Raw genomic sequence first — 55,605 nt, 5'->3', positions numbered from 1 at the left:
GCGGTGCACGATGAAGCTCTTGTTCAGGCGCATCAGGTCGCTGACGAAGGGCTTCTGCAGCAGGTTGTCGCCAATGGCGATGCGCGGCGTTGGCAACTTGGCGTGGAAGATCGCGTAGTTGCAGAAGGCCGGGTCCATCACGATGTCGCGGTGGTTGGCGATGAACAGGTAGGCGCGGCCGGACTTCAGGCGCTCGACGCCCGAATAGGTGACGCCGTCGGTGGCATGCTCGATGGTCCGGTCGACGTAGGGCTCGAACTTGTCCTGCAGCGCGACGACGCTGCGGATACCGGTGACTTCGCGGGCCAGCCGATGGGCTATAAGTGGTCTGAGCAGCCAGCCGAACGGACCGGACAGACGCGGGAAACGGTAACGCGCCAGCGCGCCGAGGAAGGCGTCATCGCTCAGCAGGCGCTGCAGGACAGCCGGGACTTCGGCGTCGTTGTACGGTCGGATGGCTTCGAACTCGCCCATCATGCTCTCTATGAATTCTGGGGGTATCACGGGCCGGGCCGCGAAGTAGACGGTCCGGAAGGGTATGCCGCCGACTCATCGGTCAGGCGGGCACCCAAAAAGACCGCGCGATTATAAACGGAAGTCACGGGGGAACCAGCGATGCTCGAAAGTCAGGCTTATTCCTGCCCTTATTGCGGCGAGCCGGCGGAGGCTGTACTCGACCTCTCCGGGGGCGACCAGAGCTACTATGAAGATTGCCCGGTGTGTTGCCGGCCGATCCTGTTCCAGCTCCACACCGATGGGGTGGAATGGTCCCTGGAAGTCCAGCGCGAGGACGATTGATGCAGCGAATCTACGCACCTGCCGACCTGATCGAAGCCGAACTGCTGGGTGGCATGCTGGCCAACGAGGGCATTTCGTCGCACCTGGGTGGGCGTCACCTGGTCGGCGGCATCGGCGAGCTGCCGGGCATGGGGCTGCTGCACCTCTGGGTCGAGGATGAGATGGCCGAGCAGGCGCGCGAACTGATCGCCGCGTACAATGCCGCGCAACCCCTGCCGGGGCCCGCTGATGATCACGAAGGCGGCCCGGGCGTCCTGCTTTGCTGAATCCCTTCAACGAGTCCCGATGACCAGCCGCTACGCCCTGTTCCGCTGGAACCGCGAGCTGGCCGACAGCGCCGGCTTCCCTGCCGACCTGCAGCCGCAGTGGAGCCTCGCGCCCGGCGCGCGCGTGCTGATGCTGCGCGAGGAGAACGGCACGCGCCATGCCGACCTCGCGCGCTGGGGCCTGACGCCTGCCTGGTTGAAGGACCTGTCGCGCACTCCCGCCCACGCCCGTGTCGAAACCATCGCCGAACAGCCGATGTTCCGCGATGCCTTTGCCCTGCGCCGCTGCCTGCTGCCGGCCAACGGCTTCTACGAGTGGCGTGGCGTGCGCAAGCGGCCGCACTGGGTTTCCGGCGGCGGGCTGATCTGCTTCGCAGGCGTGTGGGAGGCGTATCCGGTGGAGGGCCACACCTATTACAGCGTGGCGATGCTGACCCAGGAAGCGGCCGGCATGCGTCGGCCACTGGTTCTGGATGTCGCCGAGCAGGCGCAGTGGCTGTCGAGCGAGACTGAAACGGCGCGTTTGAAGGAGTTGCTGCTGTTGCCCCAGGCGCGGTTGCGCGAGCAGGCGCTGGCGAACTTCATCAACGACCCCACCTGCAATGGGCCGGAGTGCCTGACGCCGGCCTGACGCTGATCTGTCCCTGCTCCTGCAGGATCAAGAGCTCCTCTCCCTAACCCTCTCCCGCAAGCGGGAGAGTGGACCGTTCGGTGCAGGATGTAACCTAGGTATCAGCCGGCACGGGCAGCTCCCTCTCCCTTCAGGGAGAGGGTTGTGGAGAGGGAATAAGCCCAGCACCAGGGCTTCAGAAAAAGACAGTTGCTCCTACGGTGCCGCGCCGGCGCTGGGGTTTGCCGGAAGCGCGGGGCGCGCACGAGCGAGCCCCTCTAGACCTTGAACTGATTTACCAGCCGGCGCTGTTGCTCGGCCAGCTTGGTCAGCTCGGCGCTGGCCTGGGAGGCTTCGTCGGCGCCGCCGGCCACCTGGTTGGCGACCATGCCGATGTTGCTGACGTTGCGGTTGATGTCCTCGGCCACCGCACTCTGCTCCTCGGCGGCGCTGGCGATCTGGGTATTCATGTCGTTGATCACCGATACCGCCTGGGTGATCGACTCCAGTGCCTGGGCCGCTTCGCCGGCATGCCGCACGCTGTCTTCGGTCTTGTCCTGGCTCTGCTGCATCACCTGCACCACTTCGCGGGTGCCGTTCTGCAACTGCTGGATCATCGACTGGATTTCCTCGGTGGCCTGCTGGGTCTTCTGCGCCAGGTTGCGTACTTCGTCGGCGACCACGGCGAAACCGCGGCCCTGCTCACCGGCGCGGGCGGCCTCGATGGCGGCGTTGAGGGCCAGCAGGTTGGTCTGCTCGGCGATGCCGCGGATGGCCACCAGGATCGCGTTGATGTTCTCGCTGTCGCGGGCCAGCGACTGCACCACTCCTACTGCGCGGCCGATCTCGCTGGCCAGCGCCTGGATCGCCGTGGAGCTGCTCTCGACGATGCGCTTGCCGTGGTGTGCGGCCTGGTCCGCGTGGTTGGCCGCTTCCGCCGCGTGAGTGGCGTTGCGCGCCACGTCCTGGGCGGTGGCGGTCATCTCGTGGACCGCGGTGGCCACCAGTTCGATTTCCGCCAGTTGCTTCTGCACGCCCTGGTTGGTGCGGATGGCGATGTCGGCGGTGTGCTCGGAGGAATCGCTGACGTGCTGCACCGAGGTCACCACCTGGCCGATCATGCCCTGCAGCTTGACCAGGAAAGTGTTGAAGCCCTTGGCGATGGAACCCAGTTCGTCGGCGCGGTCGCTGGTCAGGCGGCGGGTCAGGTCACCTTCGCCCTGGGCGATGTCGTCGAGCATGCCGACCAGTTGGCGCAGCGGGCGGGCGATGCCGTGGCCGACCAGCCAGATCACGGCCAGGCCGATGGCAGCGATCAGCAGGCCGACCAGGGTCATGCCCAGGGTGTCGCTGTCGCGCTGTGCTTTCAGGTCGCTCTGCAGCTGGTTCAGATCGCCCAGCACGGCTTCCTGCGGCAATTGCAGCATCAACGTCCAGCGCGCGCCGGAGTCGGCGATGGTGAAGGGCAGGAACAGCTCGATATGGCCGTGCTCCTTGTCCAGTGAGGTCAGCGGCTGGTCGAGAGTGAGCTTGGCCAGGTTGGCCACTTCGTTGGCGTCCAGCACGCTGCTGGCGGATTCGCCGAGCTTGGCCGGGTCCTTGGTGTAGGCGACCAGGCGACCGTTGGTGGAAATCAGCGCCATCTCGCCGGCGCCGTTGTAGAGCTGGCTGTCGGCGGTCTTGAGCAGGTCCTGGATGAAGTCCAGCGACAGGTCCACACCGACGGTGCCCTTGAACTGGCCCTTGACCATGATCGGTGCGTTGAAGGAGGACATCAGCACCATCTTGCCGCCCATTTCGTAGGGCGCCGGGTCAATGATGCACGGCTGGTGCTTCTCTTTCGGGCACAGGTAGTACTCGCCTTCGCGCACGCCGGTGGGCTGCATCTTCTGGCTTTCCAGGGTGTCGCCCATGGCCTCGACGGTGAGGCCGCCGTCCTTGCGGTACCACCAGGGCATGAAGCGGCCGCTGGCGTCATAGCCGGGCAGGCCCGAGTACTGGCTGTCGTTGCCGGCGAAGGCGTTGGGTTCCCAGCCGGCGAAGGCGTCGAGCAGCTTGGGGTTCTGCGCCACGGTCTGGCGCAGCAGGTTGGACATGCCGGCGCGGCCGATGCCCAGCAGCGGCTGGCCATTGGCGTCGGTCTCGTCGAGCAGGGCGTTGGTGTTGGCCAGGTCGCGGGCGACCGTCAGGGGGTACTCCAGCTCGCGCTGGATCTGGGCGACCTGGCCGCGCGCCAGGGCCACCAGGCGTTCGTTGATCACCTGTTCGAGCAGCGCCTGGGTGCGCTCCTGCACCAGCGCCTGGGTCCGAGAGCCGGCGAACAATGCGTACAGCACCAACGCCGCGACCACTGCCAGAACGCTGGCACCGGCCAGCGCCACCACGGAAAACTGGATCGACTTGAATTTCATACGGGTACCCGGAATGCGCCAGAAGCCTGCGTGTCTATCTGTATCGGCAGGACCGGGGAAATTCCTTAGGCGGCCGTTGTAATGGGTTGTAACGCGGCTGTTCACCGCCTGTCGCAGGATTGTCGGCGCTGGCCGGGAGGTCTAGCATGTGATGTCAAAATGAAATTACTCGGCCGCGCCGAGCGCCCAGGACCTGTACTTGAACGGGTGACAAGGGCGCCGCCGACGGTTGTCCCGTGGTGGCGGCGCGCACCTGCGATGGCCCCTGCCGCGTATGTCACGACAGATGGCTCCAGGTCCCTTCCGATCAGCCGGTCCGGTTTCGTAAGTCACTGCTGCGCCGGCTGTTTCCTGGCAGTTGCCGGGCACCGGGGGTGGGCCTACCATGCGCGCTGTCCGTGGGAGATTGCATTGTTTCGGGAGAGCAACATGCCCAGAGTTTTCCGTATCGCCGGCTTGGCCGCCGCGCTGATGCTTACTGCCTGCCAGCAGGTGAACACCACCAGCGGCGGCGTCGTCGGCGTCGAGCGCAAACAGACCATGTTCAGCATGCTGTCCAGCGCGCAGGTCGACCAGATGTACGCGCAGTCCTACCAGCAGACCCTCAGCGAGGCCTCCAAGGCCGGCAAGCTGGATGCCAGCAGCAGCGACGCCAAGCGCGTGAAGGCCATTGCCGACCGGCTGATTCCGCAGACCGGCGCGTTCCGCCCGGATGCGCCGTCGTGGAAGTGGGAAGTCAACGTGATCCAGAGCGACGAGCTCAACGCCAACTGCGGTCCCGGCGGCAAGATCATCGTCTACACCGGGCTGATCGATAAGCTGAAGCTGACCGACGACGAACTCGCCGCGGTGATGGGCCACGAAATCGCCCACGCCCTGCGCGAGCACGGCCGCGAGGCCATGTCCCGCGCCTACGCCGAACAGGTCGGCCTCGGCCTGGGCGGCCAGTTGCTGGGCCTGGGCCAGACCAGCGTGGACCTCGCCCACCAGGTCGTCGAATACAGCATGACCCTGCCCAACAGTCGGCAGAACGAAAACGAGGCCGACCTGATTGGCCTGGAATTGGCGGCGCGAGCCGGTTATAACCCCAACGCCGCTATCACCTTGTGGCAGAAGATGGGGCAAGCCGGGGGCGACGCCCCGCCGGAAATCCTCAGCACCCACCCGGCGGATAGCACGCGGATGGCCAACCTGCAGGCCGCCATCCCGAAGGTCATGCCGCTCTACGAGCAGGCCAAGACTCGCTGAGCAGTGTTTTTGCAGCAGGGGTTCGTGATTCTCTCGAACGGCCAGGAGCGGCGTAAGGTTGCGCCGCTTTATCCAGTGAACAGGGAGCACCCGTGAAAATCGCTGTACTCGGAGCCACCGGGCTCCTGGGCCACCACGCCGCACGCGCGATCAAGGCGGCCGGCCACCAGCTGGTGCTGATCCATCGACCCTCGTCGCAGATCCAGCGCCTGGCCTACCTGGAGCCTGAGTGCCGGGTAGCCGAACTCTTCGATCACCAGGGCATGGCTCGCGCGCTGAGCGGCCTCGACGCGGTGATCTTCAGCGCCGGCTACTACCCGGTGCGGCCGCGCCGCTGGCAGGAGGAAGTCGCCAGCGCGCTGGACCTGACCAACCATTTCTACGCGGCCTGCCTGCAGGCCAAGGTGCCGCGCATCCTCTACGTCGGCTCGGCGTTCGCCATGCCTTCGCATCCGCAAGGGTTGCCGGGGCACGAAGGGCTGTTCTACGAAGGGCTGCCCACTGGCAAGAGCGCCTACGTGATGTGCAAGTGGGCGCTCGACGAGCAGGCTCGTGAACAGGCTCGCGGCGGGCTGCCGGTGGTGATCGGGATTCCTGGCATGGTGCTGGGCGAGCTGGACATCGGCCCGACCACCGGCCGCCTGATCACCGCCATCGGTCGCGACGAGATGCTGCATTATGTGCCGGGGCGGCGAAATGTCATCGATGCTTCCGAAGCCGGGCGCGGCCTGCTCAAGGCTCTGGAGCGCGGCCGGGTAGGGGAGCGCTACCTGCTCACCGGGCACAACATCGAAATGGCCGAGCTGACCGCGACCATCGCCAGGTTGCTGGGCAAGCCGGCGCCAACGCCGATGCCGCTGCACCGCGCCCGCGCGCTGGCGACCCTGGGGCGCTGGCGCTATCGCCTGACCGGCAAGATGCCGTTGCTCGACGACACCGCCATCGAGGTGATGGCCGGCGGGCAGTTCCTCGACGGCCGCAAGGCGCGCGAAGAGCTGGGCTTCGAGTCGCATGTGCCGCTGCAGGATACGCTGGAGCGGGCCATTTCCTGGTTCCACGCCAACGATTACCTCTGAGCTCGAGGCTCGGGCCCTGTAGGAGCGAGCTTGCTCGCGAACCGCATAACACCGAGCGGTTCCTGTTCGCGAGCTAGCTCGCTCCTACAAGAGCAGCACCGGGAGCGAGGAAGAAAAAAGCCCGGCGGATGCCGGGCTTTTTCTTTGTCAGGGCAGCGCCTTCTCGGCAAACGGCCGGTTGGGCAGCCCCATCTGTGCGCGGAAGCTCTCCATGTCGAACAGCGTGCACAACTCCTGCACCTGGTCCTGGCTGTTGAACACCCAGAAACCCATGGCCGAGATGCTGACAATGCGGTCACTGGCCGGGTAACCCAGCACAGGCCTGACGATGCAGCCCATCAACGTGCTCCAGGTGAAGACCTTGTTGCCCTCGCGAATGCATTCCTCGACGGCTACTTCCAGGTCGTCCATGCCGCCACGGATTTCCTCTACCAGCGCTCGGTAGCCGGCGTTGTCCAGCGGCTGGGCGGTGAAGGCGCTCTTGTAGATGAAGTCCGGGCTGTGCAGTTGTTCCACCAGCGCCAGATGCCCCTTGTTCCAGGCCAGGTCGATGTGATGGCGGGCGACTTTCTTCAGGTCTTTTTCCGGCATGGCGACATCCTTTGTCGTAGGAGGCGGAAACGCCACTGTGTATCGCAGGCGATACACAGGCATTGGCCGGCGCGCCAGCCTCCCCTCGAAAAGCTGTCGGTCAGAACACGCCGCCCAGTTTCAGCGCGTGGTACACGGCGGCCAGGCCGAGGACGGCGAAGGCAGCGGCGGCCAGGCGGCGGATCAGGTTCAGCGGCAGGCGCTCGGCGGCGAAGTTGCCGGCCAGGACCACCGGCACGTTGGCGATCAGCATGCCCAGGGTGGTACCGATCACCACAAGCCAGAAGTGCGGGTACTGCGCGGCCAGCATCACGGTGGCGACCTGGGTCTTGTCGCCCATCTCGGCGAGGAAGAAGGCGATCAGGGTGGTGAGGAAGGGGCCGAATTTCTTCAGCGAACCTTCTTCGTCGTCATCCAGTTTGTCCGGGATCAGAGTCCAGCCGGCAACGGCCAGGAAGGACACGGCCAGCACCCAGCTCAGCGTGGCTTCGGAGAAGAAGCTGGCGACCCAGCTGCCGACAGCGCCGGCGGCGAAGTGGTTGGCCAGGGTGGCGGCGATGATCCCGGCGATGATCGGCCAGGGCTTGCGGAAACGCGCGGCGAGGACGAGCGCGAGCAGTTGCGTCTTGTCGCCGATTTCCGCGAGGGCAACGATCAGGGTGGGGACGAAGAGGGATTCCATCAGGCGTTCCTAAAGGGGGCGGGTCGACTAATCACCATGACACGCGCCACCTGCCCGCCCCGGGTCAGGTTGCTCGTGTCATAGGTCTTGTCAAACCCGGGCCTGAACGCTGCAGGCCTGGATCGTACGCGCCATGGTCTGCGGACCAAGTGTGTTGACGCGTACCGGGCGAGCCGGTTGCTCGCGGGAGACTACTCCCCTAGGACGGGGCGCATTCTGCCCAAGTCCTAGGACTTGGGCAAGCCTGCGTGTCGGATCATTCGCGGGTGGGACGAATGTCCATGTCTTCGTAGCGGATGAAGCGGGTCTTGTTCTTGAAGCGGTAGCCCAGCCAGATGGCGAGGAACAGCGGGATGGTGATGTAGGTGGCGACCAGCCCGGCCCAGTCCACGTGTTCGCCGACGAAGGCCTGGTAGTTCTGCCCCAGGGTGATGACCAGGCAGAGGACGAAGGCGAACAGCGGGCCGAAGGGGAACCACTTGGCGCGGTAGGGCAGGTCGTCGAGGTTGCCGCCCTGCAGCACGAAGCCCTTGCGGAAGCGGTAGTGCGATACGGCGATGCCCAGCCAGACGATGAAGCCGCACATGCCCGAGGCGTTGAGCAGCCAGGTGTAGACGGTCTTGTCGCCGATGAAGCTGGTGAGGAAGCACAGCGCGCCGATCAGCGTGGTGGCGTACAGCGCGTAGCGCGGCACACCGCTCTCGGACACCTGGGTGAACAGGCGCGGCGCCTTGCCCTGGGTGGCCATGGTGTAGAGCATCCGGGTGGAAGCGTACATGCCCGAGTTGCCAGCGGAGAGGATCGCCGAGAGGATCACCGCGTTCATCACCCCGGCCGCGGCGGCGAGGCCCGCCCGCTCGAACAGCAGGGTGAAGGGCGAGGTGCTGATGTCGCTGCTGTCGGTCTTGAGCAGGTTCGGATCGGTGTAGGGAATCAGCATGCCGATGACGAAGATCGACAGGATGTAGAACATCAGGATTCGCCAGAACACCTGGCGGATGGCGATGGGAATGGACTTCTGCGGGTTCTCCGATTCGCCTGCGGCGACGCCGATCAGCTCGGTGCCCTGGAACGAGAACCCGGCGATCATCGCCACCCCGATCATCGCCTGCAGGCCGCCGACGAAGGGCGCGTCACCGGTGGTGAAGTTGCTGAAGCCGGGGCTGTCGATGCCGTGCATGATGCCGATGATGCTCGCCAGGCCGATGCCGATGAAGACCACCACGGCGACCACCTTGATCAGCGCGAACCAGAACTCGCTCTCGCCGAAACCCTTCACCGAGAAGAAGTTGAGCATGAACATGATGCCCAGGAAGCCCGCGCTCCAGTACATGCCGGAGACTTCCGGGAACCAGAACTTCATCACCAGCTGCGCCGCCACCAGCTCGGCGGCAATGGTCACTGCCCAGTTGTACCAGTAGTTCCAGCCCATGGCGAAGCCGAAGCCATCGTCGATGAAACGGCTGCCATAGGTGCAGAACGAGCCGGAGTCGGGAATGTAGGCCGCCAGTTCGCCGAGGCTGGTCATGAGGAAGAACACCATCAGCCCGATCAGCGCGTAGGCCAGCAGTGCGCCGCCGGGGCCTGCGGTGGCGATGGTGCTGCCGGAGGCGACGAACAACCCGGTGCCGATGGAGCCGCCGATGGCGATCATGTTCAGGTGGCGTGGCTTGAGAGAGCGCTTGAGGTGATGCGGCTTCTCTTTGGGCCCCATGGCGAATGTCAGTTCGACGTCATCTTTGATTCTGCGATTCACGGGTGTCCTCGATATTTCAGGGCGAGCGGCGATGCGCCGATCCGGGCAGGCTCGGTGGAGTGTAGTGCGAGCCTGGGATCAGCGCCGGGCGCTGTAGAGTCGGAAGCCGTCGGCCTCGGCCAGGGTACGGCAGGGGCCCAGGTGCTGTTCGATCAGCGGCGGGTATTTCAGGAAGCTGTTGGCCACCAGGCGCAGCTCGCCGCCGGGCGCCAGGTGGCGGGCCGACTGGCGCAGCAGGTGTTCGGTGGCGGCGTAGCTGGTGTGCACGCCCTGGTGGAAGGGCGGGTTGGTGACGATGGCGGCCAACTCGCTTGGCGCGGCGTCGATGCCGTCGCCGGCGATCACGTCGCCTTCCAGTCCGTTGGCAGCCAGGGTCAGGCGGCTGCTTTCGACGGCGAAGGCGTCGACGTCCAGCAGGGTCAGCCGGCTTTGTGGATAACGTCGCTTGAGCGTCGCGCCGAGCACGCCGGCGCCACAGCCGAAGTCCAGCAGGTGGCCGACGGGCAGCTTGTCCAGGTGCTCCAGCAGCAGGGCGCTGCCGCGATCCAGGCGGCCATGGCTGAACACGCCCGGCAGGGTAATGACGTGCAGCGGGCCGTCGGCCAACGGCAGTTCATAGCGTTGCGCGAGGGCATGCAGGTCAGGCGCTGCCGGGGCGCCGTCGATGTGCGTGTGCCACAGCTGGCAGTGGCGAGCGCTGTCGAGCTTGCTGGCGCGGCCGAATTCGCCGAGCTGCTTGCTGGCGCGCTCGACGCCGGCACGCTTCTCACCGACCAGGTACAGCTCGCCGTCCGCCACGCAACTGGCCAGCGCGGCCAGCAGGTAATCGGTCAGTTCGCGGGACTTGGGCAGGAACAGCACAGCGGCGTCGAACTGGCCCTCGGGCGGTGTGGCGCCGAAGTGGCAGCGGTCGGCGTAGCGGGCTTCGAGCTGCCGGGCCTCACCGGCGTGCCAACTCCAGCCTTGCGCCTGCGGCAGGTCGCCAAGCAGGGCGTCGGCAGGCAGGCCGGCGAGCAGGACGCGGCCCTGGAAGCGCTCGATCTGGCGCAGCAGCACTTCACTGGTGGGGGCGTTGGACATGCGGCCTCCTCGAAAAAAGGGCGCGAGTTTAGCAGGGCTGCCGCGGCCGAGCCTAGGCGAGCCGCACCTCGGCGTTCTTCCAGAAGTCCTCGCCACGCAGTTCCAGCGCGCCGGCCGCGACTTGTGCGCGCAGGCGCCAGGCGGCCAGCAGGTCGCTGACGAACAGGCCGTCGACGTAAGCCATGGTCGGCCCGATCAGCGATTGCACCGGGCGCCAGGACTCGCTGGCGCTGTCCAGGAGGATGCGGTCGATATGTGCGTAACCGGTGCCGCTCAACTGGCCATCGAGCCACAGGCGCAACTCGGCGTTTTCAAGCAGCGCACGCTGCCAGTCCGCGCCCAGGCGCTGGCGTTCCGCGGCTTCCAGTTCATGACTGCCGGCCAGGGCGTTGGCCAGTTCCTCGGGTTTGAGCATGGCGATGGCGTGGCGGTCCTCGCTGCGGCACTGGCCGCTGCCGGCGCCAACGCTGCGCAGGGTGACGTGTGCGGGTAGCAGCGCGCAGACGCGCCGCAGCAGCAGTTGCTCGCTGGCGCTGTCGCCGTGCCAGAGGGTGACGGCGGGTACGTCGGGGCTGCGCAGCCAGTTCACTTCGGTGGCCAGTTCGATGGCAATTTCCCTGTCCTGCAGGGCCTCGCCGCCCAGCTCGTGCCAGAACGCGGCGCGTTGCTGGCAGGGTAGGGTGTCGACGTCACCCAGCGGGCCGACGGCCAGGTCGTCCGGCATCACGCGGATTTTCTTCTCGGTCAGCACGCCTGCTTCGACCGCGCGGCGCAGGGCATCGGCGGCGCCGTCGCCGCAAACCAGGTGCAGGCTCATGGCGCCACCACCCGGCGCGGCTCGCCGGCAAAGAAGCCGGTGGCGTTTTCGCTCAACTGGCCGACGATGCGCTGCCGGGCCTCGCGGCTGCCCCAGGCGCTGTGCGGGGTGAGGATGAAGCGCGGGATATCGCCGGCCAGCAGCGGGTTGCCGTCCTTCGGCGGTTCCACGTTGAGCACGTCGAACGCGGCGCCGCCCAGGTGGCCGCGGCGCAGGGTGTCGGCCAGCGCCTGCTCGTCGACCAGCCCGCCGCGGGCGGTGTTGATCAGGAAGGCGTTGGGTTTCATCAGGTCCAGTTCGCGCTGGCCGATCAGGTTGCGCGTGGCGTCGGTCAACGGGCAGTGCAAGGTGAGGGCATCCACCTGCGGTAGCAGCTCGTCGAGCGCCAGGCGATCGGCGCGCGGCGGGCGGCCGGGCAGGGCGCCGAGCAGCACGCGCATGCCGAAGGCTTCGGCCAGCTTCGCCACCGCGCCGCCCAGTTCGCCGTGGCCGAGCAGGCCGAGGGTCTTGCCCTCCAGTTCGACGATGGGGAAGTCCAGCAGGCAGAACTGCGGTGCCTTCTGCCAACGGCCTTCGCGAATGGCTGCCTGGTAGTCGGGCAGGCGGGTGGCCAGGGCGAGCAGCAGCATCAGGGTGTGCTGGGCCACCGACGGGGTGCCGTATCCCTGGCAGTTGCTCACGGTCACGCCGTGCTGGCGTGCGGCTTCGAGGTCGACGTTGTTGGTGCCGGTGGCGGCCACCAGTATCAGCTTGAGGTCCGGGCATTGCGTGAACACCTCGGCGCCGATGCGCACCTTGTTGCTGATCGCCACCTGTGCGCCCTGCAGCCGCTCGGCCACCTGCTGCGCGTCGCTGCGCCCGTGCAGGACCAGTTCGCCGAAGGGCGCGCGCAGCGGCTCGAGGTCGAGGTCACCGAGGTCGAGGGAGGCATGGTCGAGGAAGACGGCGCGAGCAGGATTCATGAGCGATGACACCTTGATCGGAAGGGCGGGATGAAGGGGATTCTCGGCACAACCGCCGCCGCGGACAACCCTGGCTTCCCGCGAGCACACGGCTGGGCTGCCTTGCACTGATGGTAGATGTTTGATTGAAAAATCTGACAGGCGTTTCAGTTTTCCCTCATCCGCTATCCGCCAACGGCTTCGTAGATTGCACCGATCGAAATATTGAGGTGCGTCGTGATGATGGGATGGATTCTTTCCAGCCTCACAGCCATTCGGGCAGGGCTGCGCGGTGCTGCGCAGCCACCTGGCCCACGGGCGCGGCGACGCCGGCCGAGCCCCTCGGCTGGTCCCGAGGCCCTGCTGTGCTTCGGCGCACTGATGGCTGCCTGTAATGGGGCGGTTGGTCACTCGCTGGTTCGCGAGCGCTCTGAGGTCGCGGCCGGTTTGGCCAGGGAACTGGGGGAATGCTGGGGCATCGGCGATGCCGGTTCGGCTCGCAGCACCTTGCAGGACATGTTGCTCGAAGCCCATGGCCAGCAACTGGACGGCGACTTTCAGCGCCTGCAGCGCAACGAGTCCAGCGCCTTCGACGGTGAGCAGCGGCTGCGTTGGCTGCGGGCGAAGCAGGCCTGGGGCAAGGCCGGCCTGACGTTGCCGTGCTACGTGTCGATGGCCGCCCATGATTACGAACGAATCGCCTGGCTGGCGCGTCGCTGCCGTGCCTGTGGATACCTCACCGAAGCCGAGGCCTGGCTGACCCTGGCCTGGGTTGCCGACGCGGCGATCCGCACCTTCGCCGACTGGCAGGCCTACGCCGCCTCTTTCGTGCTGGGACGGGCAACCCTGCTGCGCGGCGGGCAACACACATCGCTGGCGATCCGCGCGTTCAGGGAACTCATGGGGGGCAAGCGCGGAGGCGTTGCGGTGGCTGGCCTGTGGTGGGCACATCCGCTGGCGGGCATACAGGTGGCCGAGGTGGTCCTGCACTCGGAACACGCGGTCGAAGGGATTGGCCTTCCTGCGCGACAGGCGCTGCTGGCCTTCGGCGCGCTGATCGCCACCAGCGGCGGCGTGCGTGCCGATGCCCTGGCAATTGCGGACCATGAGCGGGAACTGAACCGGGCCTGGCTCGCCGAACGGTGGAACGCCACCGACCGGAATGGGGTTCTCCAGCGCATGGAGTGGCTGATGGGCCATGGCAGCCGACGGAAGCTGGACCCCTTGCTTGGGCAACCCGGCACCGTGGGCGGTAAGCGGCAATCTGGCGGAGTGGCCCGTGGGGCGCGCTTCGAGCAGGCGCGGCGGGCACTGCTCAAGGCCGGGCACGATCCGGAGTTGATCGAGGGCTGCCAGACCCTGCTGGCCTACGATCTGGAACGTGCAGCCTTCGGTGCACGGCTGGCCTTCAGCGCCGGGTTGCTGGACGAAGAGGCGCTCTGGAATGCCTTGCGCCTCATGGCTCGTCAGGCCCGTGCGGCGTTCGATTGCTGGGAGCAATACCTGATCTCGATGGTGCTCGGCCATGCCCTGGCCAACGAGAATTGGGAGGCCGGCAAGCGCCTCATCCGCAGTGGCATGGAGTTACTCGACGGAATCAGCCCTTTCGCCGACTATCTCTCGCCCTGGCAGGCCTGCCCGCTGCGTCAGCTTCCGCTGCTGCACGGTCTTGGTCACGCCGGCGCGCACTAGCTTCCGCGTGCCCTGCCAGCGGCTTGTCGGTGGCCCGTCGATTCGTATAGAAGATGAGCTTTTCTCGGCGGTTGTTTGGAGGTGCGATGTACTGGGCGGAATTTCTCACGGTGGCGTTCATTCACCTGCTGGCAGTGGCCAGCCCCGGCCCGGATTTCGCCGTGGTGGTACGCGAGAGCGTGACCCACGGCCGCCGCGCCGGCACCTGGACGGCATTGGGCGTGGGCAGCGCGATCTTTCTCCACGTCACCTATTCGCTGCTCGGCATCGGCCTGATCGTGTCGCAGTCGATCGTGCTGTTCAACGCGCTGAAATGGCTGGCGGCAGCCTATCTGCTGTACATCGGCTTCAAGGCGCTGCGGGCGCGCCCGGCTGACCCGGCGGCAGAGACTATTGCGGCTCCGGTCGCCCGTACGGCTCGCGGTGCCTATGTTGCCGGTTTCGTCACCAACGGCTTGAATCCCAAGGCCACGCTGTTCTTCCTTTCGCTGTTCACCGTGGTGATCAACCCGCATACGCCGCTGCTGGTCCAGGCCGGTTATGGCGTGTACCTGGCCTGCGCCACGGCAGTGTGGTTCTGCCTGGTGGCGCTGCTGTTCAGCCAGCAACGCGTGCGCGCCGGTTTCGCCCGCATGGGCCACTGGTTCGACCGGGTGATGGGCGTGGTACTGATCGGCCTGGGGATCAAGCTGGCCTTCACCGAGTTGCGTTGAACGAGGCTTTTCGTAGGCGCGAGCCTGCTCGCGAACCAAATCCACGTCGAAGCGGTTCGCGAGCAAGCTCGCTTCTACAGGAATGCTTTGTTCCGAATGAAAAAGGGGCGCCTGAGGCGCCCCTTTTTCATGCCTGACGAAGTATCAGACCAGTTCGATCGCCACCGCGGTAGCTTCGCCGCCGCCGATGCACAGCGAGGCGACGCCACGCTTGCCGCCCTTCTTCTGCAGGGCGTTGATCAGGGTGACGATGATCCGCGAGCCGGTGGAACCGACCGGGTGGCCCTGGGCGCAGGCACCACCGTAGACGTTGACCTTGGCGTGGTCCAAGCCGTGTTCGCGCATCGCGAGCATGGTGACCATGGCAAAGGCTTCGTTGATCTCGAACAGGTCGACGTCGTCCTTGCTCCAGCCCGCCTTCTTGAACAGGTTGGTCATGGCGCCGATCGGAGCCAGGGTGAACTCGGCCGGGTCCTGGCTCTGGGTGGCGTGGGCGACGATCTTCGCCAGCGGCTTGAGGCCGCGGCGGGCGGCTTCTTCGGCGGTCATCAGGACCAGCGCGGAGGCGCCATCGGAGATGGAGCTGGCGTTGGCGGCGGTGATGGTGCCGTCCTTGCGGAAGGCCGGGCGCAGGCCGGGGATCTTGTCCAGGTTGGCGGTCAGCGGCTGCTCGTCGTCCTTCACCACGGTCTCGCCCTTGCGGGTGGTGACGGTGACCGGGACGATTTCCGAAGCCAGCGAGCCATCCTTGATAGCAGCCTGGGCGCGCTGCAGGGATTCGATGGCGTAGGCGTCCATTTCCTCGCGGGTGACGTTGTACTGGTCGGCGGTTTCCTGGGCGAAGGAGCCCATCAGGCGGCCGGTGCGGGCGTCTTCCAGGCCGTCGAGGAACATGTGGTCCTTGATCTCGCCATGGCCCATGCGCAGGCCGGTGCGTGCCTTCTCGATCACATAGGGGGCGTTGGACATGCTTTCCATGCCGCCGGCGACCATTACGCTGTTGCTGCCAGCCTTGAGCAGGTCGTGGGCCAGCATGACGGCCTTCATGCCTGAGCCGCAGAGCTTGTTGATGGTGGTGCAACCGGTGGCGGCAGGCAGGCCGGCGTTCAGCGACGCCTGGCGGGCCGGGCCCTGTTTCAGACCGGCGGGCAGCACGTTGCCCATGATCACTTCCTGCACGTCTTCGGGCTGGATGCCGGCACGGGAAATGGCTTCGCGGATGGCGATGGCGCCCAGGTCGACGGCGGAAACGCCGGACAGGCTGCCCTGGAAGCCGCCCATGGGAGTACGGGCGCCGCTGACGATGACGATCTCGGACATGAATAACCTCTTCGCTCTTGTTGTGATGCGCTATCTGGGTACCGGCCGTGAACGGCCGGGCGTCAGGATTCTACCGCGTGACCGGATGTCGCCAAAGAGTCATCGGCAAATCACTCTTTTGACTGATGAATGGCTCGGCGCAGCGCTCTAGAGTCGGTCTCATCCTGATGAGACTCAACTCGAAATCCAGCCTTGAGAGTGCGCACGCCATGCTGAAAACCCGCGTCATCCCTGCTGCCCAGAACGCCTATCAGTATCCGTTGTTGATCAAGAGCCTGCTGCTGTCCGGCAGCCGTTATGAAAAGGGCAGGGAGATCGTCTACCGCGACAGCGTGCGTTACACCTACGCCACGTTCAACGAGCGCGTGGCGCGGCTGGCCAACGTACTGACCGAGGCCGGTGTGAAGGCCGGTGACACCGTGGCGGTGATGGACTGGGACAGTCACCGTTACCTGGAGTGCATGTTCGCCATCCCGATGATCGGTGCGGTGCTGCACACCATCAATATCCGTCTTTCGCCGGACCAGATCCTCTACACCATGAACCACGCCGACGACCGCTTCGTGCTGGTCAACAGCGAGTTCGCCGCGCTCTACCAGGGCATCGCCGGGCAACTGACCACGGTGGAAAAGACCCTGCTGATCACCGACGGCGCGGACAAGACCAGCACGCTGCCCAACTGTGTCGGCGAGTACGAGACCCTGCTGGCTGCCGCCAGCCCGCGCTACGCGTTCCCCGATTTCGACGAGAACTCGGTGGCGACCACCTTCTACACCACCGGCACCACCGGTAACCCCAAGGGTGTGTACTTCACCCACCGCCAACTGGTGCTGCACACCCTGGCCATGGCGGCGACCATCGGCAGCCTGGACAGCATCCGCCTGATGGGCACGGATGATGTGTACATGCCGATCACCCCGATGTTCCACGTCCATGCCTGGGGCGTGCCCTACGTGGCGACCATGCTGGGGGTGAAGCAGGTGTATCCGGGGCGTTACGAGCCGGAGTTGCTGTGCAAGCTGATCCGCGAGGAGAAGGTGACCTTCTCCCACTGCGTGCCGACCATCCTGCAGATGATGCTCAACACCGCCAGCGCCAAGGACCACGACTTCGGCGGACTGAAGATCATCATCGGTGGCAGCGCGCTGAACCATGCGCTGTACGACGCCGCCAAGGCCCGTGGCATCCAGCTCACCGCCGCCTATGGGATGTCCGAGACCTGCCCGCTGATTTCCTGCGGTTACCTCAACCAGGAACTGTGCGCCGGCAGCGAGGATGAGCGCACCACCTACCGCATCAAGGCCGGTGTGCCGGTGCCACTGGTGGAAGCGGCGATCATGGACGAGCACGGCCAGTTGCTCCCGGCCGACGGCGAGTCCCAGGGCGAGCTGGTGCTGCGCGCGCCCTGGCTGACGCAGGGCTACTTCCGTGAGCCGGAGAAGGGCGAAGACCTCTGGGCTGGCGGCTGGATGCATACCGGTGACGTGGCGACCCTCGACGGCATGGGCTTCATCGATATCCGCGACCGTATCAAGGATGTGATCAAGACCGGCGGCGAATGGCTGTCCTCCCTGGAGCTGGAAGACCTCATCAGCCGTCATCCGGCGGTGCGCGAGGTTGCGGTGGTCGGCGTGCCCGATCCGCAGTGGGGCGAGCGCCCGTTCGCCCTGCTGGTGCTGCGCGAGGGGCAGGCGCTGGACGCCAAGGCGCTGCGCGAGCACCTCAAGCCTTTCGTCGAGCAGGGCAACATCAACAAGTGGGCGATTCCCTCGCAGATCGCCATTGTTACTGAAGTTCCCAAGACCAGTGTCGGCAAGCTCGACAAGAAGCGTATCCGGGTAGACATCGCCCAATGGCAGGAGGCCGGCAGCGCCTTCCTCTCCACGGTGTGACCGACGACCGGCAAGTCACGGTTTGTGGGCGGCCGTGCCAAGCAAGCGCTTGGCACGGCGCAGCCCAGTGACCACGCCATCTCGGGCTCTGCGCAAGCGTCTAGTCAGGGCCTTTGTAAGACAAATCACACTTTCGAGCGATCAAGCACCGTAGGACGCTGGATATAGTCGCCGCTACTCATAACAAAAAACACATGGAGTAGCGTCGATGAAAACCATGCAACATATCTGGCGCCTGGCACGGTTGCCGCTGGCAGTCAGCCTGGCTTCTTCACTGGCGGCTCCCGCTTCCGCTGTCAGCTTCAACATCGGGGAAATCGAAGGCTCGTTCGACTCGACGCTGTCCGTGGGGGCTAGTTGGTCGACTGAGAATCCGAACAGCAACCTCATCGGCGTGAACAACGGCGGCAAGGGCCTGTCCCAGACCTCCGACGATGGTCACCTGAACTACAAGGCCGGCAAGACCTTCTCGAAGATCTTCAAGGGCATTCACGACCTCGAACTGAAATACGAAGACACCGGTGTCTTCGTGCGCGGCAAGTACTGGTACGACTTCGAGCAGAAGGACGAGAACACCGAGTTCAAGCCGCTCTCCGACCACAACCGCAAGGAAGCCGCCCAGGCCTCCGGCGCGGAAATCCTCGACGCCTTCATCTACCACAACTACAACATCGCCGACCTGCCGGGCACCGTGCGCTTTGGCAAGCAGGTGGTGAACTGGGGTGAAAGTACCTTCATCCAGAACGGCATCAGCGTGATCAACCCGTTCGACGTCACCGCCTTCCGCCGCCCGGGCTCCGAGATCAAGGAAGCCCTGGTGCCGGTGAACATGTTCTACCTGTCGCAGAACCTCACCGAGAACCTCTCCGCCGAAGGCTTCTACCAGCTGGAGTGGGACCAGACGGTGGTCGACAACTGCGGCACCTTCTTCTCCCAGCCGGACGTGGTGGCGGATGGTTGCACCCAGAACCTGGCGGTGCTGACCAACAACCAGGCCTCGATCAACACCCTGAACTCCCTGCTCGGCCCGAGCCTGGCCCTGACTCCGTCGCCGTGGAACGAAGGTATCGTGGTCAAACGCGGTCCGGACCGCGACGCCCGCGACAGCGGCCAGTACGGTTTCTCGCTGAAGTACTTCGCTGACAGCCTGAACACCGAATTCGGCGGCTACTACATGAACTACCACAGCCGCCTGCCGATCTTCAGCGGCCGTGGCGCCGACACCTCCAAGGTGGCGCAGATCAACCAGCTGATCACCAACATCGCGGCGATCAGCCCGTCCCTGGCGGCCCAGGCCGGCGCGGCGGCGATGGCGGGCAACTCGAGCTACTTCATCGAGTACCCCGAAGACATCCGCCTGTACGGCCTGAGCTTCTCCACCACGCTGCCCACCGGTACCGCCTGGCAGGGGGAGATCAGCTACCGCCCGAACGCACCGGTGCAGCTGAACACCACCGACATCCTGTATTCCGGCCTCGACCCGGTGTCCATCGGCGGCAACCACGTCTACGACAACGCCTCCGTGCTGACCGGCACCGCCGGCCAGGACCTGCATGGCTACCGCCGCAAGGAAGTCACCCAACTGCAGACCACCTTCACCCACTTCTTCGACCAGGTCATGGGCGCCGAGCGTCTGACCCTGGTGGGCGAAGTCGGCTGGACTCACGTCGGTGGCCTGGAAAGCCAGAACAAGGCGCGCTATGGCCGTGACCCGGTCTTCGGCCCCGGCCCGCTGAATGGCACCCTCAATGGCCTGGCGACCTGCGAAGCGCTCAACGCCTCCACCCTGGGCACCGCCAACGCCAACAACGTCAGCCGCAACTGCGAAAGCGACGGCTTCACCACCGCTGACTCCTGGGGCTACCGCGCCCGTGCGATCTGGGACTACAACGACGTGTTCGCCGGTGTGAACCTCAAGCCCAACGTGGCCTGGTCCCACGACGTGGACGGTTACTCCCCCGGCCCCGGCGGCAACTTCGAGGAAGGCCGCAAGGCAGTCAGCCTGGGTATCGACGCCGACTACCTGAACACCTACACCGCCAGCCTGGCCTACACCAACTACTTCGACGGCAAGTACTCCACCGTCGACGATCGCGACTTCGTCAGCCTCAGCTTCGGTGTGACCTTCTAAGCCGGCCGTTCAACCGGCAACCGGCCCGCCCGCGCGGCGGGCCATCCGCGTGGGCGGGGTGACCCGTCCCGCGCGAGCAGCAGACAAGACCCGCGAACCGCGTTTGCAAGCGCGGCCACCGCGGTGGGCAAAGACTCAACGAGGACGATAAACGAATGAGAACAACAAAGATCCTGCTGCACACGGGCGCCCTGGCGCTCAGCCTCATCGCCTCCCAGGTGATGGCGGCCGTCTCTGCCGATGAAGCGGCGAAGCTGGGCACCTCCCTGACTCCGATGGGCGCAGAAAAGGCCGGCAACGCCGACGGCAGCATCCCGGCCTGGACCGGCGGCCTGCCCAAGAACGCCGGCACTGCCGACAGCAAGGGCTTCCTCAGTGATCCGTTCGCCAGCGAGAAGCCGCTGTTCACCATCACCGCGCAGAACATGGACCAGTACAAGGACAAGCTGACCCCCGGCCAGCAGGCCATGTTCAAGCGCTACCCCGATACCTACAAGATGCCGGTGTACACCACGCACCGCACCGCCACCGTGCCGGCCAACGTGCTCGAGGCGACCAAGAAGAACGCCACCAGCACCAAGCTGCTGCAGGGCGGCAACGGCCTGGAGAACTTCCAGGTGGCCAACCCCTTCCCGATTCCGAAGGACGGCCTGGAAGTCATCTGGAACCACATCACCCGCTACCGTGGCGGCCACGTGCGTCGTCTGGTGACCCAGGCCACGCCGCAGGTCAACGGTTCGTACTCGCTGGTGTACTTCCAGGATGAATTCGTCTTCCGCACCGACCTGAAGGACTACGACGCCAGCAAGCCGAGCAACGTGCTCTTCTACTTCAAGCAACGCGTCACCGCTCCCGCGCGCCTGGCCGGTAACGTGCTGCTGGTGCACGAGACCCTCGACCAGGTGAAGGAACCGCGCCTGGCGTGGCTGTACAACGCCGGTCAGCGCCGCGTACGCCGCGCCCCGCAGGTTTCCTACGACGGCCCGGGTACCGCCGCCGACGGCCTGCGTACTTCCGACAACCTGGACATGTACAACGGCGCGCCGGACCGCTACGACTGGAAACTGGTGGGCAAGCAGGAGCTGTACATCCCGTACAACAACTACAAGATGGACGATCCGAAGCTGAAGTATTCGGACATCATCAAGCCCGGCCACCTGAACCAGGACCTGGCCCGCTACGAGCTGCACCGCGTATGGCACGTGACCGCCACCCTGAAGCCGGGCGAGCGCCACATCTACGCCAAGCGTGACTTCTTCATCGACGAGGACACCTGGCAGGCCGTGGAGATCGACCACTACGACGGTCGCGGCACCCTGTGGCGCGTCGCCGAGGCGTTCAACCAGTACTACTACAACTACCAGGTACCGTGGTACACCGCGGAAACCCTGTATGACCTGCTGTCCGGTCGTTACCTGGTGCTGGGCCTGAAGAACGAGGAGAAATCCGCCTACGACTTCAACTACAGCGCCTCGGAAAGCGACTTCACCCCGGCAGCGCTTCGCCAGGAAGGCGTGCGCTGATCCCCCGATCCCCACGGGTGGTTCCGCGGTGAAAAAAGACCGGCCTTCGGGCCGGTTTTTTTATGGGACATCATCTGTCAGATGAATGGAGGCGGGAATGTCGGACGCCTTCCAGTCATCTTGTGAGCAAAGGTAACAAAATCGGCTTCAATTCCCGCCCGCAAGGGGCTAGGCTCCGTCCTCAGTGTGACCTCCGTCGACATAGCGATAAGAGCTAGAGCAAGAGCCAGGCCGATGACCGACTTCTCGACTCTGCCAAGACTGACCGATGTTCCCCCCAGCACGGCCGGCAGCCGCTTCTTCCGGCCGCCGCTGCCGCATGGCCACGTTGCTCGTTCGCGCCTTTGCCAGCGCATGGCCGCAGGGCTGGAGGGACGGCTGATACTGGTGTCTGCGCCGGCGGGGTTCGGCAAGAGCTCCCTCGCCATCGAGTTCTGCCAGACGCTGGAAAGCCAATGGCACAGTCTATGGCTGGGGCTCAGTGCCAGGGACAGCGACCCCGGGCGTTTCCTCGAACGCCTGCTCGAAGGCCTGCGCCTGCATTTCCCCACGCTCGGCGAAGAAGCCCTGGCCCTGCTGAAGATGCGCCAGCGCCACCAGCCCTTTGCCTTCGAAGCCTGGCTCGATGACCTGCTCGATGAACTGGTGGACAGCCTGTCCGTCGAGCGCCCGCTGCTGCTGGTGCTGGACGACTATCACCTGGCCCAGGGCGCAGTGCTCGACCGTTGCCTGCAATTCCTGCTCAACCACCAGCCCCCCGGTCTGGTCGTACTGGTCACCAGCCGTCAACGTCCGGACTGGCACCTGGCGCGCCTGCGCTTGTCGCGGCAATTGCTGGAGTTCACCGAGCAGGACCTGCGCCTGACCGTGGAGGAAACCGCCCAGCTGGTCTCCGCCAACGGCGCGCAGCTTGACGACAACGCCCTGGACAACCTGGTCGAGCGCAGCGAAGGCTGGATCGCCGGCCTGCGCCTGTGGCTGCTGGCCCACGGCGACGAATTGGCGGCCAACGTGCCGGACCTGTCCGTGCATGGCGCCGAGGAGCTGATCCGTGACTACCTGCTGGAAGAGGTGATCGACAAGCAGTCGCCGGAAGTCCAGGTATTCCTGGCCCAGACCGCGCGCTTCGAGCGCTTTTCCGCCGAACTGTGTGATTCCCTCCGGGACTCCCATGACAGCGCCTCCATCCTGCGCCACCTGCAGCAGCATCAGGTGTTCCTGGTGCCGCTGGACGAACAGGGCCAGTGGTTCCGCTATCACCACCTGTTCTCCGACCTGCTGCTGGCGCGCCCGCTGCCCGGTTCCGGGCCGTCCGCAGCCGCGCTGCACCTGCGCGCGTGCCGCTGGTTCAGTGCCCAGGGGCTGTTCGACGATGCGGTGGAGCAGGCCCTGCGCGCCGGCCACCCGGAAGTGGCTGCGAGCCTGGTGCAGAGCCTGTCCGAAGAACAACTGCTGGCCGAACAGAACGTCGCCACGCTGCTGCGCTGGAAGATGGACCTGCCCGACAGCCTGCTGGCCAGCACGCCGCGCCTGATCGTGCTGTACAGCTGGGCGCTGGCGCTGGCCTGCCAGCTGGATGCGGCCGAGGAGCTGGCAGCGCAGCTGTCGCGTTTCCTGCCCGCCGCCGATGCCACTGCCCAGCGCGATCTGCTCGCGCAATGGCAGGCTCTGGCCGGGGTAATTGCCCGTGGCCGCGGCGAGATCGATGCGGCCGAGCGTCACTGCGAAGAGGCCATGCACGGCCTTGGCCCGGAACGCTTCGGCCCGCGCCTGTTGTGCCTGTCCACGCTGAGCAACCTGGCCATCGTGCGCGACGATCTGTGGCGCGCGCGCGGCCTCAATCGAGAAGCGCTGGAGCTGGCGCAGCGCTTCGGCAATCCGCTGTTCGAAGCCATGGTGCATTACGACCGAGCGCGCGTCCTGCAAGCGCGCGGCGAAGTGCTGCGTGCCGAGGACGAAGTGCGCCAGGGGTTGGCGCGGCTTTCCGGTCTGTCCTCGCAGCGGCGCTACGCGGTGCGCGGCCGATTGATGCTCTACCAGGGTTATCTGCGTAGCCTCGCACTGCAACCGGACGAGGCGCGCAAGTGCCTCAAGGCCGGTATCGAGGAAGCCCGCGCCTGCCGCGACATCAGCCTGGTGATCGGCTTCTGCGTGCTGGCCAGCCTGGAAGGGCGGCTGGGCAACTACACCCGTGCCTTCGCTCACCTCGCCGAGGTCGAGCGGATGATGCACGTCTGGGACGTGCCGCCGGTCTACTACCTGTCGGCCATTACCCTGATCAAGTGCGAGCTCTGGCTTGGTCAGGGCCAGGTCGAACTGGCCAGCGCCTGGCTGGAGCGCCTGCGCGACACCTACACCGGCGCCGAGCCGGCCACGCCGCCGGAATGCTCGCCGCAGCTGCCGCGCAATGTGGAAATGCTCCAGGCCCTACTGGAGCGCCGCGAAGGCCGCATGGCCGAGGCCGAAGCACGCCTGCGAGCCGTGGCCAGCGGCGCCCTGCAAGGTGGTGCGCAGTTGCAGGCGCGCTTTGCCCAGGGCCAACTGGTTGCCTTGCTGCTGCAGGATGGCCGCGAGCGCGAGGCGTCCTTCGAGTTGGGCGAGTGCCTGAGCGGCCTGGCCGCCGGCCTGACGATCCCGCTTCAGGAAGTGCTGCAGCAACATCCGGAATGGCTGCGCGAGCAACTGGCCGTGCGGGTCACCTCGCCAGCCATCGAGGCCCTGCGTGAGCGCTTGCCGGCGGCGCCGGAGCGCAGCGCGACGCTCACCGATTGCCTCAGCGGCCGTGAGCTGGCCGTACTGGAACTGATCGCCCAGGGCTGCTCGAACCAGGAGATCAGCGATCGCCTGTTCATTTCCCTGCATACCGTGAAGAGCCACGCCCGGCACATCAACGACAAGCTTGGCGTGGAACGTCGTACCCAGGCGGTGGCGCGAGCGAAGGAGATGGGGTTGCTGCGGTAGGGGAGTTGGTGCAGGTCGTTGATTTCGGCTTGTCGGCTGGCCGCGCTCCCGCTCCCTGGCCTACCCCCGCAAGCGGGAGAGGGGACTGATCCTCTGTCCGCCCTGCCTCCACTGCCTCCCTGATGCTCCCCAGAGTTGCATCAGGGCCGCGATCCTCCCTGTATTTCCGAACAACCCCCTCTCCCTTCAGGGAGAGGGCTGGGGAGAGGGCGCTGAGCCTTGGGCTGCGATGCCAGACTGGGCTTCAGCTCTCCAGGTGCACACTCGCGCCCTGCGGAACTACATCCCTTTCTTGTCTCCCTCCACCGGCGCACTCAGATCCAGCCCTTTCGGCGCCGGCTGGCCCTTGGCCGGTGGTGCCAGTTGCTTCTGCACATCCGCCTGGATCGCCTGCAGCACCGGCAGCAGATCGCGCATGTTCTCGCGCACCTCCGGGTAGGCGTGCTTCTGCGCCAGTTCATCCACGCGCATCAGCAGCTGCACGCGCACTTCCGGCGGCAGGTGGATGAACAGCTCGGGCAGTTGTTTGGCCAGTTCGGCGCTGTAGAGCACCAGGTCCTGGCGATCGAACTGGGCAGTCAGGCCGAGGTAGTCCAGGGCGCTGCTGGTGAGCATCGAGGCGGCGGCCTTGGCTTCCTGCATGCCCTGCAGGCGCACCGGGTTGCGCTGCTCGCTCTGCGCCAGGGTCATCCAGAACTCCACCGTCAGGTTGAACAGGATCGCCTGTTCGCGCAGCGAGTAGCTCATCAGGCCCAACGCCTCGGCGCCATAGGGCTGCTTGGCGGCGCGGAAGTTGAAGTACAGGCGCATCAGCTCCTTGAGCTTGAACAGCACCTCGCGCGCCTCGTTCTGCCGCAGCTCCAGTGGCGCGTAGATGTTCAGCTGCGGGCGGAAATTTTCCTCGCTGACCATGCGCTGGTAGATCGGCCCGGTGAACTCGCCGCTGCGCCGGGGCAGGCCGTTGACCTGGGTCTCGTCGATCTTCTTCAGCGCGTCGATCAGCACCTGGTAGTCGGCGCTGGTCCAGTTGCGCTGGATGTCGGGAATCTTCTGGCCCAGGTAATAGAGGTCGGCGGACAGGGCCGGGCGGCACAGGAGCAGCAACAGCACGGCCAGCGGCCACAGCGAACGGCGAGTCAGGATCGGCACGAACGGGCTTTCCTTGCGCGAGGGCGGGTCGGGCTAGGTTAGCGGGGTGAGCGGGCTGCGTCATCCCGTGACGGGCCTCGACACTACCTAGGTTGGGCGCGGCGACGTGGGCGCTGTGGTGTGATTCGGGCTTGAGAACAACAAGCACGGGAGTCACTCGTCCATGACCGCCACATTGTCTGTGCAACCGCCGCTGGCCGAGGGCCTGGCCCGCTATGGTTTCGGCCCCCTGCCGCTGGCTGCGCTGAAGGCACGCTACGCTTCGCCCGAGTCCGGTTCGAAGTTCATCCACGTCGACGGCTTCGACATCCATTACCGCGACGAAGGCAGCCCCGAAAAACCGGTGCTGGTGATGGTCCACGGCGTGATGGCCTCGCTGCATACCTGGGACGGCTGGGTCGCCGAGTTGTCCGAGCACTTCCGCATCATCCGCCTCGACGTTCCCGGCTTCGGCCTCACTGGTGGCGGCCAGGACCGCGAATACGACGGCGAGCGCCTGGTGAAGGTGTTCGGCCTGTTCCTCGACCGCCTGGACCTCAAGCAGGTGTCCATCGCCGGCAACTCGCTGGGCGGCTACATCGCCTGGAACTACGCGCTGGCCAACGCCCACCGCGTCGAGCGGCTGATCCTTATCGACCCGGCCGGCTACTACATGCAGAAGGTCCCGCTGATGATCGCCAGCGCCGTGCTGCCCGGCGCCGGCATCATGATGCCGATGTGGATGCCGCGCGCCCTGGTGGCCCAGGGCATCAAGGAAGTCTACGGCGATGCGCGCAAGATCAAACCGGGCGTGATCGATCGCTACTACGACATCAGCCGCCGGCCGGGTAACCGCCGCGCGATGATCGACATCTTCCGCGTGCTGGTGAAGGCCAACCGCGAGGAGCTGCCCACCACCCCCAACCGCGTGGCCGCGTTGAAGGTGCCGACCCTGCTGATGTGGGGTGAGCGCGACCGCTGGATCTCGCCGCGCCATGTACCGATGTGGCAGCGCGACGTACCGGGGATCGAGGTGAAGGTCTATCCGGGCGTGGGGCATATCCCGATGGAGGAAATCCCCGAGGAGTCGGCAGCGGACGCGCTGCGCTTCCTGCATGCCTGACTGTTGATTGTTCAATGAAAAGCCCGGCCAAGCGCCGGGCTTTTCGTTCTGCCGAATTGCTTTTCGTAGGATGAATAACGCGTCAGCGTTATCCGCCATGCAACGGCCGGCGGATAACCTGTTCCAGGTTATGCGCCCTACGGTCCTGCCCAAGCGCTTTTCGTAGGATGGTGTGGAGCGAAGCGATACCCATCAGTTCCCGCGCGCCGACAGCATGGGTATCGCTGCGCTCCACCCATCCTGCGGGGAAGTTCGCGGTCAGTACTGGAAACGAAACCGCCCCGACAGGGCGGGGCGGTGTTCGAAGCGAAGGGCGGATCAGCCAGCGTGCGCCAGCGGCTGCGGGTCGTATTCCTTGCGCACCTCGTAGAGCACATCGAGGTTGTTGTGCTGCCACGGGTGGAAGTCGGACTTGAAGAAGTCCAGGTACTCGCGCAGCAGCGGGCGGAACACGCCGTGCTTGCCCCAGGTCCACTTGATGCCGTCGCGCCAGACGCGCCAGTTCCACAGCAGGCCGTCCACCTTGAGCATGTGCACCAGGCCGCGGAAGGTATCCAGCACGAAGAAGAAGGTCGCCATGCGCATCGCCCGGCGCAGCAGCTTGCGGCTGCCGCAGACCTGGTTGTAGACGTCGAAGGCCACCGCCTTGTGCTCGGTTTCTTCCAGGGCATGCCAGCGCCACAGGCGCTGCATCACCGGGTCGGCGCCTTCCATGGTGCGCGGGTCGGTCAGCAGCCCGTTGGCCATGATCGCGGTGATGTGCTCCAGCGCCGCGGTCGCTGCCAACTGGCGCTTGGCAGGGAACTTCTTCTGGGTGAAGCGGATGCGCGCCTGGGCGCGTTTCTCGATGGCGGTGACGTCGTAGCCCAGGTCGCGCAGGCGCTGGCTGTAGGTCAGGTGCTCGCGGCTGTGGTGACCTTCCTGGCCGATGAAGCCGCGGATCTGCTCTTTCAGCACCGGGTCGCTGATCTGGTCGCGGAACTGCCGCACCGAGTCGATGAAGAAGCGCTCGCCGTCGGGGAAGAGCACCGACATGGCGTCGAACAGATGGGACTTGAACGCGTCTCCGCCGTGCCAGTGACGCGGCAGCGGATCGGGCAGATCGAAGTCCATGTGCCGGGGCTTGATCTCCAGTCCTGCGGGGGTGGTGCTGGCCATGGCGGCTCCAGTGTGGTGGTTGTCCATGGTCATTACTCTGGGCTTGTAGCGGAAGCGTCACAAGGTTATTGTCTGCCAACTTTCCGGTCATATCCGGCCAGCGGTCAACATAAGAAGAACGATGAAGCAACCGCTCAATTTCACCGCCGAACTGGTGCCGGTCGCCTATGCGCAGGCGCTCCTGGACCTTGCCGAAGAGCTTGGTGTGCCGCGCGCGCGCCTGTTCGAGCTGGCCCGCGTGCGCCCCGAGGTACTGCAGAGCCCCAACGGTCGGTTGTCCTTCGTCGATTTCCACCAGTTGTCCAGCGCTGCCCTGGCGCACTGCAACGAACCTGCCTTCGGCCTGCTGCTGGGGCAGCGGCTGAACGTCTCCACCCACGGCATCCTTGGCTACGCGGTGCTGTCCAGCGCCAATCTCGAGCGTGCCATCGCCTTCGCCCTGAAGTACTACCGCGTGCTGGGCCTGGCCTACGACCTGGAGATGGTGGAAGACGGCGGCGTGTCCTACCTGCGTGCCAGCGAGTCGATTCCCCTGGGGCCGACGAGCCGCTTCGCCGCCGAAGGCCTGATGACCAGCCTGCACACCATCGCCCGTTTCCTGGTGGGCGAGCCGCTGCAGGGCGTCAGCGTTGGCTTCGCCTACGCCGAACCGGACTACGCCGAGCGCTACGCCGAGGTATTCGGCGGGGAAGTGCTGTTCGACCAGCCGTTCCACTTCATCGGCCTGCCCAGCGAATACCTGGCGCGGCCCATGGCGCTGGCCAACCCGGCCACGGTGCAGATGTGCGAGCAGCAGTGCGAGGCGCTGCTGGCCACGCTGGACGTGCAGGAGGGCCTGCTGACCCGCATCCGCCGCCTGCTGCTGGCGCGGCCCGGCGAGTTTCCCGACCTGGAGGCGGTGGCGGCGGACCTGCACACCAGCGGCCGCAGCCTGCGTCGACATCTTTCGAACCTGGGCACCACCTACCAGGAAGTGCTCGACGACGTGCGCAAGCGCCTGGCCCTGCAATACCTCACCACGACCCACCTGCCGCTCTACGAGATCGCCCTGCTGCTGGGCTTCAACGACCCGTCGAACTTCCGCCGGGCGTTCCGCAAGTGGACCGGCAAGCTGCCCACGGATTACCGCCAGGGCGACTGAACCGTCGACCGGGCCGGCTCGCCAGGGCTGGGGGAATCAGCGAAAATGGGCGTCGTGTACTTCCGCAACCCAGCGAGTCCCCGATGAGCGAACAGCCTGCCCTGATCCGCGAAACCTTCCCTGTCGGCCCCTTGCAGTGCAACTGCACCATCATCGGTGATCCCGTGACGAAGAAGGCCATCGTCGTCGATCCGGGTGGCAACCACGAGCTCATCCTGCAACGCCTCGACGCGCTGGGGCTCAAGGTGGTCAGCATTATCCATACCCATGCGCACCTGGATCACTTCCTCGCCTCCGGGCAGATGAAGGAAAAGACCGGCGCGACCCTGCACCTGCACAAGGACGACCAGTTCCTCTGGGATAACCTGGAAATGCAGTGCCGCATGTTCGGCGTGCCCTATACGCCCGTCCCGTCGCCCGACCAGTGGTTGGCCGATGACGAGGAGCTGGCCTGTGGCTGCGGCGTGGCGCTGCACACACCGGGGCATACGCCGGGTTCGATGAGTTTCTGGTTCCCCAGGGACAAGCTGCTGATCGCCGGCGATACGCTGTTCCGCCGCAGCATCGGCCGCACCGACCTGTGGGGCGGGGATTACGCCACCATCGAGCGTTCGATCCGCGAGCGTCTCTATGCACTGGACGAAGAAGCTACCGTAGTCACAGGCCACGGGCCCGATACCAATCTGGGCGATGAGATGCGGGAAAATCCCTTCATCCGTGCTTAAGGTTGCTCGGGAATTATTTGCACGTCCTAAGCTCTAACTTGCCGCCCGATACCGGGTGTTTCGCTATTCGAGGAGTCATCCGTCATGTTCACCGCACGTAGTCTGTCCATGGTCGCGGCTGCCACCGCCTTTGCTCTCATGGCCGGTTGCGCCTCCCAGAATCCCTATGATCCCAACACCCAGGTGCCCGCCGAGGGCGGCGTCAGCAAGACCGCCAAGTACGGCGGCCTGGGCGCGCTGGCTGGTGCCGTGGCCGGCGCCGCGATCAACCACAACAACCGTGGCAAGGGCGCGCTGATCGGCGCTGCCGCCGTGGGCGCCGCGGCCGCAGGCTACGGCTACTACGCCGACAAGCAGGAAGCCAAGCTGCGCCAGCAGATGCAGGGCACCGGGGTGCAGGTCGAGCGCCAGGGTGACGACATCAAGCTGATCATGCCGGGCAACATCACCTTCGCCACCGACTCGGCGAACATTGCGCCGTCCTTCTATACCCCGCTGAACAACCTGGCCAACTCCTTCAAGGAGTTCAACCAGAACAGCATCGAGATCGTCGGCTACACCGACAGCACCGGCAGCCGCCAGCACAACATGGACCTGTCCCAGCGCCGTGCGCAGTCGGTCGCGAGCTACCTGACCTCCCAGGGCGTCGATGGCTCCCGCGTCAGCACCCGTGGCATGGGCCCGGACCAGCCGGTGGCCTCCAACGCCGACGTCAATGGCCGCGCCCAGAACCGCCGCGTGGAAGTGAACCTGAAGGCCCTGCCGGGGGCACAGACCCAGCAGTACCAGCAGTAAGCACCGCCCATGAAAAAGCCCGCCGATTGGCGGGCTTTTTTGTTCTTGCTCTTCTGTAGGAGCGAGCTTGCTCGCGAACCGGGACCGCTCGGTGCCATGCGGTTCGCGAGCAATAACGATGGCGTTCCCCTCGCTCCTACAAAAAGCGCATCAGGCCTTGGCGGGGAATTCGCGGTGCAACTGGGCCAGCAACTGGTCCTTGCGCTCCCAGAGCTGGTTCACCCACAGCTGGAACTCGGCGCGGTAGCCCTCGTCCTGGTCGTAGCTCTTGCCGATGAACTGGCGCGGAATCTCCAGCTCTTCGAAGCGCACTACCACCGAGCGCAGCTTGCCGGACATCAGGCACCAGAAGGTCGGGCGGCCATCGGGGTAATGGATGGTGACGTTCACCAGGGTCTTGAGCTGCTCGCCCATGGCGTCGAGGACGAAGGCAATGCCGCCGGCCTTGGGCTTGAGCAGGTGCTGGAACGGCGACTGCTGTTCGTCATGCTTGGCCTGGGTGAAGCGGGTGCCTTCGAGGAAGTTGAAGATCGACACCGGGATGCGGCTGAACTTGGCGCACGCCTTGCGGGTGGTCTCCAGGTCCTTGCCTTTCTTCTCCGGGTACTTGGCCAGGTAGGCCTTGGTGTAGCGCTTCATGAAGGGGAAATCGAGCGCCCACCAGCACAGGCCGATGATCGGGACCCAGATCAGCTCCTGCTTGAGGAAGAAGCGCAGCAGCGGCACGCGGCGGTTCAGCTGGTACTGCAGGACGAGAATATCGACCCAGCTCTGGTGGTTGCTGGTGACCAGGTAGGAGTGGTCGTAAACCAGACCTTGCAGGCCCTCGACGTTCCAGTGAGTGCTGCGCACCAGGTTCATCCAGCCCTTGTTGCAGGCGATCCAGCTTTCGGCGATCAAGCTCATGATCTTGCTGCAAGCGCTCTGCGCCGCGGCGAACGGCAGGACGATCTTGACCAGCGTCATGCCGAGCAGCAGCGTGGCCCAGCAAACGGTATTGAGGAACAGCAGCAGGCTCGCGATCACGCCGCGAACGATCGGGGGGAGGAAACTCAACATCGAGGAATGGTCCTTGTACGTAGGCGCCCGGTTGGCCGGGCGCGTGATGCGTTCGTGGGCACATCCCTCGTGCCTTGGGTTATCAGCCGTCCTTGCCGCTGTCCGCCTGGATCGCCGTCAGCGCGATGGTGTAGACGATGTCGTCCACCAGCGCCCCGCGTGACAGGTCGTTCACCGGTTTGCGCAGGCCCTGCAGCATCGGGCCGATGCTGACGCAGTCGGCGCTGCGCTGGACGGCCTTGTAGGTGGTGTTCCCGGTGTTCAGGTCGGGGAACACGAATACATTGGCGCGTCCTGCCACCTGGCTCTCGGGGGCCTTCAGGCGACCCACGCTGGCGATGGCGGCGGCATCATACTGCAAGGGGCCGTCGATCAACAGATCGGGGCGTTTTTCCCGCGCGATGCGTGTTGCTTCGCGCACTTTCTCGACATCTGCGCCCGTTCCCGACTCGCCGGTGGAGTAGCTGATCATCGCCACCCGCGGGGTGATGCCGAAGGATTGCGCCGAGGCGGCACTCTGCAGGGCGATCTCTGCCAGGTCACTGGCCGAAGGATCGGGATTCACCGCACAGTCGCCATAGACCACCACCTGGTCGGGCAGCAGCATGAAGAACACCGAGGACACCAGGTTGTAGCCCGGCGCCGTCTTGATCAGCTGCAGGGCCGGGCGGATGGTGTTGGCGGTGGTGTGGATGGCGCCGGAAACCAGCCCGTCCACCTCGTCCAGGGCGAGCATCATGGTGCCCAGCACGACGTTGTCTTCGAGTTGCTGCTCGGCCATCGGCGCATTCAGGCTTTTGCCCTTGCGCAGCTCGACCATCGGGTCGACGTAACGGCTGCGTACCAGATCCGGGTCGACGATCTCCAGGTCCGCGGGCAGCACGATACCCAGCATCTGCGCCACAGCTTGCACATCGTCGGGCTTGGCCAGCAGCACGCAGCGGGCAATGCCGCGGGCGTGGCAGATGGCGGCGGCCTGCACGGTGCGCGGTTCGCTGCCCTCGGGCAGGACGATGCGCTTGCCCGCGCGATTCGCGCGCCGGGTCAGCTGGTAGCGGAACACCGGCGGCGACAGGCGCAGCTCGTGGGGCGCGCCGCAGCGCTCCTTGAGCCACTCGAAGTCGATGTGTTCGGCAACGAATTCGGTGACACGCTCGGCGCGCTCGCGGTCGTCCACCGGGATTTCCTTGTTCATCCGCGACAGGTCGCCGGCGGTGTCGAAGGAGCCGGTCTTCACCGTCAGCACCGGCAGGCCGCTCTGCAGCGCGCTGCGGCACAGCTCCATGATCCGCGCGTCCGGCGCCAGGCCCGAGCACAGCAGCAGGCCGGCCAGCGGCACGCCGTTCATGGCGGCGAGGCAGGCGGCGAGGATGATGTCGTCGCGGTCGCCCGGCACCACCACCAGCACGCCGGGCTTGAGCAGGTGCACGGTATTCGGCGCGGAGGGTGCGCAGAGGATGATCTTCTGCACGCGGCGTTGTTCATAGTCGCCGGCGTTGAGCACGCTGGCATCCAGCAGGTCGGCGACGTCGCGGGTGCGCGGGGCGTTCATCTCGTCCTGCCAGGGGATGCAGCCGAGCAGGCGGACGTCACCGTCGCGCAGCAGCGGGGAGTGTTCCTTCAGGCGCTCGCCGAACAGCCGCGCGGCGGCCTCGGCATCGCGGGGCATATCGTCGCTCTCGCCGCCGCGCACCTTGTTCACGATCAGGCCGGCCAGGTGCGGGTCGCGCGGGCCGCCGAACAGCTGGGCAAGAATCTCGATGCGGTCGGACAGCTCGCTCACGGTCTCGTTGTCCGGCGCGGAGACGAGGATCACTTCGGCATCCACGCTGCGCGCCAGGTGAGCGTTGATGCGTGCGGCGTAGCTGGCATGCTTGGTCGGCACCATGCCTTCGACGATCATCACGTCCTTGTCCACGGCGGCGTTGTTGTACATGCCGACTATGTCTTCGAGCAGCTCGTCGAGCAGGCCGTCGCCGAGCATGCGCTCGACCTTGGAGAGCGACAGCGGGGTGGGTGCATTGAGGCCGTGGGTGCGTGCGACCAGTTCGCTGGAGCGCTCCGGGCCGTCGTCCCCTGCATGGGGCTGGGCGATGGGCTTGAAGAAGCCGACCTTCAGGCCGGCGCGTTGCAGGGCGCGGATCAGCCCCAGGCTGGTGGACGTCAGGCCAACACCGAAACCGGTCGGTGCGAGGAAGAAGGTGTGCATCCGGGCTCCTTAAGCCGTGCGGAGAGAGGAGGTGCCCTTGTGGGGCGCAACCCGTGGATCTTCAGTCGAGTACGGCCAGGGTGTCGAGAGCGATCTGCCGTTCTTCGTTGGTGGGGATCACCAGTACGCGCGGATGGCCGGCCAGGTGGATCGGCCCGCCGACACCGCGCACGCAGCGGGCGTTGGCTTCGCCGTCGAGTTCGAGGTTGAGCACGTGCAGGTGCTTGACCGTGAGGTTGCGCACCAGCGCGGAGTTCTCGCCGATGCCGCCGGTGAAGATGATGCCGTCCAGGCGCGGCAGCGCACAGGTCAGCGAGGCCAGCGACTTGGCCAATCGGTAACAGAATACTTCGATGGCCAGCGCCGCATTGGCGTGGCCCTGCTCGCGGGCATGCTCCAGGGTGCGCATGTCGTTGGACAGCCCCGACAGGCCGAGCAGGCCGCTGTCGTGGTTGAGCATGTGGTCGATCTTCTCCAGGCTCCAGCCCAGGGTGCGCGCCAGGTGGCTGTGCAGGTTCGGGTCGACGTCGCCCGAGCGGGTCCCCATCATCAGGCCTTCCAGCGGGGTCAGGCCCATGCTGGTGTCGCGGCTCTGGCCGTTGGCGATGGCGCAGGTGGAGCTGCCGTTGCCCAGGTGCGCGGACAGCCAGTAGCTGTCGCCCACCGCCAGCCCGCTCATCTCGGCCGCCTTGTGGCTGACGTAGCGGTGGCTGGTGCCGTGGAAGCCGTAGCGGCGTACGTGCTGCTCGCGGTATAGCGGCTCGGGGATGGCGTAGCGGTAGGCGCGCTCGGGCAGGCTCTGGTGGAAGGCGGTATCGAACACGGCGATGTGCGGCAGGTCCGGGTAGAGCGCCATGGCGGCGTCGATGCCCACCAGGTTGGCCGGGTTGTGCAGCGGCGCCAGGGGCGAGGTCTCGCGGATGGCGCTGAGCACTTCATCGGTCAGGCGCGAAGCCTGGGTGAAGCGCTCGCCGCCGTGTACGACGCGGTGGCCGATGGCGTGCAACTCGCCTTGTGCAGCCTGGGCCACCAGCGGCAGCAGGCGGGCGAGGGCGGCCTTGTGGTCGCCACCGGGCAGCTCCAGGGTCTGCGGCTGCTCGTCGGTCTCGCCCTGCCAGCGCAGGCTGGCGCCGTTGGAGCCAAGGCGCTCGGCCAGGCCGTGGAGGATGAAGTCTTCGCGCCCCTCTCGAACCAGGGCGAACTTGATCGAAGAACTGCCGCAGTTGATCACCAGGATATTGCGAGCCGGCATGCCTACTCCTTGTTGCTGTCGGAATCCTTGGCGCACCAGCCGCAGGGGAACCAGCGGCCGATCTGCGCCTTGCGTTGCTGCGGGTCCAGCACCCAGGGCCGCGACTGCCAGGGCGGCTGGTGGCGCAGGTGCTGGGTGTGGCCGCAGGACAAGACTGCCACCCAGTGGCCGTCTTCGTCCTGATGAAAGTCAAGCAGGCGCGGCGGACCCGCGTTGTCCCGTCCGTCCGTCTTCGGGTCGCATTCGGGGGCGTCGCCGCGTAAACTTACGCGCTCAACTTCTATATCAGATAGGTTTCGAACCATGCAGATCGCGGCCAACAAGGCGGTTTCCATCGACTATACCCTGACCAACGACGCAGGTGAGGTCATCGACAGCTCCGCCGGCGGCGCTCCGCTGGTCTACCTGCACGGTGCCCACAACATCATTGGCGGCCTGGAAAAAGCCCTCGAAGGCAAGCAGGTCGGTGATGAACTGGACGTGACCGTCGAGCCGGCCGATGCCTATGGCGAGTACAGCGCCGAACTGGTCGCCACCCTGACCCGCGAGATGTTCGAAGGCGTGGACGAGCTGGAAGTCGGCATGCAGTTCCACGCCTCCGCTCCGGACGGCGGCATGCAGATCGTCACCATCCGCGACATCGATGGCGACGACGTGACTGTCGACGGCAACCACCCGCTGGCCGGCCAGCGCCTGAACTTCAAGGTGAAAGTGGTCGACATCCGTGACGCTTCGGCTGAAGAAGTCGCCCACGGCCACGTCCACGGCGAAGGTGGTCATCACCATTGATCGCTGCCACCCGGTCGCTCATCGAGATCGGGTGGAGCCATCATTGAGCTGCTAAGCTCAATCGGGAAAGGCGCCTTCGGGCGCCTTTCTCATGCAATCGGCTTCAACTGCAAAGAATGCCAGGGCATTTTTCCCGCATCGACTGGGATTGCGCAGCACGTCGGACACATTGTCCGCCCCTGCGCGGGCACTTCGTGCCTACTTCTTCAAGGAGCAAGCAATGAGCGCTTTTCACGATCTGACGCTGCATGGTCTCGACGGCCAGGATCTGCCGCTGGCCCCGCTCAAGGGCAAGGTCGTGCTGGTGGTCAACGTCGCCTCGAAGTGCGGCCTGACTCCGCAGTACGCCGGTCTGGAGAAGCTCTACCAGCAATACAAGGATCAGGGGTTCGTGGTACTGGGGCTGCCTTGCAACCAGTTCGCCGGGCAGGAGCCGGGCAGCGAATCCGAGATCCAGTCGTTCTGCTCGCTGAACTATGGGGTCAGCTTCCCCATGTCGGGCAAGCTGGACGTCAACGGCTCGGAACGTCATCCGCTGTACCGCCTGCTGGCGGGCGAGGGCGCCGAGTTCCCCGGCGACATCACCTGGAATTTCGAGAAGTTCCTGCTCGGTCCGGACGGCCGCGTGCTGGCGCGCTTCAGCCCGCGCACCGCACCGGATGATCCGGCGCTGATCCAGGCCATCGAGAAGGCGCTGGGCGCCTGACCGTTGCCGGCGGGAGAGGGCGCTTGCGCCAATCCCGCTGGCATTTCTTCCTTTGCGTTGTTTCGCGCAGCGCGCGGCGGCTTAATCGGGCGACCTGCTTCCGGAGCCCGCCATGAGCCGTTTCACCGCCGAGTCCGCCTGCTTGCCCGCCACGCCTGATGCCCTGCGCGCCTTGATCGAGCAGCGTCGTTCGGTTCGTCGCTTCCTCGACGAGCCTGTGCCCGATGCAGTGCTGCGCGATTGCCTGGAGCTGGCGGTGCTCGCTCCCAATGCCTGCAACCTGCAGCCCTGGAGCTTCCAGGTGATCCGCGATGCCCAGCTGCGGCGCCAACTGGTGCCGGTCTGCCTGGGGCAGAATGCAGCGCGCACGGCGCCGGTGCTGATCGCCGTGCTGGCGCGGCCGGATACCTGGCGCGAGTCCTGCGCCGACATCCTCGAGCAATGGCCCGAACCGCAGGTGCCGGAGAAGGTCCGGCGCTTCTATGAGCGCACCGCGCCTTTCCAGTACGACCAGGGTGCATTGGGCTTGCGCGGGTTGTTCAAGCGCGCGCTGTATTCGGTCGTCGGGTTGCGCCGTGCCCTGATGCGGCAGCCCAACAGCCACGCCGAAATGCGCCTGTGGGCGGTGAAATCCACCGCGCTGGCGGCGCAGAACCTGATGCTCGCCCTGCAGAGCCACGGCTTCGCCAGTTGCCCCATGGAAGGCTTCGACGAGGTGCGGCTGCGCAAGGTACTGCAGATTCCCCGTCACGCGGTGCCGATCATGTTGCTGGCAGCAGGGCGGGCTGCGGACAACGGCGTCTACAACCCACGCCTGCGCTTCCCGCTGGAGCAGCGCGTCAGCTGGCACTGACCGCATCGGGGCGTGTCAGCACACCCATGCGCCCGCCGCCGAAGGACCAGTCGTCCGCCTCGCTGGTGGTGATCTGTACCATCACGTCCTCGCTGGCGATTTCCAGGCGTTCGCCCAGCAATGCATTGAGTCGGCGGTAGAACGCCTGCCTGGTCTGCGAGTCGCGCGGGCGGCCGATGGTGATGGCGATGAGCACGAAGTCGTCGCTGCGCGGGCCGCCGAGGTAGTCGCGGTTGTAGACGAATTCCTCCGCTTCATGCTGGTGGATCATCACGAACTGGTCGCCTTCCGGGACGTTGAAAGCCTCGTGCATGGCGTCGTACACGGTGTCGGCCAGTTGGCGCAGGTACTGCGGTTGCTTGCCTTTACGCAGGGAGATGCGGACGGTGGGCATGGTGTCACTCCTCGTCGAGACGGTTGAGAGCGGAAGCGGCCGTCGGCCAGCCGCCGTAGAAGGCCAGGTGGGTGATCAGCTCGACCAGCTCCTCGCGGGTCAGGCCGTTGTCGCGGGCCAGTTCGAAATGGAACGGCAGTTGTTCCTGCCGGCCCTGCACCACCAGCGCGGCGACGGTTGCCAGGCTGCGCTCGCGCGGACTCAGCTGCGGGCGTTGCCAGACATCCCCGAACAGCACCTGCTCGGTGATCTGCGCCAGCTTCGGTGCCTGCTGTTGCAGGGCAGGGGAGACCTGGGGTGGACGAGACATGCTGCCGTTCCTCTTCTGTGGCTTGACGGAATCAGGCTAGCGCGGCAGGTTTGTTCTGAAAATCAGGAAATATTTGACTGATAGTTCGATTAATCAGGATGGTTGCCATGGCCCGCATCAACTTCGATCTCGACGTGCTGCGCACCTTCGTCACCGGCATCGAACTGGGCAGCTTCGCCCGTGCGGCGGACCGCCTGGGGCGCTCCACGTCTGCCGTCAGCGCGCAGCTGAAGAAGCTGGAAGAGCAGGCCGGCACCCCGGTGTTGCGCCGCGAGGGACGCGGCATGGCACTGACCGAGGCGGGTGAGACATTGTTGGCCTACGCCCGCCGCCTGCTGGATTTGAACGACGAGGCGGCCGGCGCCTTGCGTGGCGGCTCGCTGGAGGGCCGGGTGCGCCTCGGCCTGCAGGAGGACTTCGGCGAAACCCTGTTGCCCGCCGTGCTCGCGCGCTTCGCCCGTGCTCACCCCAGGGTGCGCATCGAGGTGCGCACCTCGCGCAATCAGCAACTCATAGAAGGGGTGCGCAGCGGCGAACTGGACCTGGCGCTGGCGTGGGAAACCGGTGAGCGCACGCCCTACATGGAACGCCTGGGGGTGGTGGCGCAGTGCTGGATCGGCGCACCGGATGCGCCCTTGTTTCCCGCGGCCCAAGCGCTGCCGCTGGTCATGCTGGAGGCGCCCTGCCTGCTGCGCAGCGCGGCAACGGCGGCCCTGGACAGGGCCGGCGTGCCTTGGCGCGTGGCCTTCACCAGTGCCGGGCTGTCCGGCATCTGGGCCGCCGTCGGCGCGGGGTTGGGGATCGGCCTGCGTACTCCCATCGGCTTGCCGGCCGGCGTCGAGCGGCTGGATGCCGGGCGCGCCGGGCTGCCGACCATGGAGCCGCTGGGCCTGTGCCTGCATTGCAGCGAAGCCGAACCTGAAGCCGTGGTGGAGCGCCTGCGTGAATTGCTGAAGGAAGGCGTAGCAGAGTTGCTGGAAAGCCCGGCGGTTCGCTGATCCGCTTCTGAAGGAAAATCACTGCGATCAATGGTGCTGGCAAAAGCGAGACGACCGGTCATATTCTTGCCGCCATGAACAGCATCCGACTCGACAAGCGTGACCTGATCCTCGCCAAGGGCTCCCTGGCGATGACCCGCAGCGGCTACCACGGCACCGGCGTGCAGGACATCGTCCAGGCCGCGGGGATTCCCAAGGGCTCCTTCTATCACTACTTCGACAGCAAGGAAGACTTCGCCCTGCAGGCGCTGGAGCACCTGTATGCACCACGCCTGGCGCGCTACGCCGAGGCGCTGGGTAATCCGGCACTGGGGCCGCGCGCACGCATCCTCACCTATTACCGCGAGCTGTTGGCGCACTTCGCCCGTCAGGAGAAGCTGCAGTACCACTGCTTCATCGGCAGCCTGAGCTTCGAGATGGCTGAGCTGTCGCCGCCGATCGCCGAGCGCGTCGACGGCATTCTTCAGCAGTCCATCGATACCCTGCGCGACTGCCTGGCTGACGCCCAGCGCGCCGGGGAATTGCCCGCCTCGGAGAACGTCGAGCAACTGGCCGAGTTCATCGGCAATGCCTGGCAGGGCGTGCTGGCGCGCATGAAAGTCAGCGCTTCGCTCAAGCCGGTGGAACGCTTCATCGAGCGCCTGGAGCACTTGCTACAGGCCTGATCTGCCTGAGTCATCACTCATTTTTCCAGCCCCACTCAAAAACGAGACGACCGGTCGCCTGGCCGTCATGGAGACTTCAATGACTGCATCCGTAGATACCCTGTTCTCGCCCTTCCGCCTGGGCGAACTGGAACTGCCCACGCGCATCGTGATGGCGCCGATGACCCGTAACTTCACGCCGGGCGGCGTACCCCACGCCCAGGTCGTCGAGTACTACCGTCGCCGCGCCGCTGCCGGCGTCGGCCTGATCGTTACCGAAGGCACCACGGTCAACCACAAGGCCGCCAACGGCTACCCGAACGTGCCGCGCTTCCATGGTGAAGACGCCCTGGCAGGCTGGAAGCAGGTGGTCGACGCCGTGCACGCCGAAGGCGGCAAGATCGTCCCGCAACTGTGGCACGTCGGCGCCGTGCGCCGCCTGGGCACCGAGCCGGACGCCAGCGTTCCGGGCTATGGCCCCAGCGGCAAGGAAAAGGATGGCACCGTGCTGGTCCATGAGATGACCAAGGACGACATCCAGGAAGTCATCGCCGCCTTCGCCCAGGCCGCTCGCGACGCCAAGGCCATCGGCATGGATGGTGTGGAAATCCACGGCGCCCACGGCTACCTGATCGACCAGTTCTTCTGGGACGGCAGCAACAAGCGCACCGACGAATACGGCGGCAGCCTGGCCAACCGTTCGCGCTTTGCGATCGAACTGATCCAGGCCGTGCGCGCGGCCGTCGGCCCCGACTACCCGATCATCTTCCGCTTCTCCCAGTGGAAGCAGCAGGACTACAGCGCCCGCCTGGTGCAGACGCCCGAGGAGCTGGAAGCCTTCCTCAAGCCGCTGTCGGATGCCGGCGTGGACATCTTCCATTGCTCCACCCGCCGTTTCTGGATTCCGGAGTTCGAAGGCTCCGACCTCAACCTCGCCGGCTGGACCCGCCAGCTCACCGGCAAGCCGACCATCACCGTCGGCAACGTCGGCCTGGATGGCAGCGAGTTCCTGGCGTTCTTCGGCAACACCGAGGAAGTCGCCCAGCCGTCGGGCATCGACGGCTTGCTGGAGCGTCTGAACAAGGAAGAGTTCGACCTGGTCGCCGTCGGCCGTGCCCTGCTGGTGGACCCGGACTGGGCGCTGAAAGTGCGCGACGGTCGCCTTGCCGACATCAAGCCGTTCAGCCGTGATGCGCTGATGTCGCTGGCCTGATTCGCCCGCGTCTGATCCTCAAAAGCCCCTGGCACCCACGGTGCCAGGGGCTTTCGCATTTCTGTAGGAGCGAGCTTGCTCGCGAACAGAGTCCGCTGCGCAACCGGTTCGCGAGCAAGGACTAGGCCTCCCCCTCGCTCCTACCAGTGATGCCTTGTTTATGGCGGGTTATTGATTGCCTGAATGGTCTGAAAACACCGTCCCAGGCGTTTACAAATCTTTTCCGAGACCCACCTTTCCGCATGCTGACTTCCCAGTCCGAAACGGGCAGAGTATGAACGCGTTCACACAACAATAGGCCGGGAGACGGCCATAGGAGTAAGTCATGCGGATCGGCTTGGTAGTCGATGCAACCTGCGACCTTCCCCCCGAATTCCTTGCTGCCCACAATATTCGCGTCCTCCCCATCGGTATCCGTGTGGGCGAGCGTCGCATCGTCGATGATCGCGATCCCGACACCACCCTGACGTTTTATTCCCAGGACCTGCCCAAGGTTGGCCCCGAGGACGGCAGCGAGCCGCTGACGCCGGCGCAGACTCACGACTGGTTCCTGGAAAAGCTGGTCACCGATTTCGACTACGTGATCTGCCTGACCGTCAGCAGCCAGCGCAGCCCGATCTTCGACAACGCCACCCAGGCCTCCTTCAGCCTCCTGCAGAGCTACAAGGAACGCCGCGCCGCCGCCGGTATCGCCGGGCCCTTCGCGCTGCGGGTGATCGATAGCCAGACCGTGTTCGCCGGCCTGGCCGTGCTGGCCGCCGAAGGCGTGCGCCTGCTCGGCGAAGATCAGCACCCCAACGCCGTGCGCACCCGCCTGGAGCAGCTCAGCCAGCAGATGAACACCTTCCTGGTCGCCAGCGACCTTGGGCACATCCGCCGCCGTGGCTTCCAGAAGGGCGACCGCAGCAGCATCGGCGACCGCCTGCGTGGCGCCTTCCTCGGCCTGGGTTCGATGCTCGACATGAAGCCGGTGCTGAGCCTGGTACAGGGCGAGGACAAGCCCGTGTCGGTGTCGCCGAACTACGAGAAATCCGCCGAGCGCCTGCTCAACTTCGCCCGCGCGCGGGTCGAGGCGGGCGAGTTGCTGGCGCCGCAGATGAGCCTGAGTTACGCCGGCGATCCTTCCGCGCTGCGTGACCTGCCAGGCTTCGCCGCGCTGGAAGCGGCCTGCCAGGCCAAGGGCGTGCAGGTGCACCTGGCGATGCTCAGCCCCACCGGCGGCATCAACCTCGGCGCCGGCGCCATGAGCCTGTCCTTTGCCGCCGAGCCCAAGCCCTTCGCCTGATCGCTACTTGTGGGTTTCAGGGTGGCCCAGGCCGCCGGGGTTCTTCCCCGGCAGGCCCGCGCGGCAGGCTTCCTGCAGATAGCCCTCGAAGCGCTCGACCACCGTGTCCCACGCCTGGTGGATGGCGTGGTGACGAGCGTTGAGGCGCACCCGGCGCAAACGCTCCGGGTCCTCCAGCAGCCAGCTCGCCGCTTCGAAGAAGCTCTGGCTCTCGCCCGGAACGCCAAGCACGCCGTTGTGCCCGTGGCGGATGTGCTGGCCGGCGGCCGCCTGGTCGAAGGCGACCACCGCCAGCCCTGAGGCCAGCGCCTCCAGCACCACATTGCCAAAGGTTTCCGACAGGCTGGGGAACAGGAACAGGTCGCCGCTGGCATAGTGCCGGGCCAGTTCCTCGCCACGCTGCAGGCCGCAGAACAGCGCTTCGGGCAGTTCCTTCTGCAGGTGCGCGCGCTGCGGGCCGTCACCGACTATCACCAGGCGCAGTTTCAGCTGCGGGTGTTCCGCGCACAGGGCGCGGAAGCTGCTGCCCAGCAGCGACAGGTTTTTCTCCGCTGCCAGCCGGCCGACATGCAGCACGGCGATATCCCGTTCGCCCAGGCCCCATTCGCGACGCAGCGCTTCGTCGCGGCGGACGGGGTTGAACAGTTGGCTGTCGACGCCGCGCGAGAGCTGCGCCAGGCGCTCGAAGCCGCGCCGTTGCAGCTCCATGGACTGGCTGGCGCTGGGCACCAGGGTCTGCTGGGTGCGATTGTGGAACCAGCGCAGGTACAGGGTCACCAGGCGCATCAGCGGGCCAAAGCCGTAGTGCGCGCTGTACTGCTGGAAATTGGTGTGGAAGCCGCTGATCACCGGGATCCGCAGGCGCCGGGCGGCGCGCAGGGCGGCGAGGCCGAGGGGGCCTTCGGTGGCGATGTAGAGCACATCCGGGCGGGTGCGTTTCCAGTGGCGCATCAGCTTGTGCAGGCACGACTGGCCCCATTGCAGGCCGGGGTAGCCGGGCAGCGGCCAACCACGGGTCAGCACCAGCTGGCCATCGCTGTGTCGGCCTTCGTCGCTCTGCTGGCGCGGGCGGACGACCTGGATCTGGTGCCCGAGATGCAACAGCCCTGAGGCCAGCCGGCCGAGGGTGTTGGCCACGCCGTTGATTTCCGGCGGAAAGGTTTCGCTGATCAGCGCGATGCGCAGGGGAATCGTGGTCATGCTCGCAGTGTCCCGGCGCGCGGTGGCGCGCCGATGACAATGCGATGATCGATAGGTGACAGCCGCTCAGGCGCGGCGGCGGGTTACTGCACCAGCGCCTTTTCACCACCCTCGCGCACCCAGAACAGCACGGCGCCGGCCACGGCGGCGGGCATGGCGACCAGGTTGACCACTGGGATCAGCAGCGCGAGGTAGGTGATGCCACCGAAGCCCATGCAGGCCCAGCGCTTGCTGCGCAGCCAGGCGAGCATCTCGTTCCAGCCCAGCTTGTGGTTGTCCGCCGGGTAGTCGATGTACTGCACCGCCATCATCCACACGCCGAAGATCAGCCACAGCGGTGCAGCGATCAGGTTCAGGCCGGGGATCAGGCTGAGGATGAACAGCGCGATGGCGCGCGGCAGGAAGTAGCCGAGCTTGCGCAGCTCGCGGCCGATGGTCCGCGGCACCATGGCCATCAGCTCGCCCCAGCTGAATTCGGGAAAGTCGTCGGTGCCGCGCACCACGACTTCAACCTTCTCCGCCAGGAAGCCGTTGAAGGGCGCAGCGATGATGTTGGCGATCATGGTGAAGGTGAAGAACACGATCAGCAGGACCAGCGCGACGAACAGCGGCCAGAGGATGAACTGCAGGAAGCTCAGCCAGTCCGGCAGGGTCGGCATCAGCCAGTCGACCCAGTGGCTGAACTGGTTGATGGCGAAGCCGATCAGGCCGACGAACAGCAGGATGTTGATGCTCAGGGGCAGCAGGACGAACAGCCGCAGGCCGGGGCGCATCATCAGTTTCAGGCCTTCGCTGAGGTATTGCGGGCCGCTCAGGGTGGACATCGGACTCTCCAGGGTTGAACCGTAGGCGACCTTAGCAGACCCGGCGAAGGCCCGGCGAGCCGTCTGTTTTGCCGGGTATGTGCATCGCAGCCGCGCGCTCAGGCGAGCGTGTAGCGATAACAGCGGTTGCGTTCCTGCTTGGCCTGGTACATGGCGATGTCGGCGGCGCGGGTCAGGGCGTCGGCATCGGCGGCGTCCTGCGGGTAGAAGGCGATGCCGATGCTGGGGGTGACGAAGTCGATGACCTGGCCGCCCAGGCGGTACTCGGCGCCGAGTACGCCCAGCAGGCGCATGCCCAGGGCTTCGGCCTGATCCGGCTGGGCATTTTCCAGTAGCACGGCGAATTCGTCGCCGCCCAGGCGGAAGGCCTGGTCCGGCTGGCGCAGGCTGCCGCGCATGCGCTCGCCGACGGTGCTGAGCAGCGCATCGCCGATGGCATGGCCGAAGCGGTCATTGACCTGCTTGAAGCGGTCCAGGTCGATGTACAGCAGGGCCACCCGATTGCTGTGCACGATGGCGCGCTGCAATTGCTCGTTGAAGGCCTTGCGGTTGCCCAGTGCGGTCAGCGTGTCTCGGTACGCGAGGTCGATCAGTTGTTTCTGGTAGGCCACCTGGTCGCTGATGTCGCGCAGGATGCCGCGGAAGCCCTGGAATTCACCCTGGCCGTCACGGATCGCCGAGAGCCGTGTTTCGCAGCTCACCAGCCGACCATCGCGGCGCTTGAACGGGGCGGAGAAGGTGGTTTCCTGCTCGTCGTCGCGGACTTTGTCGTACAGGCTCTGGGCGCGGTGATAGTCCTCCTCCTGCAGGAGGATGCCGAAGTGCTGGCCGCTGAGCTGGTCGGCGGCGTAGTCGAGCATTCGGCACAGTGCGGGGTTGACGGTGCGGATGATGCCCCGGGTGTCCATCTCGAAGTAGCCATCGCGAATGGCATCGAGGATGGCCCGATCGCGCGCTTCGCTCTGCGCCAGGCGATCGAGGGTACGGTTCATCTCGTTGGCCAGCTGGCCCAGTTCGTCCGTCCCCTGTGGGCTCAGGCGCAAGGCGGTGCGGTCCTGCCCGATGACTGCTACCTCGCGGTTCATGCTGCTGACCCGGCGAATGATGCGCAGCTCCAGGGCCACGTAGGCGAGCAGGATGGCGCCGCCGAGCAGGGCCAGGGTCAGGTAGAGGAACAGGCTGACCGACTGCTGGCCTTGCTGGTACAGCGGCCGGGGACTGGTCAGTTCCAGGCGCAGTTGCGGTCGGCCGCGGGAGTCGAGATAGAGCAGCGACATCTGCTGGCTGTTCTCGTCCAGCAGATGCCGCGAGCTGAGCAGGGTGGCGCCGCGCCCGGTGGGGATGTTCAGGGTACGCCAGTCCTTGCCCTGTACCGGGTCCCGGGCCAGGCGCAGGCTCGCGCCCATTTGGGTCTGCAGGTTGTACATGCGCGCGCTGTCGAGCAGCACGCCGGCGATGACCACGCCGGCCGGCTCGGCGGTGCCCGCGGTATTGCTGATGGGATAGCTGAGCAGCAGCTGCGGCACGCCTTCGATCTGCAGCAGCTGGTCGAGGCTGTGGCGCGGGTCGCCATCGATATCCAGGGCGCCCAGCTCCAGTGCGGTGCGCAGGATGCCGTCGCGCAGCCGGGCGGCTTCGGGCACCTGCTGGCCGGGGAAACGCTGGGCCAGTTCGTCGAGTTTCCATTGCTGGGCGAGGATGTGCCCGTCGCGGTCGACGAACAGCACATAGTCGAAGCCGAGGATGCCCAGCAGGTCCTGGTCCAGGTTGTCCTCGATGAAGCGCGCCTGCGGCAGGCGCATGAACTGGTAGCTGGCATCCCACCAGGCGTAGCTGTGGACGATGTCGAGGTTGCGCTGTTTTTCGTAAGCGACGCGGTTGTGGACGATGCGTACCTCGTCGGCCAGGTGCTGGCGGTCCCCGCGGTCGAAGCGGTCGAGCAGGATCATGTCCGACAGCAGCCAGACCCCTGTGAGGCTCGCGACGAACAGGGGCAGGCACAGCCAAAGCAGGCGGGCGCGAAGGTTCATGGTGGTCCGGGTGACCTCTGGTTTGCTTGAGTCTAGACACAGGTGCAGTGGCTGCCCGCTACATAGGGGCAGCCTATGGGGGGCATTGAGATTGGGCATTTCAGCAGGACGCGGCGGCGGCGGTAAGCTGCGCGCCATCTGGTATCGAACGAGTTCGAGGGTCGATCCGACACTCCCTGACTTATCTCAAGGAGCGCAGGACGACCGCGGAAATCCCTGACTTATCTCAAGGGTTTTCCGGAGTTCTGCGGGACAATGCGATCCGTGACTCAGGTCACACCGCATTGTCCTCAGTCTCCGGGCCGTGCGGTCCGCGCAAGAAACCTTTCAGTGGAGCTGCCGCCCTCCCAACCTTCCCCCTGGTGCTTTGGCAGCTCCCTTTTCTTTTGCACCCCGCTCTTCACCCGAGCACTGGAGGCTGTCATGTCCGATCGTCACGCGCGCGTCATCATTCTGGGTTCGGGGCCTGCGGGTTACAGCGCTGCGGTCTACGCCGCCCGCGCCAACCTCAAGCCGCTGCTGATCACCGGCATGCAGGCCGGCGGCCAACTGACCACCACCACCGAAGTCGACAACTGGCCGGGTGACCCCCATGGCCTGACCGGCCCGGCGCTGATGCAGCGCATGCAGGAACACGCTGAGCGCTTCGAGACCGAGATCGTCTTCGACCACATCCATGGCGTCGACCTGGCCGGCAAGCCGTTCGTGCTCAAGGGCGACAGCGGCACCTACACCGCGGATGCCCTGATCATCGCCACCGGCGCCAGTGCGCGTTATCTCGGCCTGCCGTCGGAAGAGGCGTTCATGGGCAAGGGCGTGTCCGCCTGCGCCACCTGCGACGGCTTCTTCTACCGCAACCGCGAAGTGGCGGTGGTGGGCGGCGGCAATACTGCCGTGGAAGAGGCGCTGTACCTGGCCAATATCGCCAGCAAGGTGACCCTGGTGCACCGCCGCGACAGCTTCCGTTCCGAGAAGATCCTGCAGGACAAGCTGCGTGCCCGCGTCGCCGAGGGCAAGATCGAACTGCGCCTGAATGCCCAGGTGGAAGAGGTGCTGGGCGATGCCATGGGCGTCACCGGCGTGCGCCTGCGCCATAACGATGGCGAGGCTTCGGAACTGAAGGTGGACGGCCTGTTCGTCGCCATCGGCCACACGCCGAACACCTCGTTGTTCGAGGGCCAGCTTGAGCTGAAGGACGGCTACCTGGTGGTCAGCGGCGGCCGCGAAGGCAATGCCACGGCGACCAGCATCCCCGGCGTGTTCGCCGCTGGCGACGTGGCCGACCATGTCTACCGCCAGGCGATCACGTCCGCCGGCGCCGGCTGCATGGCCGCGCTGGACGTCGAGCGCTACCTGGATTCCCTGTAACGGCCCGAAGAGCCGGCGTGCAGGAAGGGGCCCCGCTTGGCGGGGCCTTTTTCTTTGTCGGGCTCAGAGGCATTCGAACAGCGCTGCTGCACCCTGCCCGCCGCCAATGCACATGCTGACCACGACGTAGCGCGCGTTGCGCCGACGACCTTCGAGCAGCGCGTGACCTACCAGGCGTGTGCCGCTCATGCCGTAGGGATGGCCGAGGGCGATGGCGCCGCCGTTGACGTTCAGTCGCTCGGCCGGGATGCCCAGGGTCTGCGCGCAGTACACAACCTGCGAGGCGAAGGCTTCGTTGATTTCCCACAGGTCGATGTCGTCGATCGTCAGCCGGCAGCGCTGCAACAGCTTGCGGATTGCCGGCACCGGGCCGATGCCCATCTCATCGGGCGCGCAGCCTTCCACCACGCAACTGACCAGGCGCCCCAGCGGTTGCAGGCCGTGGCGCTGCAGCTGCGCTTCAGAGACCACCAGGCAGGCGGCAGAGCCATCGGACAGCGGGCAGGCGTTACCGGCGCTGACCGAGCCCCGGGCAAACACCGGCGACAGCGCCGCCAGGCCTTCGGCGCTGGTGGTAGGGCGCGGGCATTCGTCGCGGGCCATGTCGATCTCGACGAAGGACTGTTCGCCACTGTTGCGATCTTCGATGCGCTGAACGGTGCGGACCGCTGCGATCTCCGCTTCGAACAGACCCTGGGCCTGCGCCATGGCGGCGCGTCGCTGGCTCTCCAGCGCGTAGGCGTCCTGTGCCTCGCGGCTGACGCCGTAGCGCGTGGCGACCACTTCGGCGGTCTCAACCATGGGCATGTAGGCGGCGGGCAAGTAGTCCGCCAACTGACGATCCTGGCGCCGGTAGGTATTCATGTGCGAGGTCTGCACCAAGCTGATGGACTCCACGCCGCCGGCGAGGATCAGTTCGGCATCGCCGGCGTGGATGCGCTGGCTGGCGATGGCCACCGACATCAGGCCGGAGGCGCACTGGCGGTCCACGGTCATGCCGGGGGTGCGCACCGGCAGCCGTGCCGCCAACGCCGCCATGCGGCCAATGTTGTAGTACTGCGAGCCCTCGGGCAGGGCGCAGCCGAGGATCACATCGTCGATGGCGTGTGGGTCGAGGTCGTGCCGTTGCAGGACGGCCCGCAAGGCGAAGGCGGCCAGGGTCGGCGCATCGGTGTCGTTGAACGCGCCGCGGTAGGCCCGGCCGATGGGCGTGCGGGCGTAACCGGCGATGTACGCCGGGGAGGCAGTCGAAGTCATGGTGGTAGTCCGGGTCAGTGGCGGGCGTCGCGGAAGGGCGCGGTGATCGCTTGCAGTTGGGCCAGGCTCAGGTCGCCGAGGATTTCCCGCAGCAGCAGGCCTTCGTCGTCGATGTCGAATACTGCGTGTTCGGTGATGATCCGCGTCACGCAGCGGCGCGCGGTGAGCGGCAGCTCGCAGTGTTCGACGATCTTGGCGCGGCCGTCCTTGTCGCAGTGCGGCATGGTGACGATCACCTGGCGGGCCTTCTGCGCCAGTTCCGCGCCGCCGCCGATGCCGGCGACGATCTTGCCCGGCACCAGCCAGTTGGCCAGGTCGCCGTGCTGGGAAACCTGCAGAGCGCCGAGAAAGGTGATGTCGAGCAGGCCGCGGCGGATGATGCCGAAGGAGGTGGCGCTGTCGACGATGGCGCCGCCCGGCACCACGGTGACGTAGCCGCCGCCGGCGTCAATCAGCTCGGCGTCGAGGTTGTGCGCGCCAGCCTGCGGGCCGACGCCGACGATGCCGTTCTCCGAGTGGATCCACACCTGGATGTGCTCCGGCACGTAGCCGGGAATCAGGGTCGGCAGGCCGATGCCGAGGTTCACCAGCTGGCCGTCGCGGATTTCCCGCGCGGCCCGGCGGGCGATGATTTCCCGCGGGTCAGCGAGGGATGGGCTGGTACTCATGGGAGCTCCTTGTGACGGCGACCAGGTGGTGCACGAAGATGCCGGGGGTGTGGATGCTGTCGGCCGCCAATGCCTGCTCGCTGAGGTCGTAGACCTCGGCGATCACGCGGTCGGCGGCCATCGCCATCAGCGGGCCGAAGTTGCGCGCGCTGCCGTGGTATTGCAGGTTGCCGGCGTGGTCGGCACGGTGCCCGGCAATGAAGGCGTAGTCGGCGCGCAGCGCGGTTTCGACGTACAGCTGGCGGCCTTCGAGCGTCACCGTCTGGCGCTGCTCGCCGAGCTCCTCGGGAATCTCGATGTCGCTGAGGAAAGCCGGCAGGCCGACGCCGGCGCAGCGGATGCGCTCGGCGAACAGGCCCTGGGAAACGAACTCCACTTCCAGTTGCCCGGCGGTGTAGGCCTTGCGCGCGGCGCCACTCAGGCCGAGGTGGGTGGTGACCATCTTGCGAATGGCGCCGGCCTCGATCAGCCGCGACACGCCGTAACCGTCCTGGTTGGCGTCATTCTTGATGATGGTCAGGTCACGCTTGCCCTGCCGCGTGAGTTCTTCCAGCAGGGAAAACGGCGTGCCGGGCGAGCCGAAGCCGCCGACCATGATGCTGCTGCCGTCGGCGATGCCGGCGACGGCCTGCTCCAGCGTGCACTGTTTGTTCATCGGCCGGCCTGCTGCGCCTGGAAGGCGTCGAAGGTGGCGCCGAGCAGTTCGACGATTTCGTCGCACTGTTCGCGGGTAGTGATCAGCGGCGGCGAGATCAGCGTGTGGTCGCCCTGTTCACCCATCAGCGAACGGCGCGGGTAGATGATCAGGCCGCGCTCGCGGGCCAGCCGGGTGATGCTGTCGCTGACGTTGGCGGCCAGCGGGAAGGGTGTCTTGCTGTCGCGGTCGGCGACGTATTCGATGGCCTGCAGGTAGCCGCGGCCGCGCACGTCACCGATGAATTCGTAGCGCGCGCCAAGAGCCTTGAGGCGATCCAGCAGGTAGGCGCCGTTTTCGGCGACCTTGCTCACCAGGTTCTCATCCTCGATGGCCTGGATCACCGCCAGTGCGGTGGCGCTGGCCAGCGGATTGCCGGCGTAGGTGTAACCATGCTGGAAGCCGCCGGAGGAGAGGATCGGGTCGGTCAGTTCGGCGCGGGTCAGTACCGCCGACACCGGGTAGTAGCCGGCACCCAGGCCCTTGGCCAGGCAGAGGATGTCGGCCTGCACGTCCCAGTGTTCGTAGCCGAACCAGCGGCCGGTGCGGCCGATGCCGGTCATCACTTCGTCGAGGATCAGCAGGATGCCGTGGCGCTTGCAGATCGCCTGGATACGCGGGAAGTAAGCGTCGTGCGGCACTTCCGCGCCGGTACTGGCGCCGCCGATGGGTTCGGCGATGAAGGCGGCGACGTTCTGCGCGCCGATTTCCAGGATGGCCGCTTCCAGTTCGTCGGCGCAGACAATCGCGTGGGCCTCGGCGCTCAGGCCGGCGGGTACGCGGTACTGGGTCGGCGAAGCGATCTTCGGGTAGTGCTGGAACATCGGCTCGAAGGGTTGGGTCAGCGGCGTGTAGCTGGTCATCGCCAGTGCGCCCATGGTCGAGCCGTGGTAGGCCGGCTTGCGGCTGATGAACACCCGGCGCTGCGCTTCGCCCTTGGCATACCAGTACTGGCGGGCGATCTTCAGGGCCGACTCGACCGACTCGGAGCCGCCCGAGGAGAAGAACACCCGGTCGAAGCGCTGGCCGGTAAGGTTGACCAGGCGCTCGGCGAGGTCCAGCGCCGGCTGGTTCTCGAACTGGGTGCGGTAGGCGAAGGCGACCTTGTCCAGTTGCGCCAGCATCGCCTCGCGCACTGCCGGATGGCCATGGCCGAGCTGCGCGACGATGGCCCCGGAGCAGGCGTCCAGGTAGCGCTGGCCGTGCTCGTCCCAGGCGTAGATACCCTGGGCGTGGGAGACGGTCGGCAGGCGCACCGCGGATTGGTAGAACAGGTAGTCGGACATGCGAATCCCCTGATTGTCGGCGCCCGCCTTGGCGTGCGCGCTGGATTGGGCGTATCAGCCGATGTCGGCGAGGAACGCGCGGGTGCGTTGCTGTTGTGGCGCGCGGAATACTTCCTGCGGGGTGCCCTGCTCGACGATGTTGCCGTCGGCCATGAACACCACGCGATCGGCGACCTTCTCGGCGAAGCGCATTTCGTGGGTGACCACCATCATGGTCATGCCGCTGCGGGCCAGGCTCTCCATCACGTTGAGCACGCCGCCGACCATTTCCGGGTCGAGCGCCGATGTCGGCTCGTCGAACAGCATCGCGTCGGGCTTCAGCGCCAGGGCGCGGGCAATCGCCACGCGTTGCTTCTGACCGCCGGAGAGGTTGCCGGGGTAGACGTCGCGCTTGTCCAGCACGCCGACCTTCTCCAGCAGCTCCTCGGCCTCGGCACGCGCCTGGCGCGGGTCGATGCCCTGCAACTGGGTCGGGGCGATGGTGATGTTCTCCAGCACGGTCAGGTGCGGGAACAGGTTGAAGTGCTGGAACACCATGCCGACCTTCATGCGCAGGCCGTTGAGGTATTTTTCCTGCGCGCGATGGCTGCGTTGGCGGTCGTTGATCAACTGGTCCTGAAAGAGGATTTCGCCGCGCGTCGGCTGTTCGAGCATGTTCACGCAGCGCAGCAGGGTGCTCTTGCCCGAGCCGCTGGGGCCGATCAGCACCATCACCTCGCCCTTGTGCACGTCCAGGTCGATGCCCTTGAGCACCTCCAGCGGGCCGTAGTGCTTGTGGATATCTTTCAGCTGGATTTGTACGTCGGCGCGGCTCATGCCCGTCCTCCCTTGAGCAGCAGGCGCCGCTCGAACAGTTGCAGCAGCAGGCTGGTGATGGTGGTCAGCAGCGCGTAGATCAGCGCGCAGGCGAAATACAGCTCGAACGGCTTGAACGTTGCGCCGACCAGTTGCTGGGTGCGCATGAACAGCTCGGCCAGGGTGATGGTGGACACCAGCGAGGTGTCCTTGATCAGGATGATCAGGTTGTTGCCCAGCGGCGGCACGATCAGCTTGAACGCCTGCGGCAGGATGATCAGCCGCATGGTCCGCGCGGTGCCGAAGCCCAGCGAGCGCGAGGCTTCGACCTGGCCGAGAGGAATCGCCTGGATACCGGCGCGGATGGTCTCGGCGTTGTAGGCGCCGACGTTCAGCGCCAGGCCGATCACGCCCGAGGTGAAGGGCGACAGTTCGAAGCCGAACTGCGGCAGGCCGAAGTAGATGATGAACAACTGGACCAGCAGCGGCGTCGAGCGGATCAGCCAGATGTAGCCGGCGGCGGTCCAGCGCAGGGCGCGGTGCCGGGACAGGCGGGCGAGGGCGGCGAGCAGGCCGATCAGCAGGCCGAAGACGATAGCCAGCAGGGTGAGCTCGACGGTAACGCCGGCTGCCTTGAGCAGCATCGGCAGGTAATGGAGCACAAGGTTGAAGTCGAACATTCTTATTCTCGGGATGGGTGTCGGGAGCCAAACGCGGGGAACGAATGGTGATTCCTACAAATTATTTTAATACCCAGGTGTTCGGTCCAAGACCCCTGTTCTGAAAGGGTTTCGGTTGTTCGAGAACACGTGGCGAGTCTTGCATTGACAAAAAACAGCGTCAATTTATGATCTTTTTTCATCATTTGACCGGCCAGGGTGTTCCCGACCATGCGTACCGAGTTCAGCCTGCGCGACCTGGAAATCTTCCACGCCATCGCCACCACTGGTTCGACGCGCCAGGCGGCGGTGCAGCTGGGGCTTACCCAGTCCGCCGTCAGCCACGCGCTGGCGCGGCTGGAGGAGTCGCTGAAGATTCGCCTGTTCGCCCGTGAGAACCAGCGCCTGCAGATCACTGCCGCAGGGCGCTACATGCTCAACGAGGCGATCCTGTTGATGGGCAACCTGGCGCGTATCGAGGAGGACTTGTTCGTCCTCCAGGACAGCGGCGTGGCGTCGCTGAAACTGGGCTGCGCGCCGGGACTGGGGCATCGCTTCGGGCCGGCCCTGGTGCAGCGTTACCTGCAGGCACACCCGGGGATCGCGGTGTCACTGGATGTGGCGGCCAGCGGCCGGCTGATCGCCGATGTGGAGGCTGGAAGGCTGGACATGGCGCTGGTGTCCTATGAGGTGCACGAGCCCAACCTGCTGTTCGCGCCGATGGTGGCGGCACGCATGCGCGTGCTGATGCCGTCGGCGAGTGCGCTGGCAGAAAAGGTCGAGCTGGAACTGACCGACCTCGACGGGCAGACGCTGATCAAGCCGATCCAGTCGGACCACCTGATCTACCGCGACAATAGCCTGCGCCGCCTGCTGCGCCATGAGTTGCAGTCGAGCCTGTCGAGCATGGGCGCAATGATCGAGATGACCGGCGGGCTGAGCCTGGTCAACGCCATCACCGCCGCGGACCTGTGCGAAAAACCCAAGCTGGTCAGCCGCCCCTTCGCGCTGGAGCAGTGGTTCAACTTCTACCTGGTGTACAAGCAGGAGCTGAAGAGCAACCGGCTGATCGGCGATGTGCGCCTGGCGCTGGCGCAGGTGGTCGAGGCGATGCAGCAGCGCGAGGACTGTGCCGGGGCGTTGCGCCTGCCGGCAGCGTGAGAACTTGTCTACGATCTGCTGCGCGTCGACATAATTGCGTTGAAATCGGTCTCGGGATGCTCATTTACTGCAAGTAAACTCCGCTCCCTCAACCGATTTCGCCTTGTTCTGCTCTAGCTCGCGAGATCGTAAACAGGGTCTGAAGCGGGCGGCCGGGGCCGCCCGCTGCGGCCTCACGCAGTGCGCCGGGGCGCGAGGAAGCCGTTGAAAAACTGCTCGGCGTTCTCCTGCAGGCTCTCCAGGTGGTAGCCGCCTTCCTGCACGATCAGCGTGGGCAGGCCCAGTTCGCCGATGGCCTGGCCGAGACGATTGAAGCCCTCGCTGGTCACCGCGACCTGGGACTGCGGGTCGAGCTCGTAGATATCGAAGCCCAGTGACAGCACCAGTACCTCGGGCTCGAACCGGCGCAGGGCCGCGATGGCCTCGCGCAGCCGCTCGAAGAACACCGACTCGGGCGAGCCGTGGGGCATGCTCAGGTTGACGTTGTAGCCGTGGCCGGCTCCGGTGCCGCGCTCGTCCTCGTAGCCGGCGACCACCGGGTAGAAGTTGGTCGGGTCGCCATGGATCGACACGTACAGCACGTCGTCCCGCTCGTAGAAGATTTCCTGGATGCCCTGTCCGTGGTGCATGTCGGTATCCAGCACGGCGACGCGCGCATGGCCCTTGCGCAATTCCTGGGCGGCGATGGCGGCGTTGTTCAGGTAGCAGAAGCCACCAGCGGCATCGCGGCGTGCATGGTGTCCCGGTGGACGACACACTGCATAGGCCTCGGGCTGGCCGTCGAGCAGGGCGCGTGCGCCAGCCACTGCGCTTTGCGCCGACCAGTAGGCGCCGCGCCAGGTCTGCTCGCCGACCGGGCAACTGCCATCGGCCAGGTAGCGCGCGGCTTTGGCGAGAATCCCGCGCAGCGGGTTGGGCTCGCGGACGAAGACGTTGGAGATCACTTCGTCGCCCCAGTCCTGGCCGGTAGCCTTCCACTCGCTGTGGGCTTCTTCGAGGAAGCGCAGGTACTCCGGGCTGTGCACGGCGCTCAGCGGTTGCATGCCGTGGTCATCCGGCTGGCGCAGCTCGAAGCCGAGCCGTTCCACGGCCTGCAGCAGGCGCCGCGGGCGCTCGGGGATTTCCTGCGGTACGCGCATCTGCCCACGGGACAGGTAGGTGCGGGGGTGGTGCAGGTACTGGTCGGGGTGGAAGTAAGTCAACATTGCGCGATGTCCTTCAACGGATGTCGGTGCCCAGCCATTTCTCGCTGATGCCCTTGTAGCTGCCGTCCTTGTCGAGATCGGCGAGTGCCGCGTTGATCGCCGCCTTCAGCTCCGGGTTGTCCTTGCGTACGGCGATGCCCATCTTTTCAGGGTAGAGCAGCTCGCCGG

52 protein-coding genes and 1 riboswitch (2 of these 53 only partly in view) are annotated in these 55,605 nt (G+C 65.9%); of the genes, 24 read left to right on the top strand and 28 right to left on the bottom strand.

All coding sequences use genetic code 11. The annotated features are described in order from the left end of the window. Window positions 1-477, bottom strand: the beginning of a protein-coding gene (locus A6723_RS24010) for a 1-acyl-sn-glycerol-3-phosphate acyltransferase (protein ID WP_139093043.1). Its footprint begins 684 nt before the window's first position; the window shows 477 of its 1,161 coding nt (coding positions 1-477); the start codon lies at window positions 475-477; the stop codon falls past the left edge of the window. 138 nt (window positions 478-615) lie between these two features. Here A6723_RS24010 and A6723_RS24005 point away from each other — a divergent pair, with 138 nt between their 5' ends. Genes A6723_RS24005 through A6723_RS23995 form a run of 3 tightly spaced genes read left to right on the top strand, consistent with a single transcriptional unit; the run spans window position 616 to window position 1,695 of the window. Continuing rightward, entirely contained in the window at window positions 616-798 is a 183-nt protein-coding gene (locus tag A6723_RS24005) for a CPXCG motif-containing cysteine-rich protein (protein ID WP_017519730.1), read from the top strand. After that, a complete protein-coding gene (locus A6723_RS24000) occupies window positions 798-1,064 on the top strand; it encodes a putative signal transducing protein (protein WP_024762654.1) in 267 nt (88 codons plus the stop codon). The genes A6723_RS24005 and A6723_RS24000 overlap by 1 nt, the downstream gene beginning before the upstream one ends. 19 nt (window positions 1,065-1,083) lie before the next feature. After that, window positions 1,084-1,695, top strand: a complete 612-nt coding sequence (locus A6723_RS23995; RefSeq protein WP_054908641.1) for an SOS response-associated peptidase — start codon at window positions 1,084-1,086, stop codon at window positions 1,693-1,695. A 257-nt stretch (window positions 1,696-1,952) separates the two neighbouring features. Here the strand turns inward: A6723_RS23995 and A6723_RS23990 are convergent, their stop codons facing one another. Continuing rightward, window positions 1,953-4,085 (bottom strand): methyl-accepting chemotaxis protein, encoded by a 2,133-nt coding sequence (locus A6723_RS23990; RefSeq protein WP_054908642.1) that lies wholly within the window; start codon window positions 4,083-4,085, stop codon window positions 1,953-1,955. A gap of 429 nt (window positions 4,086-4,514) precedes the next feature. Here A6723_RS23990 and A6723_RS23985 point away from each other — a divergent pair, with 429 nt between their 5' ends. Both A6723_RS23985 and A6723_RS23980 read left to right on the top strand, forming a co-directional pair. Beyond that, window positions 4,515-5,333 carry a M48 family metallopeptidase gene (locus A6723_RS23985; RefSeq protein WP_054908643.1) on the top strand — a complete coding sequence of 273 codons (819 nt, stop codon included), beginning with the start codon at window positions 4,515-4,517 and terminating at the stop codon, window positions 5,331-5,333. A gap of 92 nt (window positions 5,334-5,425) precedes the next feature. Continuing rightward, window positions 5,426-6,409 (top strand): NAD-dependent epimerase/dehydratase family protein, encoded by a 984-nt coding sequence (locus A6723_RS23980; protein ID WP_054908644.1) that lies wholly within the window; start codon window positions 5,426-5,428, stop codon window positions 6,407-6,409. A gap of 147 nt (window positions 6,410-6,556) precedes the next feature. On the opposite strand, the gene A6723_RS23975 is transcribed toward A6723_RS23980, so the two are convergent. The 6 genes from A6723_RS23975 to A6723_RS23950 form a co-directional block, all read right to left on the bottom strand. Next, window positions 6,557-7,000: a ketosteroid isomerase-related protein gene (locus A6723_RS23975; RefSeq protein WP_054908645.1), complete on the bottom strand. Its 444-nt coding sequence runs from the start codon at window positions 6,998-7,000 to the stop codon at window positions 6,557-6,559. 100 nt (window positions 7,001-7,100) lie between these two features. After that, entirely contained in the window at window positions 7,101-7,682 is a 582-nt protein-coding gene (locus tag A6723_RS23970; protein WP_024762660.1) for a TMEM165/GDT1 family protein, read from the bottom strand. Between the two features lie 5 nt (window positions 7,683-7,687). Continuing rightward, window positions 7,688-7,894, bottom strand: a riboswitch (yybP-ykoY riboswitch). Between the two features lie 44 nt (window positions 7,895-7,938). Beyond that, on the bottom strand, window positions 7,939-9,396 hold the full coding sequence (locus A6723_RS23965; protein WP_045210957.1) for an amino acid permease: 1,458 nt from the start codon (window positions 9,394-9,396) through the stop codon (window positions 7,939-7,941). 120 nt (window positions 9,397-9,516) lie between these two features. Further along, window positions 9,517-10,518 (bottom strand): class I SAM-dependent methyltransferase, encoded by a 1,002-nt coding sequence (locus A6723_RS23960; RefSeq protein WP_054908646.1) that lies wholly within the window; start codon window positions 10,516-10,518, stop codon window positions 9,517-9,519. 52 nt (window positions 10,519-10,570) lie between these two features. Next, window positions 10,571-11,335: a DUF1835 domain-containing protein gene (locus A6723_RS23955; RefSeq protein ID WP_054908647.1), complete on the bottom strand. Its 765-nt coding sequence runs from the start codon at window positions 11,333-11,335 to the stop codon at window positions 10,571-10,573. After that, a complete protein-coding gene (locus tag A6723_RS23950; protein ID WP_054908648.1) occupies window positions 11,332-12,297 on the bottom strand; it encodes a 2-hydroxyacid dehydrogenase in 966 nt (321 codons plus the stop codon). The genes A6723_RS23955 and A6723_RS23950 overlap by 4 nt, the downstream gene beginning before the upstream one ends. 360 nt (window positions 12,298-12,657) lie before the next feature. Here A6723_RS23950 and A6723_RS23945 point away from each other — a divergent pair, with 360 nt between their 5' ends. Together A6723_RS23945 and A6723_RS23940 are read left to right on the top strand one after the other, a co-directional pair. Further along, window positions 12,658-13,968: a DUF1266 domain-containing protein gene (locus A6723_RS23945; protein ID WP_175405580.1), complete on the top strand. Its 1,311-nt coding sequence runs from the start codon at window positions 12,658-12,660 to the stop codon at window positions 13,966-13,968. Between the two features lie 86 nt (window positions 13,969-14,054). Further along, window positions 14,055-14,681 carry a LysE family translocator gene (locus A6723_RS23940; RefSeq protein WP_054908650.1) on the top strand — a complete coding sequence of 209 codons (627 nt, stop codon included), beginning with the start codon at window positions 14,055-14,057 and terminating at the stop codon, window positions 14,679-14,681. 144 nt (window positions 14,682-14,825) lie between these two features. On the opposite strand, the gene A6723_RS23935 is transcribed toward A6723_RS23940, so the two are convergent. After that, window positions 14,826-16,001 (bottom strand): acetyl-CoA C-acyltransferase, encoded by a 1,176-nt coding sequence (locus tag A6723_RS23935; RefSeq protein WP_054908651.1) that lies wholly within the window; start codon window positions 15,999-16,001, stop codon window positions 14,826-14,828. A gap of 209 nt (window positions 16,002-16,210) precedes the next feature. On the opposite strand from A6723_RS23935, the gene A6723_RS23930 reads away from it, so the two are divergent. The 4 genes from A6723_RS23930 to A6723_RS23915 all read left to right on the top strand — a co-directional run bounded on the left by A6723_RS23930 (window position 16,211) and on the right by A6723_RS23915 (window position 24,508). Next, complete coding sequence (locus tag A6723_RS23930) at window positions 16,211-17,893, top strand: fatty acid--CoA ligase (protein WP_054908652.1); 1,683 nt, start codon at window positions 16,211-16,213, stop codon at window positions 17,891-17,893. A gap of 208 nt (window positions 17,894-18,101) precedes the next feature. Continuing rightward, on the top strand, window positions 18,102-20,024 hold the full coding sequence (locus A6723_RS23925) for a DUF1302 domain-containing protein (RefSeq protein ID WP_054908653.1): 1,923 nt from the start codon (window positions 18,102-18,104) through the stop codon (window positions 20,022-20,024). 155 nt (window positions 20,025-20,179) lie between these two features. Beyond that, window positions 20,180-21,547 (top strand): DUF1329 domain-containing protein, encoded by a 1,368-nt coding sequence (locus tag A6723_RS23920; protein WP_054908654.1) that lies wholly within the window; start codon window positions 20,180-20,182, stop codon window positions 21,545-21,547. A 234-nt stretch (window positions 21,548-21,781) separates the two neighbouring features. Then, entirely contained in the window at window positions 21,782-24,508 is a 2,727-nt protein-coding gene (locus A6723_RS23915) for a LuxR C-terminal-related transcriptional regulator (RefSeq protein WP_054908655.1), read from the top strand. A 279-nt stretch (window positions 24,509-24,787) separates the two neighbouring features. On the opposite strand, the gene A6723_RS23910 is transcribed toward A6723_RS23915, so the two are convergent. Then, window positions 24,788-25,657 (bottom strand): hypothetical protein, encoded by an 870-nt coding sequence (locus tag A6723_RS23910; protein WP_054908656.1) that lies wholly within the window; start codon window positions 25,655-25,657, stop codon window positions 24,788-24,790. Window positions 25,658-25,820: 163 nt separating this feature from the next. On the opposite strand from A6723_RS23910, the gene A6723_RS23905 reads away from it, so the two are divergent. Further along, entirely contained in the window at window positions 25,821-26,759 is a 939-nt protein-coding gene (locus tag A6723_RS23905) for an alpha/beta fold hydrolase (protein ID WP_054908657.1), read from the top strand. 318 nt (window positions 26,760-27,077) lie between these two features. Here A6723_RS23905 and A6723_RS23900 read toward each other — a convergent pair whose 3' ends face one another. Further along, entirely contained in the window at window positions 27,078-27,917 is an 840-nt protein-coding gene (locus tag A6723_RS23900) for a metal-dependent hydrolase (RefSeq protein ID WP_024762671.1), read from the bottom strand. A gap of 121 nt (window positions 27,918-28,038) precedes the next feature. Between A6723_RS23900 and A6723_RS23895 the strand changes: the two genes are divergently transcribed. The 3 genes from A6723_RS23895 (at window position 28,039) to A6723_RS23885 (ending at window position 30,578) form a co-directional block, all read left to right on the top strand. Then, on the top strand, window positions 28,039-29,058 hold the full coding sequence (locus tag A6723_RS23895) for an AraC family transcriptional regulator (RefSeq protein WP_054908658.1): 1,020 nt from the start codon (window positions 28,039-28,041) through the stop codon (window positions 29,056-29,058). Between the two features lie 83 nt (window positions 29,059-29,141). Next, window positions 29,142-29,783, top strand: a complete 642-nt coding sequence (locus A6723_RS23890; RefSeq protein ID WP_037012945.1) for an MBL fold metallo-hydrolase — start codon at window positions 29,142-29,144, stop codon at window positions 29,781-29,783. An 84-nt stretch (window positions 29,784-29,867) separates the two neighbouring features. After that, window positions 29,868-30,578, top strand: coding sequence for an OmpA family protein (locus A6723_RS23885; RefSeq protein WP_054908659.1), 711 nt, complete (start codon window positions 29,868-29,870; stop codon window positions 30,576-30,578). 150 nt (window positions 30,579-30,728) lie between these two features. On the opposite strand, the gene A6723_RS23880 is transcribed toward A6723_RS23885, so the two are convergent. The 4 genes from A6723_RS23880 to A6723_RS23865 form a co-directional block, all read right to left on the bottom strand. Then, window positions 30,729-31,637: an acyltransferase gene (locus tag A6723_RS23880; RefSeq protein WP_054908660.1), complete on the bottom strand. Its 909-nt coding sequence runs from the start codon at window positions 31,635-31,637 to the stop codon at window positions 30,729-30,731. An 82-nt stretch (window positions 31,638-31,719) separates the two neighbouring features. Further along, complete coding sequence (gene pta / locus A6723_RS23875; protein ID WP_054908661.1) at window positions 31,720-33,846, bottom strand: phosphate acetyltransferase; 2,127 nt, start codon at window positions 33,844-33,846, stop codon at window positions 31,720-31,722. Between the two features lie 61 nt (window positions 33,847-33,907). Then, on the bottom strand, window positions 33,908-35,098 hold the full coding sequence (locus tag A6723_RS23870) for an acetate kinase (RefSeq protein ID WP_054908662.1): 1,191 nt from the start codon (window positions 35,096-35,098) through the stop codon (window positions 33,908-33,910). A gap of 2 nt (window positions 35,099-35,100) precedes the next feature. Then, entirely contained in the window at window positions 35,101-35,433 is a 333-nt protein-coding gene (locus A6723_RS23865) for a DUF3565 domain-containing protein (protein WP_164488281.1), read from the bottom strand. Between A6723_RS23865 and A6723_RS23860 the strand changes: the two genes are divergently transcribed. The 3 genes from A6723_RS23860 (at window position 35,402) to A6723_RS23850 (ending at window position 37,446) form a co-directional block, all read left to right on the top strand. Further along, the gene (locus A6723_RS23860) at window positions 35,402-35,887 is read left to right on the top strand and encodes a peptidylprolyl isomerase (RefSeq protein ID WP_024762679.1); all 486 of its coding nucleotides are present in this window, start codon (window positions 35,402-35,404) and stop codon (window positions 35,885-35,887) included. The two genes, A6723_RS23865 and A6723_RS23860, sit on opposite strands and share 32 nt — an antisense overlap. Window positions 35,888-36,107: 220 nt before the next feature. Further along, a complete protein-coding gene (locus tag A6723_RS23855) occupies window positions 36,108-36,593 on the top strand; it encodes a glutathione peroxidase (protein WP_024762680.1) in 486 nt (161 codons plus the stop codon). Between the two features lie 112 nt (window positions 36,594-36,705). After that, window positions 36,706-37,446, top strand: a complete 741-nt coding sequence (locus A6723_RS23850; protein WP_054908663.1) for a nitroreductase family protein — start codon at window positions 36,706-36,708, stop codon at window positions 37,444-37,446. On the opposite strand, the gene A6723_RS23845 is transcribed toward A6723_RS23850, so the two are convergent. Next, entirely contained in the window at window positions 37,433-37,840 is a 408-nt protein-coding gene (locus tag A6723_RS23845) for a tautomerase family protein (RefSeq protein WP_054908664.1), read from the bottom strand. The genes A6723_RS23850 and A6723_RS23845 overlap by 14 nt on opposite strands. Window positions 37,841-37,844: 4 nt before the next feature. Further along, window positions 37,845-38,150: a carboxymuconolactone decarboxylase family protein gene (locus tag A6723_RS23840; RefSeq protein ID WP_038803571.1), complete on the bottom strand. Its 306-nt coding sequence runs from the start codon at window positions 38,148-38,150 to the stop codon at window positions 37,845-37,847. Between the two features lie 107 nt (window positions 38,151-38,257). Between A6723_RS23840 and A6723_RS23835 the strand changes: the two genes are divergently transcribed. The 4 genes from A6723_RS23835 to A6723_RS23820 all read left to right on the top strand — a co-directional run bounded on the left by A6723_RS23835 (window position 38,258) and on the right by A6723_RS23820 (window position 42,290). Continuing rightward, window positions 38,258-39,148, top strand: coding sequence for a LysR substrate-binding domain-containing protein (locus A6723_RS23835; protein WP_054908665.1), 891 nt, complete (start codon window positions 38,258-38,260; stop codon window positions 39,146-39,148). Between the two features lie 74 nt (window positions 39,149-39,222). After that, a complete protein-coding gene (locus A6723_RS23830; RefSeq protein ID WP_054908666.1) occupies window positions 39,223-39,813 on the top strand; it encodes a TetR/AcrR family transcriptional regulator in 591 nt (196 codons plus the stop codon). 79 nt (window positions 39,814-39,892) lie between these two features. After that, the gene (locus tag A6723_RS23825) at window positions 39,893-41,005 is read left to right on the top strand and encodes an NADH:flavin oxidoreductase (protein ID WP_054908667.1); all 1,113 of its coding nucleotides are present in this window, start codon (window positions 39,893-39,895) and stop codon (window positions 41,003-41,005) included. Between the two features lie 325 nt (window positions 41,006-41,330). After that, complete coding sequence (locus A6723_RS23820; RefSeq protein WP_054908668.1) at window positions 41,331-42,290, top strand: DegV family protein; 960 nt, start codon at window positions 41,331-41,333, stop codon at window positions 42,288-42,290. A gap of 3 nt (window positions 42,291-42,293) precedes the next feature. On the opposite strand, the gene A6723_RS23815 is transcribed toward A6723_RS23820, so the two are convergent. From A6723_RS23815 to A6723_RS23805, 3 genes are all read right to left on the bottom strand, one after another. After that, complete coding sequence (locus A6723_RS23815) at window positions 42,294-43,490, bottom strand: glycosyltransferase family 1 protein (protein ID WP_054908669.1); 1,197 nt, start codon at window positions 43,488-43,490, stop codon at window positions 42,294-42,296. 83 nt (window positions 43,491-43,573) lie between these two features. After that, entirely contained in the window at window positions 43,574-44,314 is a 741-nt protein-coding gene (gene cysZ / locus A6723_RS23810; protein ID WP_054908670.1) for a sulfate transporter CysZ, read from the bottom strand. Between the two features lie 98 nt (window positions 44,315-44,412). After that, on the bottom strand, window positions 44,413-46,344 hold the full coding sequence (locus A6723_RS23805) for a diguanylate cyclase domain-containing protein (protein ID WP_054908671.1): 1,932 nt from the start codon (window positions 46,342-46,344) through the stop codon (window positions 44,413-44,415). Between the two features lie 423 nt (window positions 46,345-46,767). Here A6723_RS23805 and trxB point away from each other — a divergent pair, with 423 nt between their 5' ends. After that, window positions 46,768-47,712: a thioredoxin-disulfide reductase gene (gene trxB, locus A6723_RS23800; protein WP_054908672.1), complete on the top strand. Its 945-nt coding sequence runs from the start codon at window positions 46,768-46,770 to the stop codon at window positions 47,710-47,712. A gap of 63 nt (window positions 47,713-47,775) precedes the next feature. Here trxB and A6723_RS23795 read toward each other — a convergent pair whose 3' ends face one another. The 6 genes from A6723_RS23795 to A6723_RS23770 are packed head-to-tail and all read right to left on the bottom strand — an operon-like array spanning window position 47,776 to window position 53,092. Next, window positions 47,776-48,969, bottom strand: a complete 1,194-nt coding sequence (locus A6723_RS23795; protein ID WP_054908673.1) for a thiolase family protein — start codon at window positions 48,967-48,969, stop codon at window positions 47,776-47,778. A gap of 14 nt (window positions 48,970-48,983) precedes the next feature. Beyond that, window positions 48,984-49,637: a 3-oxoacid CoA-transferase subunit B gene (locus A6723_RS23790; RefSeq protein WP_054908674.1), complete on the bottom strand. Its 654-nt coding sequence runs from the start codon at window positions 49,635-49,637 to the stop codon at window positions 48,984-48,986. Continuing rightward, on the bottom strand, window positions 49,612-50,292 hold the full coding sequence (locus A6723_RS23785) for a CoA transferase subunit A (RefSeq protein WP_054908675.1): 681 nt from the start codon (window positions 50,290-50,292) through the stop codon (window positions 49,612-49,614). Before A6723_RS23785 ends, A6723_RS23790 begins: the two co-directional genes overlap by 26 nt. Then, window positions 50,289-51,617 carry an aspartate aminotransferase family protein gene (locus A6723_RS23780; RefSeq protein ID WP_054908676.1) on the bottom strand — a complete coding sequence of 443 codons (1,329 nt, stop codon included), beginning with the start codon at window positions 51,615-51,617 and terminating at the stop codon, window positions 50,289-50,291. Before A6723_RS23780 ends, A6723_RS23785 begins: the two co-directional genes overlap by 4 nt. Window positions 51,618-51,671: 54 nt before the next feature. Beyond that, window positions 51,672-52,433 (bottom strand): amino acid ABC transporter ATP-binding protein, encoded by a 762-nt coding sequence (locus tag A6723_RS23775; protein ID WP_054908677.1) that lies wholly within the window; start codon window positions 52,431-52,433, stop codon window positions 51,672-51,674. Then, the gene (locus tag A6723_RS23770; protein ID WP_054908678.1) at window positions 52,430-53,092 is read right to left on the bottom strand and encodes an amino acid ABC transporter permease; all 663 of its coding nucleotides are present in this window, start codon (window positions 53,090-53,092) and stop codon (window positions 52,430-52,432) included. Before A6723_RS23770 ends, A6723_RS23775 begins: the two co-directional genes overlap by 4 nt. Before the next feature lie 210 nt (window positions 53,093-53,302). Here A6723_RS23770 and A6723_RS23765 point away from each other — a divergent pair, with 210 nt between their 5' ends. Continuing rightward, complete coding sequence (locus A6723_RS23765; protein WP_054908679.1) at window positions 53,303-54,232, top strand: LysR family transcriptional regulator; 930 nt, start codon at window positions 53,303-53,305, stop codon at window positions 54,230-54,232. Between the two features lie 173 nt (window positions 54,233-54,405). Here the strand turns inward: A6723_RS23765 and A6723_RS23760 are convergent, their stop codons facing one another. Further along, window positions 54,406-55,437 carry a histone deacetylase family protein gene (locus A6723_RS23760; protein WP_054908680.1) on the bottom strand — a complete coding sequence of 344 codons (1,032 nt, stop codon included), beginning with the start codon at window positions 55,435-55,437 and terminating at the stop codon, window positions 54,406-54,408. A gap of 13 nt (window positions 55,438-55,450) precedes the next feature. After that, window positions 55,451-55,605, bottom strand: the 3' end of a protein-coding gene (locus A6723_RS23755; protein WP_064979868.1) for an ABC transporter substrate-binding protein. 622 nt of this gene lie beyond the right edge of the window; 155 of the gene's 777 nt are visible here — the last part of the coding sequence; its start codon lies beyond the right edge, outside the window; it ends in the stop codon at window positions 55,451-55,453.

Source organism: Pseudomonas sp. AU11447, from assembly GCF_001672555.2.
In the GTDB taxonomy this organism is placed as follows: Bacteria; Pseudomonadota; Gammaproteobacteria; order Pseudomonadales; family Pseudomonadaceae; genus Pseudomonas; species Pseudomonas nitroreducens.
Note: the sequence above shows the minus strand (reverse complement) of the source record. Positions and strands in the feature narration are given on the sequence as shown.

Excerpts from the sequence above, each read along its gene's own strand:
- A6723_RS23820 (WP_054908668.1), top strand. The coding sequence starts at position 41,331 with ATGCGGATCGGCTTGGTAGTCGATGCAACCTGCGACCTTCCCCCCGAA.
- A6723_RS23970 (WP_024762660.1), bottom strand. The coding sequence starts at position 7,682 with ATGGAATCCCTCTTCGTCCCCACCCTGATCGTTGCCCTCGCGGAAATC.
- A6723_RS23760 (WP_054908680.1), bottom strand. The coding sequence starts at position 55,437 with ATGTTGACTTACTTCCACCCCGACCAGTACCTGCACCACCCCCGCACC.
- A6723_RS23775 (WP_054908677.1), bottom strand. The coding sequence starts at position 52,433 with ATGAGCCGCGCCGACGTACAAATCCAGCTGAAAGATATCCACAAGCAC.
- A6723_RS24000 (WP_024762654.1), top strand. The coding sequence starts at position 798 with ATGCAGCGAATCTACGCACCTGCCGACCTGATCGAAGCCGAACTGCTG.
- A6723_RS23905 (WP_054908657.1), top strand. The coding sequence starts at position 25,821 with ATGACCGCCACATTGTCTGTGCAACCGCCGCTGGCCGAGGGCCTGGCC.
- A6723_RS23915 (WP_054908655.1), top strand. The coding sequence starts at position 21,782 with ATGACCGACTTCTCGACTCTGCCAAGACTGACCGATGTTCCCCCCAGC.
- pta (WP_054908661.1), bottom strand. The coding sequence starts at position 33,846 with ATGCACACCTTCTTCCTCGCACCGACCGGTTTCGGTGTTGGCCTGACG.
- A6723_RS23955 (WP_054908647.1), bottom strand. The coding sequence starts at position 11,335 with ATGAGCCTGCACCTGGTTTGCGGCGACGGCGCCGCCGATGCCCTGCGC.
- A6723_RS23985 (WP_054908643.1), top strand. The coding sequence starts at position 4,515 with ATGCCCAGAGTTTTCCGTATCGCCGGCTTGGCCGCCGCGCTGATGCTT.
- A6723_RS23830 (WP_054908666.1), top strand. The coding sequence starts at position 39,223 with ATGAACAGCATCCGACTCGACAAGCGTGACCTGATCCTCGCCAAGGGC.
- A6723_RS23930 (WP_054908652.1), top strand. The coding sequence starts at position 16,211 with ATGCTGAAAACCCGCGTCATCCCTGCTGCCCAGAACGCCTATCAGTAT.
- A6723_RS23860 (WP_024762679.1), top strand. The coding sequence starts at position 35,402 with ATGCAGATCGCGGCCAACAAGGCGGTTTCCATCGACTATACCCTGACC.
- A6723_RS23880 (WP_054908660.1), bottom strand. The coding sequence starts at position 31,637 with ATGTTGAGTTTCCTCCCCCCGATCGTTCGCGGCGTGATCGCGAGCCTG.
- A6723_RS23780 (WP_054908676.1), bottom strand. The coding sequence starts at position 51,617 with ATGTCCGACTACCTGTTCTACCAATCCGCGGTGCGCCTGCCGACCGTC.
- A6723_RS23960 (WP_054908646.1), bottom strand. The coding sequence starts at position 10,518 with ATGTCCAACGCCCCCACCAGTGAAGTGCTGCTGCGCCAGATCGAGCGC.
- A6723_RS23950 (WP_054908648.1), bottom strand. The coding sequence starts at position 12,297 with ATGAATCCTGCTCGCGCCGTCTTCCTCGACCATGCCTCCCTCGACCTC.
- A6723_RS23785 (WP_054908675.1), bottom strand. The coding sequence starts at position 50,292 with ATGAACAAACAGTGCACGCTGGAGCAGGCCGTCGCCGGCATCGCCGAC.
- A6723_RS23990 (WP_054908642.1), bottom strand. The coding sequence starts at position 4,085 with ATGAAATTCAAGTCGATCCAGTTTTCCGTGGTGGCGCTGGCCGGTGCC.
- A6723_RS23835 (WP_054908665.1), top strand. The coding sequence starts at position 38,258 with ATGGCCCGCATCAACTTCGATCTCGACGTGCTGCGCACCTTCGTCACC.
- A6723_RS23770 (WP_054908678.1), bottom strand. The coding sequence starts at position 53,092 with ATGTTCGACTTCAACCTTGTGCTCCATTACCTGCCGATGCTGCTCAAG.
- A6723_RS23840 (WP_038803571.1), bottom strand. The coding sequence starts at position 38,150 with ATGTCTCGTCCACCCCAGGTCTCCCCTGCCCTGCAACAGCAGGCACCG.
- A6723_RS23855 (WP_024762680.1), top strand. The coding sequence starts at position 36,108 with ATGAGCGCTTTTCACGATCTGACGCTGCATGGTCTCGACGGCCAGGAT.
- A6723_RS23995 (WP_054908641.1), top strand. The coding sequence starts at position 1,084 with ATGACCAGCCGCTACGCCCTGTTCCGCTGGAACCGCGAGCTGGCCGAC.
- A6723_RS23965 (WP_045210957.1), bottom strand. The coding sequence starts at position 9,396 with ATGGGGCCCAAAGAGAAGCCGCATCACCTCAAGCGCTCTCTCAAGCCA.
- cysZ (WP_054908670.1), bottom strand. The coding sequence starts at position 44,314 with ATGTCCACCCTGAGCGGCCCGCAATACCTCAGCGAAGGCCTGAAACTG.
- A6723_RS23865 (WP_164488281.1), bottom strand. The coding sequence starts at position 35,433 with ATGGAAACCGCCTTGTTGGCCGCGATCTGCATGGTTCGAAACCTATCT.
- A6723_RS23895 (WP_054908658.1), top strand. The coding sequence starts at position 28,039 with ATGAAGCAACCGCTCAATTTCACCGCCGAACTGGTGCCGGTCGCCTAT.
- A6723_RS23900 (WP_024762671.1), bottom strand. The coding sequence starts at position 27,917 with ATGGCCAGCACCACCCCCGCAGGACTGGAGATCAAGCCCCGGCACATG.
- A6723_RS23885 (WP_054908659.1), top strand. The coding sequence starts at position 29,868 with ATGTTCACCGCACGTAGTCTGTCCATGGTCGCGGCTGCCACCGCCTTT.
- A6723_RS23815 (WP_054908669.1), bottom strand. The coding sequence starts at position 43,490 with ATGACCACGATTCCCCTGCGCATCGCGCTGATCAGCGAAACCTTTCCG.
- A6723_RS23790 (WP_054908674.1), bottom strand. The coding sequence starts at position 49,637 with ATGAGTACCAGCCCATCCCTCGCTGACCCGCGGGAAATCATCGCCCGC.
- A6723_RS23920 (WP_054908654.1), top strand. The coding sequence starts at position 20,180 with ATGAGAACAACAAAGATCCTGCTGCACACGGGCGCCCTGGCGCTCAGC.
- A6723_RS24005 (WP_017519730.1), top strand. The coding sequence starts at position 616 with ATGCTCGAAAGTCAGGCTTATTCCTGCCCTTATTGCGGCGAGCCGGCG.
- A6723_RS23825 (WP_054908667.1), top strand. The coding sequence starts at position 39,893 with ATGACTGCATCCGTAGATACCCTGTTCTCGCCCTTCCGCCTGGGCGAA.
- A6723_RS23935 (WP_054908651.1), bottom strand. The coding sequence starts at position 16,001 with ATGTCCGAGATCGTCATCGTCAGCGGCGCCCGTACTCCCATGGGCGGC.
- A6723_RS23850 (WP_054908663.1), top strand. The coding sequence starts at position 36,706 with ATGAGCCGTTTCACCGCCGAGTCCGCCTGCTTGCCCGCCACGCCTGAT.
- A6723_RS23765 (WP_054908679.1), top strand. The coding sequence starts at position 53,303 with ATGCGTACCGAGTTCAGCCTGCGCGACCTGGAAATCTTCCACGCCATC.
- A6723_RS23945 (WP_175405580.1), top strand. The coding sequence starts at position 12,658 with ATGGCTGCCTGTAATGGGGCGGTTGGTCACTCGCTGGTTCGCGAGCGC.
- A6723_RS23845 (WP_054908664.1), bottom strand. The coding sequence starts at position 37,840 with ATGCCCACCGTCCGCATCTCCCTGCGTAAAGGCAAGCAACCGCAGTAC.
- A6723_RS23975 (WP_054908645.1), bottom strand. The coding sequence starts at position 7,000 with ATGCCGGAAAAAGACCTGAAGAAAGTCGCCCGCCATCACATCGACCTG.
- trxB (WP_054908672.1), top strand. The coding sequence starts at position 46,768 with ATGTCCGATCGTCACGCGCGCGTCATCATTCTGGGTTCGGGGCCTGCG.
- A6723_RS23870 (WP_054908662.1), bottom strand. The coding sequence starts at position 35,098 with ATGCCGGCTCGCAATATCCTGGTGATCAACTGCGGCAGTTCTTCGATC.
- A6723_RS23925 (WP_054908653.1), top strand. The coding sequence starts at position 18,102 with ATGAAAACCATGCAACATATCTGGCGCCTGGCACGGTTGCCGCTGGCA.
- A6723_RS23795 (WP_054908673.1), bottom strand. The coding sequence starts at position 48,969 with ATGACTTCGACTGCCTCCCCGGCGTACATCGCCGGTTACGCCCGCACG.
- A6723_RS23805 (WP_054908671.1), bottom strand. The coding sequence starts at position 46,344 with ATGAACCTTCGCGCCCGCCTGCTTTGGCTGTGCCTGCCCCTGTTCGTC.
- A6723_RS23940 (WP_054908650.1), top strand. The coding sequence starts at position 14,055 with ATGTACTGGGCGGAATTTCTCACGGTGGCGTTCATTCACCTGCTGGCA.
- A6723_RS23890 (WP_037012945.1), top strand. The coding sequence starts at position 29,142 with ATGAGCGAACAGCCTGCCCTGATCCGCGAAACCTTCCCTGTCGGCCCC.